Genomic DNA, 57,671 nt, shown 5'->3' with positions numbered 1-57,671 from the left:
CTTAAAGTCATTGCAAAGCTTATCAAAAACAGCAGTAACAGTATTGCCTGTAAAATACCGATAAATCTCATTGCAATGCTCTCTATATACGACCTCATCATTTACCTGGTTGAGCTGAGCATAAAACTCGTCTTCACTTTCGCAACGCAAGTAATCTTGGATATTTTTGCAGATAACCAGTGTTGGCAAAGTATAGCTGTCGCCCTTGCGAAAAAGAACATCTCCCAGATATGAAAACGCATTTAACCAAGGCGTATAAGGAGAAAACGCCCATTTAAACTCATATTTATGAGAATATATTTCATTAGATGCCGTAACGGTAAAATGGATTTTGCAAGGTTCTCCCCACTTTCCCGTGCTTTTCACCCGCTCAATCACATGTTGTTGATTTTTGAAATCGAAAGGATCCATATCCTTGTCATATGCAAATTCAACCGACTCATCTTCATACATAAGGTTGGAACTATTATAGAAGGAAAGGATACCGCCCAAAAAATTACACACGTTTCTAAATGCATCTTCTTTGTTGTCATCGATACAATCAGACAACGAAATACTGTCTACTTGAACTTTATAATGCGTAGGATAGGAGCGAAAGCCCGCATAAAACTTATCTGCGATATATAAGAATATATGTGAATATGCTTCCATTGGGGCGCCTGTTATCACAGGAGTCTTCTCTGATGGTTCTTTTGGCAATTTAGTCCCTGTGATTCGCTCTATAATTGAATAGTCGACCTGAAGTAATTTCGAGCGATTTGTATTCAAATCAATACCGCGCTTAAAATTGATAACGCATTCTTCGAAGTCGTAATAGTTCTGAAATAGGCCAGTATCGGCAGGGAATGGTGATGTGATATCCAAATCTTGCTGGTCTGCATATTTTTCAAATTGTACATGAAGCTTCTTCACCGCAGATGCAGATGGGATGTCATCTGCACGCTCAATGAATCGATACGCATTTGTAATTATTTTTGCAGCTGTCAAATTACCTTTGCTAAGGCTGCTAACTCTCGGAACATACTTTGAGTCGATAATGCTGGGTATGGACCAAGTCTCATTAAATGTTTCACAAATATGTCCTACCAAATCCTGGCAAGATGCAAAGTTCATTTCATGGAGACTATCAATAAATGCGCTTAGTCGGAATATATTTACATTAATATTTGCGAACAGTGCACGATAAAGGGTATGAATTGCTTTTTGCGCCTCGTCTTTATTATAGGAGCTCTCATTAAGAACACTTGAGAACCATTCACTATAATTTGAACTAAGTAATGAAATGATTTCCCGAGGAGAAATTACAAAAGTGGTGTCCCCTAAGCTGCCGGCATCATCGATGGCGGCATCAGTTCCCATAAGTAGGATAAGAGACGTTTGCCCTGCGGGCATATTGGGTGGTTCATTTCTCCATTTAGTAATTGCTTGCTCAAAATCAACATAGCTTAGTTTTTCATATTCGGGCGATCGCTCTTCAAAGTAGGCAGAATTAGCACCCTGATGGAGAAACTGGATAGACTGCGCCCAGTTTGGCAGAGCACGTTCTGTGAATTGACTGTATTTTTCATGAGTGAGTTTTGCAACAAAATTAGAGATTTTGGCACTGTCGCGAAGATTTTCACATACTGCTTTATAAATAACCGGATCATCAAAGTTTTCTAAGCGAACCATATTGATCTCGTTTTCTTTGACCTGTCGGAGGATCTGGGCAGTAATTACTGAGATGAGTTGTTTCATTCGTTAGAGTCCTCCTGTTCATAGGGATTTTCTACAATAGACGTTGCGTCAGACAAGTCTCTCAGAAACCCACAGTCTTTTAGTTTTTGAGCAAACGCCTGGAGATTTGATTTGAGGAAAGAAAGGTCACCGACGTTGGAAACTGATCCACGATCCATTTCTATCTGATATTGATCCGGTCCGATGACCATGCCAAAATGCTGATACAGCAAATCAACAAACTCATCAAGCGTTACCATTTGCTTTGGCGGAATAATGGACAACACCAGGAATTTGATAATATCTTCAGACAAAGAAAACCGCATTCCCTTTCCCGAATTTGGAATAATGACACCAATCATTTTGCCCAGTTTCCGAAATAGACGGTATGAATCATTTGCGGCATCCTTAATGATAGTTTGATCATCCTTCTTATCGTCAAGAAGATATCTGTATTGGGGAAGGTTTTGGTATAAATAAGTGCTGATAACTTCCTCATTGTGCCTGAAAGCAGATATGGCACGTTTTTTCGCTTCTACATTCTCATAGCCAGAACAATTAGCATCAATTACCCAGCAGTTGCTCTCCTGGTCGGTTGAAGCGGCAACATACATCATTCTCATAATTTGGAGAATAATGCCGTTCGCAAACGTCTCCATCTTCTCAAACGGATGAGATTTACTGTTCAAAAAGTTGCTCAACTCACTAAGTGTCTGCCCATTGCGTTGCGAAAAAACAGCTGGTATTGCGCCAAGTTTTTTCACTTCTGATTTAACATCTTTGCTTGCTGTATAGTATGTTTCCCAGGTGTTCTGAATGAAATTGCACAAATACGAGAACTGTGGGAAACTGGTAATCATCTCATGCAACCGAGATTCGATAAGCGACTTATACTCAGGATGCTCAGCAACTGCGTTCAGCAGATGTAGGTAATACACCTCGCCGCCGCGGCACATATATGTATATTTATGATAGTCAAACTCTTCGTCAACGGCTGTATTGTTAACGTCGAACTCCATCGTCTGCCGCTTGCTTTTAACACCCATCCCCTCAGGAAGAATGACTTCCGGGCATATGGGAAGGACATTTTGATCAAACCAAGATCGGCTCTGGTTGACCGCACTAAACCCGCATAGAAGATTTTGAATTACATAAATACTGTTTTCTTTCGTTAGGGCATTCCCGCCAACCATTTGTTTTTCGAGCGCTTTTACGCATTCACGATAGGCTACTTTATCGACTTCAGCCTTACCATCCAGCTTGCTCTTCGGGAGGAAAATAAAACGTTTTAACCCGATTCGGAGCTGTGGGGAATACTCAAATTGACCATTTGCCGCTTGTACAATCGGAAACATTTCTTCAATCACAAAACTGGTGGTTCCATTAGGACCATTCCCACTGCGCTTTTTGGCAATTGCGACTTGGAAAAACTCAATTAAGTACTCATACTTCGTCTGACTCGGTTGAATTCTATGCCCAAAAAGAATACTCTGGAGAGGATATTCTTTCTTCCTAATTGCAACATCAGGATACATTTTCATTAATTTCCCCTCCTCACTATATGCTTAACTGGTTGTTTTCGAATGAAAAACGTTTAATAACTTGGCCTTGTGTTGTGTTTATTATCACGGACAACTCACAATCTTCTTCCGATTTTGGAGGCTTATCTCCATATTGTTCAAGAAGGAGTGCATCAAGTTGCGCAATTCCGTGTGTAAGTGCGGGATTGTTGTTGGAGGAAATGGCGCCATTGATAAGATTATTAAAATACGTAATCATGGGGAGAGAAAGCTTAAATCTATTTTGGCCGAGTTGCAGATAGAGATCAAACTTGCTATCAACATCTTCAAAGTGGCTTGCTGCCGTAGTCTGAATTACTTCCAAATCACCCCTATTGACCTCCCCAAGAACGATCATAACATTCTGGAACACATCATCCTCTCGCCGCAATGTCAACGGGAGAGTATTTTTGTCCTCAGATAAATAGCCTGTATTCTTGATGTATAGCGCTTCAAAGACCATGCTTTGCATTCTCTTCAGTATAAGTCTTGGCTGTTTGCCAGAAATCAGTCTTTTATACTCGGTGTATGGAGCTCCGAAAATTTGGTCCATAACATGATTTGACTCTTCTTCAGATTCGCATAGACTAAAAAGTAAGTAAAATCTCCTAACTGCCCTGCGTAGTCGAAGTTCTTCTTCGTGCTTCTTTTCGTCAAGTAGTTGAGTCTCATCTGTGATTTGATAGTGCTTCTGGTTCCGGTGTAGCAATGCAGTTAATTCTTTTTGAATTTTGGGAAGAAAACAGGAGTAGTCTTGGCTTACAAACAAACTGTAGTCAGCATCAAGGGCAACACGATCTAACTCAAGGTTTTGGAGTTGCCCGATGCCCTTTATTTGCGCAACGTCCTTCGCTTTCTTCAATCCGTTATATCCGAAAAACAGGTTGGCAAAATTGTAGACAAAGAAGGGTTCCTTAAGATATCTACCGGCAATATATTCGCATGTAAGATTCCCCGTCAGCGCATAACTAATCTGGCCAACCATTTGCCGAATCGTCATGCGCTTATCGTTCTCATACAGAAAACGATAATAGTTCTCCACAAATTGAGTCACACGATCAAATTGGGTAGCTACAATCTCATAATTGTTTTTTATTGGGCAGCGCTCTGCACAGACGCATGTGGAACAAGGCGCCCACAGTTGAGGCTCAAGAATCTTTTTCATAATGAGTCCAGCAAAAGGCACATTGTCAACACGCGCAATGTTCACCAGGACAAACTCAAATCCCTCAATGTTGAGACTACTATTCCCGTTTTCATCTAACTGCCTCAAAAGTAGTGACTGTAATTTCAACCGGTCCTCAGGTGTGAACGCACTGCCTACCGCTTTCTTCTTCGCACGCACCATTGCTTCAACCCCTTTAAGTAGAGGCCCGGTGTTACTGATTAGCAGGCTTGTCTTTCCTTTGGCAGGAGCTGTCACAGCCATTTGCAAAGCTTCCGCCTGTTTTTCTGGTTTAATTTCGCTCATGTCTTTGAAATAGAGAAAGTCGTCATACTCATTTTGGACTAAAAGCCCCTCACTCGCTTGTAGGCGGCCTAAATTTTTGAGGACTTGAACAAGAATACTTGTTTTTCCATCGCCTGCGTGCCCAGTGAGAATAAACGCCTTATGATCTCCATTCTGAATGCAGTCAGTAATGTACGTGCCGAGCTTTCTGTCGACTTTTACAGAATCATAGTAGCAACTTTTCACCTGAATCTCTGCGAGCGAGCCAGTTGAGTTGCCACCAACATTGTTGGTTGAGTTCAAGTAATTTACAAAGTCGTTCATAGCGGATCCCCCATTATATCCTCTACTGCTGCGATGAGCGCATCGACATCACTTTCTGAATTAAAATAGCTTACACTCACACGAACTGTACCGTGTACATCAACCGTTCTTATTAGCTCATGCACAAACGGGGCACAATGATACCCAGTTCTTACCGCAATGTCAAAGTCCTCACTGAGGATTGTCCCGACCTCGTTTGCTTCATATCCTGGAAGGTTGAATGAAACTACACTGGTGTGGCCAATACCAGCAGCCGGGGTATAGAGCAATGCTTCACATCTGCGCAAACCCTCGATTAGCCGCGTTGTCAAGCACTGCTTTCGTTTCTCAATATTATTGAGTCCAATTTGCTGTAACCATTTTAACGACTCATTCAGACTTGCAATTGCGATAATATTGGGACTCCCCAACTCAAAGCCACCTGGAATCAATGTGCTCATGTTGAGATTGAGCGAGTCGGAACCGGTGCCTCCAGCAAGCACAGGCTGAAGCGGATACTTGGTGTTGCTGATAAATCCGCCTATCCCCCAGGATGCATAAAGATTCTTGTGGCCGGCAAAGACTAAAAAATCAACATCAGAGTCTTTGAGATTGATTGGAATCAGCCCCACGGACTGAGATCCATCTACAATGACTGTGGCTCCATATTCTTTGGCGCTGCCACAAATTTGATCTACGGGGATGATTACACCGGTTACATTACTTACCTGGTTGATAAAAACATAATCTGGAGGATTCAATGCAAACACTCTTCTGAGCTCCTCCACATCAACACCTTGAGTTTCAGCGTTAAATGGAATAAAGCGAATCTCAATATTAAATTTCTCACAAATGCTGTGAAGTGGTCTTGCAATTGCATTGTGCTCAAACGGCGTTACATATACAGTTTTATATTCATCCCATTCTAAACCCAGAATAATTTCATTTGCTGCAATAGTCGCTGAGGGAGTCAAGACTATGCAATCTGGCCTTTCCGCACCCACCAAGGAAGAAAGAAGCATTCTTGTTTCGTCAACAATTTGCATTGCTTCAGACGCCGCGCTATAACTGCCTCTACCAACATTCACAGCTATGGTGCGTTGAATGGCGTTTACCCTGTTATACACGCATTCCGGCTTCGGAAATGTCGTTGCGGCGTTGTCCAGATAAATCATATTAATACTCCTCAGTGAATGATTTCTCTAATCAATTTTGCGAGAATTGCAAGCTGCTCATCAGGTTCGACAGAATCGTTGTATTCATCAAACACAGCGCGTAGGTTACTCAAAACAGTTTCGCCCAGAGGAGAAATCATCTCTGCATTAAATGTTTTTTCGACTTGAATGCCATCAGTTGTGATAAGGAGTCTACCGGCTTGCTCCTCGTTGGTTTTTGAGTCTGCATACTCATTGATGCGGTTAATCGCATCGGAAATATTTTTGATAAATGTATCAGCTAAAGTGTCATTCCAGTCTTCTATTGCGATAGCAACAAAGATTGAAATCAATTCGTCAAGAAGTTCATAATCGTTATAAGAAGTGAGCGCACCAGCTGAGGTCATAAGGACATTTGCGCTGGCATCAAAGACATGCGTTTTAGTGGTATCAGGAAGCTTTTGATACCATGAAATTATAGAACGAGACAGGCCTCCCTGATAGCCCGGGATAAACATAGCGGTAAGTTTCTTGATGAGTTCTGCTTTGTAAACTGCCAAATGATTATCAAGCTGTTCTTTAGCTGCACAGATTGCACCGAAGCACTCATTTACGTCTTCATTTTGACTAAGCTTCGTGAGCCATGTACCAAACAACAGTTCACGAGAATTGATTTCAAAACGCATGAGTTCACTGCGGATTACATCAACTGAGGGAGCAATTGTTTTGTTTTCTCCGTTATCCAAATAGCATTTAAACTTCTTGGTATATTCTGGAAGAGAACGCATCCAATTCTGCATACTCTTTATAATGGAGTAAATGCGGTTGATGCTCTGCGTCCGTACGTCTGTATACTTTTCAAAAAGCGCCTGCAATTCATCCAGATACTGATCCTTATTGGCTGTTCCCGTTTCAATGAGCAGTTCATAGCTTTCTGGGCTATCATTCATACTGCTCAAAACAGATGCGGACAGTTCAATCTCCTTTCCTTTAAAATACAGAACAATGCTTTCTTTATACTGCCGCATGACATAGGCAATATAAAGAGGAATAATGCCTTTGCGCATTCCATATGGCGCTGACGTAAGAGTCTGATAGATCGTTTGGAAGTTGCTCCTGTTTTGCTCACATCCGCAAATAAATTCGCCGATTTTTGCGAGAACCGCGTTCATGCCTGGATCGCGAACGATCGCTGATACATCCAAACCGGTTTGCTTGAACGCAGACTTGAAAATACTCACCTCCGGGCCCGAACCCTCCATGCATGGAATAGCATTGTCCTCTGCATGCTGAAAAATCCAAGAAACTACAATCTCCCTTGCCTTTGCGTTTTGACTATTCAGCTTACATTTATTGACCATTTCATTATTTACAACGGGCGTCTTGTTGTAGCATTTGCTGCAGATATCGGAGATTTCATGATTTAGTTCTACCTGACGGCTTACTTCCACACGCCCTTTGTGCGTCCAAAAAGAGCTGTGCTCGCTGGATGGAGAATACATGGTATAGACAGCATTTTGAATCCGTTTCTGAATATCTTCTTTGAAGATTTCAAGTTCTTCAACAAAGTGCGGATCCTCGTTAATTTCGAGCAACTTTCTCACGGCCACATACTGCTTCAGAATCCCCTCATACACAAAAGGCTGGTCCGAAACACACACCACAATTTGGGGAGTATTGGAAAAGGTGCGAATCTTTTTAATAACTTTATCAATAACGGTATCGTCAAGACTTACAACATTGATAATCAGACCATCATATGGATAATCTATAAGTAACTGATTGCCATTCTTGCACTGCATCAGTGCATTTGCATCCATATAGATATTCTTGAAACAGCGAAGCATGCTGTATTTGTCGTTGTACTCACGTGGCATCACAAAGCCAAGATCACAGGCGTGAGTAAGCGTTTCGCAGATATTGAGCTTCGTCAGAGAAGATTTAGCGTAGTTATCAACGCTTCGCTGGACATCTACACCATTTGCGGTCAAGAGAACATATTCTGAAGAATCACGCTGAGATAGAATATGCATTTTTAGCAAGGCTCTTATGGCGTTATCAAAGACGGCATCATCCATAAGGAGTGCCGCTTTGATGTGTGCGGGAACAGGTTTTAGGCGTTCATCGCCGATAATATTGATAATTGCAATGGCCTTAAGGATACTCAATTGAGCCAGATCGGTTACCTGGCGGATCGCAGAGTTCACCTTCGCCCAAATGCTATGGATCGTAGTGTTGAATACTTCTTTTTTGAAGAGCTCCTCAAAATAACCATAGATATAATCTACAGTTATCCATTGAAGCTTATCGACCTCTCGTCCAATGAAAGATTTAAATGTATACTGGTCATTCTGTGCCAAAAAAGTGAATAGAGTTCTTTCGTTTTGGCCAACAAGTTCACTGACATGCAGTAATGCAAAAGACCCTAACGGCGATAATGGAAAGCATCCGGAAACGAGCTTTTCCCTATAAGTATCCTGCGATAGATCAGTAAAAAGCGTTGTTCTTGCAGATATATCGGCTACATACTTGAAGTCTTTAGCATGCTCTTTTTGGAATGCAGCAAAGGAATTTTTCTTAATAATTGCATTCGCAATCAGCTCATAACTCCTCTCAGAGGAGGCAACGAAGCGCAATGTGCGGAAACGCCCTTCCACCGTCTTGAAACTATCGCTGGAAGAATAATCGAGGATATCCTTATGTGTAATGCATGTAAAGTGCAACTGGGCTTCTTTGCTCCTTGTGGCCGCCTCGGCCATATCTTGGATAATCTTGAAATTGAGCATCTTGCTCTTCTCAAGATTTGCCTCCAGAAACTTGCTAAACTCGTCGAAGATAATTGAGATTCCGCAGTAAGCAGTTTGCTCGCACAGGGCATTAGAAACGGCAATATAAAGCTTAACCACATCCATATTGGTTAGCGGATTAAACTCTGTTCCAGCTGCAATCCGGGGATAGCACTTACAGAACAGTCGATAAGACTTCTGTCTAAACTGCTTTAGCCCAATCCGAAGTTCTTCAGCTGAAATCTTACTTTTCCGGAGTTCTTCCTTTAGCTTTGCGAAAGCATCTGGGAAGCTGGCCTCCCATTTGTCAATTACGGCAACAGCAGAGTCGAAATATGTGTTAGGCAAAAGATCCTGCAATCCAGCCTGAAGAAGCGCATCGTTAATTGCAACTAAGAAAGACTGATTGATGTCTGTAGAGTTGCTGTTAATGATTACAGGCAGCGTCCGGATTTCAGAAGTGACAATCGCTCTTGCAAGCGCGCCTGTTTCTGCGTCCACTCTCTCAATCTTTTCGCACAAATCATTTTGGATCTTTCGAGCGTTCTTTTTCTCCCTTTCATTATGCGCGCGAAGATCTAAAGAGGTGAGAGCGGAAAGCACTAAAAGAAGGTGGGACTTTCCGCGTCCATAAGGGCCAATGAGAACGGTGGCTCGGCTGTGTGATTCAGTATTATAGTAGTAAGAACGCAGAAATGCACCGAGCACCTTTGTGGATTGCTCAGTAGGAATGTAACCCCGGATTTTCCCGGTCTTATTTAAATCATATTCAAGGTTAACAGAGGCTTGAAACCCTTGGCTTACCTCAACCAGATCACTGTACCGCATATGTTATTGCACCTGCGCCTTTTTGTAATATTCGAGCATAATATCCTCTGGCTTCTCCAGTGACTCGACATAGACCATATCCAAACCAGCAGTCCTATTAATAGTGAGGTAGCCAGAAATGCGCAACTGATCTAAGTACTCGTTAATGGCAACTCGACTCAGGTTAAATACTTTCCCAATGTTATTGGGCGCATTTAAAAGATCATCAATGCTCACAGACGGTTTATCTTTAGAAAGGTTTTTCGTTATAACATAAAGGACTGCCAGCTTGTCAAGGCTACCATGCGAAGGACTTGTTTTGATGTATGTACCCTTTGTTTTCACACTTTTCTGTAATAAACCCAGTTCTATCAAAGGACAAGCGAGGCTTTCTTCGGGATGAGTTTCCATTGAAGCTGCCTTGTCGAACTGCTCATTGTGATCATCAATGTACATCTTGATAATATTTATGCAGTCATCAGAGAAAGAGCTGTCAGAATATGTGCAGCCTTCGTCCATTTTTTTGTCAAGGAAGCTTTTGCAGACCTTTATCATATCTTCTTTGGAAAAGTCACGCCCTTCATATTCGTTGAAAAAAATATTCCAAGCGATGCACAGCACATCATTTGCCACGATGTGATAATGGATGAGAAAAAGCGTAAAGAGATCGTCAAAATATGGATCGAACTCAAAAATCACTCGCCCGAAATCTTCCGTAAGGAACTGAGATCGACTCCTACCTGAGTTTGTATACCTTTCTTCACAAAGCGATGTTGCCTGCAGCCAAAATCGAATAGACTTAACCATTTTGCTGCCGACACCAAGGCGCTCCATGACATCATCTTTGGAAAACAAATCCGGGCACTCCTCGACGCACCGCATGCCTTTTCGCAGCCAGCCCTCTCTGAAGTTAAAGGATTCATTCCCTTTAAGTTTTACCTTTTTCAATTTACCACTCATTTTTCAGAATATCCTTTCCCTCTGGGTAGCAGCACCCTACGCATGTAACAACCACCAGTATAATGGTTAATGCACTCAAAGCAATGAACACACTTGTTTTCGTCAATTTCATAGCGATAGTCTATGTCTCTGGGTCCGGACTTAATTAGCTTGATTGCGTTATACTTACATACATTTTCACAAGCGTGGCACCCAGCACATAATTGATATTTTGTAATTTGGCACTTAAACTTAAGCTCAATTTCTACGGTTTTAGTCCTGGCCGCAATAGGTGTGCTCAAAATTGTAATCCTCAATTCCGTGCTACCGATGCGACCCTGCAATTTCATGATGGGTTGCTTGGTTCTGGGAGCGAGAATATACACCTCACCCAAGCGTGCCTTACCCATATCAAAGTTCAGTGTACCAAACGGCTTAAAAAACTCATATAGTTCTGGAGCAACTGGCTTGTTAAGTACATAATTGAACGATTTTACGTCCGTTGCACACGGCTTGAAATCAATCGCAACATTTTTGCTCAGTTCCATACCTGCCCCGCCTTGACGAGCTTTCCATCCTCCGCTTTTAACATAGCCTTCAGGATCTTCTTTACCCATCTTCGTTGCGAAGTTTAATAACATAGAATTGAAACGTTTAGATTGTTCAGGCATATAGATTGCTGAAAGAAACTGTGCCCAAGCTGTATTATTGGGACAACACCAGCAACCAACTCTTGTATATCCAAGCCGATAGGCATTATTGAAGTCAACTTTTGTTGTTAAAAGATACAACCAGATATCATAATCAATCCAGTCAATGATGGGAGATGCAACCAGCTGTTTGCTGATTTTTCTCCCTTCAGAAGAGCGGTCGTATAAGTTCCGGCTGGCAGATTCACTTCTCCGGATTCCGTAAAAGGTCAATACGGTTTTTTTGTCACCAAAGGTGCGCATTATCTTATCGCCAATAAATCCGGTCTTAAAGATTGTACAGCACCATCTCAATGATCTGCTGGGGGGGCCAAACGTATCACAAAGATTAAAGAAGTCCTGCTCTTTATTCTCAGCCAGAAGCATCGGTGTTTTTCGATTTTCCTTTTTAAACCGCTGAATATAATCGTAGGTCTCAGGGAACTCCAATGTTGTATTCCCAAAAATGTGTATGATATCAGGTTTGGCCAAAGATTTCCGGACCAGATCACTTACAACAGTCGAATCTTTACCACCCGAAAAGGAGACAAACATCGCACAAGTGCCATCATTTTCGTACGGAATTGTTTTGCTACCAATGTACGCTCTCGCCTCGTCGTTAATGTGGTGATAGCGTCCGGCATTAGCATTAACCCACCGGGCAATCATTGCATCAAAGGCTTCGTAACTGTTTTTAGGACTATATTTCTCAATCCCCGCTTTGATTTCATCTACATTGGCATTCTTGACAGATAGTACAGAAAAGGGAATCCTCTTCCCATTGACGTAGTAGCGATTACCAATTCCATTCCAAACAGAGTCATTAATAAATGCAAGCGGCTTCTTCAGTAAAACTTCAAGAAGTAGCCTCTCCTCTGGAAATACCGGCCTTGCATCCGAGGTAAATTCCCTGCCTTTAGCATGGCATACCGGACAAATCTCATCGTAGATGGGAACGTTGCATGATTCACACCAATACAGCTCACTATGCATTTCGGCTCGTTCTCCGCAATAGTGGCACGTACTGTCCCGACCATTGATGCCGTCTGGAGTATATTCCTTGTCACATTTTTTGCAGTAATATTTGATCATATTATGATTCCTCTAATTCCTCGCAGCATAGGACACACTATCGTTTAAAGCCCTCCATCTAAAGCAAATATCATTGCATAGCAGATGCTACAACAGAGTGCCTCGCAACTGTGTATAAGTATATCGAGATAGCCAACTCGCTTTGTTGAGTTACATTGCAGTATATCCTCTAATATCTGCAGCCCTGTTTCAATCGTCTTTCTCTATTTGGGTATGAAGGAGCAATTTCCAGTGTTTTTTAACACAAACATTTATAAAATACTCCCTCAATCTATAGATATCATCCTGCAGGAGCAACTGCAATTATACTCTTATATGTATTCACTGCAAACACTTCATCGCCTCCATATGCTCATTTTTTGAAGTTCAGTTACTAATAAGTTAAGAATTTACTCTTCACTTTTCTCGCGTCTGCCGGTTTCTCTGCATCCCTCGGAATCGCCCAGGCCTTGCCGAACTTGGTCAGACCAGGGATGCGATCCTGGGCGCAGAGCACCTGGACGCGGCGGCGGGTAATGCCCCATTTTTCCGCGGCCTCGGCGATTGAGATGTAGTCCATAGCGTTCACCTCTCGTTTTTATACAAAAACAGCCCTACGACTGTAGGGCATCTTCGTTTTGCAGCTGGCTGCCATCCGAATGGTACAGGCCCTTTTAGCTTTGCGTCGCCGCCTTTCGACGGCTTTGCCGATATTCTGATGTTTTTTATAGTATATACTCTTTTGCGAACAAACGCAATGTGTTTCTGACATTCTTATCCACCCATAAATCAATAATCTGTGATATAATGGCCGCATTAAGCGGAGAGAGGGGAACCTATGCATTTCGGATGGCTGAACCTGACCGGTTTCATGATCGTGGTGCTGATGATGATTCCCAACACCGTCTATGCGCTCCGAAATCGGCACATGGCAAATGAATGCACTTCCAAGCCTATGCGTTGATCCTCGAGCAGGTCGGGCGGTACGGCTCCATGACACTCATGGTCTTTCCGCTGCTGGTGTGGGAATTTGGATTTGCTACAGTCGGGGAGTTCTTCCTCTGGGGCGTGATATGTGCGGCACTGCTGCTGGCCTATTTCATCTGCTGGGGTCTCTATTTCCGTAAGCCGTCCCGGCCTGTGTCGCTGTGGCTGGCGATTTTGCCCAGCGCGATTTTCATTCTTCGCGGCATGTTCCTGCGGCACTGGCTGCTAACAGTGTTCGGCGTCGTTTTCGCCATCGAGCATATCTACATCACATGGTTCAACAACAAACCGGGGGTGGGGAGCAGATAGTGCGATCCACATTTTTCACAGACCTCTTCTTAAAACAAATGTCACGCACGCTGGGTGCATGGATCGGGCCTATACGCATTTAAAGATTTCCGATCATGCTGTTCAATGTAGTCAATGACCCGGAAGACGTTCTTGGAATACACCTTCTGCTGATGGAATCCTGTTTGCATCTTCAGCCTTTTAACGCTGCGCGAGGACGAACGGAGATTTTCATGATAGACTGTCAGTACCTTATGCCCGTTATGTTCCAGACGCCAATGTGCGGCCGGCGTGCGGAGGAAAATCCACCGGCAGGCAACCGTGCAGCCGATACCGTACTTCTGACAGTACGCCTCAACCTCCGCCTCCTCAAATGGGTCAGCAAATTGAGCCACACTCCATTTGATTTGCGAAGACTTTTTCGAAGGCTTTGCACTGCTTTTCTTGGCATGTGGCTCTGTTGCGGGAACGCTTTTTTTAGGCTGCTTTGGGCACCGGAAGGTGCGTAAGGCGCCGCTTCTGGCACAGCTTTTGCACAGGGGTGGGGCGCCAAGAATTGCGTCCTCCCAGCTGGCTGCAATGGCGGTACGGCCGTTTAGATGGCGGCAGTCCGCATGATGCAGGAGGCGGGAATGCGTTGTGTGATACAGAGGCACATCGGCACAGCCTCGAAGCCGGTCTGCAATCGCGCAGTAGAGCTGCTGTAAATACAGGGCGTCATATTTGGAGATATGCAGCAGCTCGGGATTATGGCAGATGGAAAAATACTGCAGCGCACGGCAAAACCCCATAGCGGAACCTTTGCGGATATCTTTACAGGTGGCGCCCAGGAGGTCCTGGAGCACCACGATATTCTTTGTGTGGATCTGCGTGCCGCATTGCTTCATCGTCTGCTGTAGAAATGCCAAGGCCTCTCGATTCCAAATCACCAGTGTATCATAGGCGTGAAAAGAGCAGTCCAATTTTCCCATTACTTCAGCGCAAGATTCCGCCTGCATCAGCGGCACCAGCCCAATAGACAAGAGTTTGAGTGTGGCAGGCGTGACCAGTTCCTTATGTGCGGGCTGTATGTATTTGAAGAAGGTTTTGATTGGGACCGACTCGTCCTGGACATAAACTGCGGCAATAGACAGCGCCTCCATAATCTCGTTTGGCGAGGTGGAAATGTTCCATTCAATATCAAGGCAAATATAGCTTATCTCATATGTGCCCCTGTCTTTGATAATACCAGAATAACAGAGGACGTGTCCCATAAACCGGACTTTTAAGTATAGAGCAGTTTCTGGGGACCTTATTTCTTTGTTTATAGCGGCGCAGAAATTGAGCGTGGAAATGCTGTTGTAAGCGGCTTGACTTCCCGGCTGAAAAGAGCTACGATACGCAAAACGGAAAGGCTGAGATCACATGAAAAATGTACGCACCCTCCCTTGGCAGATAGGCTGCCTGTAAGAGAGCATATTTCCTTGACGACTCTTGCAGGCGGCCCGAACTGTCAAGGAGTGATCACAATTGAACAGAAGCCGCAGTTACTATCGTGAGCAGCGCAGGCGCGCCATTCATCGCAAGGAAGGAATCCTCCGGCAGATCGGCGGGGAAGCGTATATCCATGCATGGGCGCATGGGGCGACAGGCCGTTTCGCAAAGGGCAAGATCCACTGCTCCTGCTGGATGTGCCGTAAAAAGTCTTATGACGATCCGCCGCTCCGGGATAAGCGGATGGCAATGGACGCCGCTGAGCAGCTGCGCGAGATTGAGTGAACCCTACCGCAAAAAACACTTCCCGCCTGGTGCCGGTGAAACATCGCCGGCTTTGGGCGGGAAGCGTTTTTGACCACATTGATTACCACAGAGGGGTGTGGAGCATGCGGAAACAGCGGAGATAAGAGCGTCAAAGAGGAAGTAAAACTGAGCGGAAACCGCCATAAACAAGCCCAAAAAGTTTTGCGGAGATTTTTGGGAGCAGGATGCAGCAGGTTTGAATCCTGTCACTCCGACCAAGGGTGAGTCCTTATAGGACTCACCCTTTTATATTGACAGACTTTCTAATTTGTTTTATACTTTTAATAGTCGAAACAGTTTTTACTGTAAATTGGAGACGGCCTACCAATTCTGATGATGACAGGCTTTTTGCTTTGTATATCATTGAAAGGGGTTGGTGAAATGGAGTCGTTCATTCTTCCTTTTAAGAATTATTTAACCGTAGTTTCAGCCGTCTCCGCTTCTAGGTTTAACCTACTGATGAGTTGGTGAATTTCCAACGAAAAGCATAGAACTTTCATATTTTTTGTAAGTCCTATAATTCCACTCCGACCACGGAAAGATTGTCGATTTTAGAATTGACAATCTTTTTTCTTTGTAAGTGCTCCCTGAATGTGCTGGGAGATTCCAATTATTTACTGTTTTCAGAGAAACCCATGTGATATTTTACGGTTTCCGGTGATGGAAGTATGGAAATTATCTGGTATACTATAATAAAACGTTAAAATGCATTTCTATTTTTACCAAAAGTCATATTGACCATATAAAAATCATGATTGTAAGGGTTTTAACAGGATTGCTTTTGATTAGACCGTAAAAAATAACGGTAGCGCTAGAGCAAAATCTAAGGCGAAAGACGGCAGCGGATGCTGTAAATATAGGAAGATATGAGGAATCGACCGTGAAAAAAATCGCCATTGTCACACTCGTAATTCTAATCTTGTTGTCTGGATGTTCAACCGTGTCGCCTAACGCTTTAAACGAACAGTCCTCCGCTCTATCCGTACCGAATATGGCGGAATCAGAAGGCCCCGTTCTTGTGACGGAACGAGTAGAAACAATGGATGCGCTCATGAATGAAATGAATCGGCGGCATGAGGTGGCTGTCTTAACGGCAGAGCAGGCCCAGCATGATATGGATGTTTTGTTTCAGGCGTTGCAGTCCGTCTATGGTCCATATGATTATTTCGGCGGGGAGAAGGTGTTTTTGCAAGCCCAAAAAGAGATACTTACGCAGTGTGCAGCAAAAGGCAAGCTTTGCGCAGGCGAGCTGTCTGAACTTCTGGTTACATATTTGAATTTCATTCGCGATGCACATTTTACCATAAACGGCACAAGATTTTATGAACCGATAAAAGCCCACATTTATAATCAGGGTTCTGCATATCTCAAATCTGGGGAATGGTTTGTCACCGCGGATGGTCAGAGAATTGTGAAGACCATCGCGAATACGCCGCCGGAAGAACTGCTCCGTTTATCGATTTCTTCCGACGGGGAGGTCGTTTATTACCCGGTTGTGTTGCTGGAAAACGGCATTGAGCCTGAACCGCTGGAAATAGAGTATTCAGATGGCAGCAAGGAGACTCTGCTGCCGCCGGAGTGGAAATCCGGCTATGAGCAAAGCAGAGCGCGTGTGGCGTTGCGCTACAAAGAGGGGATTCCGGTGGTTTTTTCACGCAATATGTATTTTGATCAGGAGCCGGGCGGAGAGGATGGACAAAAATTTTTGTGTTACGCGGAGCAGTTGCGTGAAGCTCCTGTGTCGATGGTGGATCTTCGTTCCAATGGCGGCGGTAATGGCATCCTGCCCCTCAAGTGGCTTTCGGCCTTTGCCGGTGCACAGGTTACCACGAATCATTTGGTAATCCAGCGGTTGAGCGAGGAAGACATGCTTGCCTATGAACAGGACACGGAAAATCAATACTATGTCCCGATGGAGGAAATGCAGATCTATGACGGGACGGTTCCCATCAATGGGCAATATATGAAAAACGGCGATTTGCCTGACCGCTTCATTCCCAACCAGTCTCCGCTTGTTATACTTACAGGAAAGAACACCGCTTCTGCCGCAGAGATTTTTGTGGATGCGGCGGCAAATGTTGAAAATACTTTGATCATAGGTCAAAATACCTATGGCATGTTGTTAAGCAATGCTTATACTTCTATGACATTGCCTGAAAGCGGCATTGTCATTCAATTGGGTGGTAACCTCAGTGTGTTTGCCGAACATAGCTTTGAGGAATACGTTGGATTCTCTCCGGATCTTTGGGTCAGTGAAGCGGAAGCTGACGAGCTTGCCGTAAAATTGGTGCAGAATCTGATACGGTGATTTGCTTATATATTTGACAATAGTTTTACAGTCTTTATATCCCTGTATTAGCTGAGATCATAGGTTCCCGTAAAGCCAGTTCACACACGGGATAATTTATATATGGCGGCTATTTTTCGTAGCAAGGATTGCCATTCAAAGTTTTGGATCATCGTACTCTTGAGGGCTTTGAAGATACAGTGATCCTTAAAGAAATGAGGAATGCAAATTGTCCTTAGTTCGCATCAATTATGATCAATGGGAACGTAAAGAATTTCTGGAGTATTTTCAAAATACAACGATCTACATGACGGCCTTGATCGACATATCCACACTCTATAAAGAGATAAAACAGCGTGGACTGCGGCTGTATCCGGCCCTGGTTTACTGCGCGGCGAAGGTGATCAATCAGCATCCGGAATTTCGGTATGCATATGATGACCAGCAGAATGTGGGGATTTGGGATACGCTGCATCCCTATTATACCGTACCAAGAAAAAATAACCACATGCTTTTTTCTATGAAGTGTACTCAGTTCACGTTTGATTTTCCTGCGTTCTATGCGGACTTCGTGCGGGACTATGCACTGGCCGAAAGGTGCGGCAGGCTGCTTTGCGACGAAAGCCTGCCCAAAAATATCTGCGGTATTTCCATTGTCCCGGGGCTGCAATATTCTTCGTTCAGCTTTGGTGGGAGTCCCAAAATGGATTTTACGCCCTTTACGCTGTTTGGCAAGTTTGAACAGCAGGGGGAAAGCGTTCGGCTTCCGGTCAGCGGCGAGTTTTCTCATGCGGTAAATGACGGGGCGCATATCAGCCTGTTTTTTCAGGAACTTGAGAAAACGGCGAATCAGCTGTTTTCCAATTTATAAAGCGCGAGAACCCACAGGTGCAGATCGAAAGAGCCAGCAGATCATTTGAGAAGAAGCGCTTTGACAAAAAATCTATCTGTACAAACAAATGAACCGGCCCCGCGTTTCGTTCCATCAGAGCGAAAGGCGTGGCCGGCTTTATAGGAGAGCATGATGGCGCAAGTGCATCCGTATGCGTTAGCAAATCCACTTTTGCAGGACCTCCAATAGATGATTGATTTCAATTGGTTTCGCAATATGGCCGTTCATTCCAGCGCTGCGGGCCTTTGCCACATCCGCGGCAAAGGCGTCGGCAGTTAACGCAAAAATGGGAATGGTCTGTGCGTCGCTGCGGTTTAAGGAGCGGATTGCTTCGGTGGCCTGATAGCCGTTGAGGACCGGCATCTGGATGTCCATCAGGATCGCATCGTATTCACCGGGAGACGATGCCTCAAACGTATCCAGCGCCTTCTGTCCATTTTCTACGGAATCCACGACTATATTTTGCATTTGAAGAAGTTCCATCAGGATTTCGCGGTTTATATCGTTGTCTTCCACCAGCAGCACCCGTTTACCGGACAGCATTGGACAGCTCTTCTGTTCTTCCGCTTCTGTGGTGCTGGAACTGCCGGTTGAGAGAAATACATGCAGCACTTGCAGCATTTTTGATTTAAAGAGGGGCTTTGTAATAAAGGCGTCGGCGCCCGCCTGCAGAAATTGTTCTTCAATATCGGAGTAATCATATGCGGAAATGATGATGATGGGAACATTTTTGCCCAGCTTTTTCCGAATTGCCTTTACAGTATCTAGCCCATCCATTTCCGGCATTTTCCAGTCAATGATGACAGCAAAGAAATCCTGGTTCTGGTTGTGTGCTTCTACCACACGGTTTACAGCCTCCATCCCGGACAAGACCCAAAATCCCTGCATGCCCAGCTCATTCAAAAGTGCGGCGGCGTTTTCACAGGTGATGGGGTCGTCATCCACGACCAATACGGGCAATCCCTGCAACTCGTTGCAGCAGGCTTCTTTTTCCAGACATAAAGTCAGGGGAACCGACACGGTAAAACTACTTCCCACACCCAGTTCGCTCTGAACGTCGATCGTCCCGTTCATCATGCGCACAATATTTTCTGTAATGGTCATGCCGAGCCCGGTACCCTGCAGCTTGCTGATGCGGGGATCTTCCGCACGCCAGAACGGTTCAAAGACCAGCGGCAGGTATTCACGGGAAATCCCAATGCCGTTGTCCGTACAGATGAACTCATATTGGCTTTTTTCAGACCCCTGTTGATGCAGCTCGTTGATTCGCAGGGTGATGACGCCGCCCGCAGGGGTGTATTTGATCGCGTTGGACAGCAGGTTCATCAAAATCTGCTGCAGACGGTCCCCGTCGGTAATGACCGTCTCGTGCCGTACCTGGCCGATACTGATTTCAAATCGATGCTGCTTTTCCTCAATCAAGGGGCGGCACATGTCCGTTATGCTTTGCAGCAAATTGGACAAGTTGACTTCTTCCAGCGTCAGGTCGATTTTGCCGCTTTCTATTTTGGACATATCCAGGACCTCGTTGATCAGGCTGAGCAGGTGCCGGCTTGAGGTATCAATTTTATTCAGGCAGTTGCGTATCTTGTCCGGTGCTTGAAGATTTGTCTGTGCAATGGCGGACATGCCCAAAATGGCATTCATCGGGGTACGGATATCGTGGGACATGGAAGAAAGGAAATTGGTTTTTGCCAGGCTTGCAACCCGGGCTGCCTGGTAAGCATCTTCCAGAGCCTTGCGCTGCCGGGCCTGCTCCTCGCGTTCCTGCGTTACGTCAATACCGACGCTGTAGAAGGAGGCGATGCCGTCCCAGCTGTCCTCGCCGCTCACATAGCTATATGTAATCGTCAGAATTTTGATCGTTCCGCTGCGGGTTATAATGCGTCCCTCAATAATAGTGTGTTCTCCGGTTTCCCTTGAATGCTGCATGATGCTGGCTGCACGGTCAATATCGTCTGGATGCATGTAGGTGCATTGAGAATGGAGTTCCGACTCGAACTGCTCCTTTGTGTAGCCGATCAATTGCAGGAATTCGCCGCCGTACCACAAAACGGTGCGCAGGTCCCGGGCGTCAACGCGGGCGAATCCACCGGGAATTGTACGGAGGATCGCCTCCCGTTCCCGGTCTTTTTTGGTCAGTTTGTATTCCAGGCTGTAATTGTCATGAGAGAGTTCCAGACGAGCCCTGCGCCCGTTCCAGTCTACAACGCGGTTTTTAATCAGAAAGGTGCGGCCCAACAGAGGATTAAAGAATTCCCATTCATAAAAGGTGTCTTCCGTCAGCAGTTTGTTGGTGCAAAAGGGGCAGGGAGAAGACCGGCCCTGGATGACTTCGTAGCATTTTCGGCCGAGCACCTCTTTCGGCGTGAGGCCCAAGAGTTCGAAGGATGATTGATTGAGGTACAGCAATTCGTAGGTTTGCATGTCGGCAATATAGGCGTTTCCCATGTATTCGTCCAACATCCAGCGAAAGTACGACGCTCTTTTCTTTAAAAGCTGTTGCTCCTCTGCTTCCGGGGATACCGCTTTGCCGCTGTCCTTACAGACGGCGTAACACTGTGTGGGACCGTCTGCATCATTTTTTACAAAGGCGATGGAAAGACAGCTCCAGCTGAAGAGGCCGTTTTTCTGCGGCAGCCGGACCGTTATCTCAATACCATCTTTCTTAGCACAGTCCACTTCGCTTTTCAGAAGAGCGAAGTCATTTGGGTATTCCGCATAGTACTGGCGCAGCGTTTGAAAGTGATACTGGTAATCCTTTGATAAATAGCCTGTTTTTTGGAGAAACTGCTCGTTTGCCCACAGGATGGATAAATTCTCATCCAACAAGAAGGCAATCGCTGCTAAATTCATTGTATTTAAGATCTTGCTGAACTCTCCGGATCTATTCGGGTGTTCTTCAGGCAGCGCCGTGCTATTTGGATGCTCCATGAACCATTCTCCTCATTCAAAATAGCTTTACATGATTGATGTATTCCCATGGTACCAGTTGCTGAAACAACAGCGCGCCGGAATCCAGGTCTACAGGCTTGTAAAAGAGAAAAAACTGCATTGTATACAATCTTCTGCGGGAATACCTGAGATCACATTACAATTAATCATAAGTATAGCAAGAGTTGAAAAAAATAGCAATGACTGTCTGAACCAAACGGAAAATATAGAAATACGGTGGGGAGAATGATATACTATATATCATAAAAACGTTTGCATACGCGGAGGGGTAGATTTGAAAAATCACACAGAGGGGTATATGGAATCGCGCCAGGTTGTCTACCGGGTTCTGCGCACGCAGATTCAATTTGGCACGTATCATTACCGTGACACGCTTCCTACCATGATGGAAGCAGGCAAATGGTTTCTGGTTGCAATTGATACGATACGCCCAGCCTATGGCCGTCTGAAGGAGGAAGGCTATATTTCCCTCTCCACCAATGTTGGTGCAAGGGTACAGGTGCGATACAGCGAGGAAGAAGTTGAGCGGTTTGTTCAAAATTATTTTGCGAGCCGAAAAAGCGCGCTGCTTGACCTGAGCAAATGCATACAGCCTCTCTTTGGGAACGCCCAGTGGGCAGGACTGAAAAACGCATCTCCGGAGACGCTGTGCCATATAGAAGAAATTGCCCGGTACGGGCTTCTGCCGCCGTATTCCGCGCTGCAGCACCTGTCGTACAAATATGCATCTCTGGGAAATGACCTCCTTATGCGCATCGCCTGGCAAATATTTATGTTTTTTCAGGCGCCGTTTTTCAGCCTGATAGAAAACCTGCAATACTTTGACACGCTGGCAGACTATGTGCCAAACGTCGTGCGCTTTTGCCGCGAGAAAAACTGGGCGGCGCTTCAAATCCATATAGACGATTTCCAGACCCAGATTTCCCGCGCGTTGGATCAGTTTTACAGAACCAGAATTACAATGCCTCCACCGGAACAGGAAATCGGCTTTTGCTGGAATACGTACAAAAAACCTTCGCAGCTTTGTTATTCTCTGGCGTGGGAGCTTTTGGTGGAAATTTGCCGCGGCAAGTATCCGGTCGGCAGCCGTCTGCCCACGCAAAAGGAATTGACAGAAATAAAGAAGGTCTCCAGTATTACACTGCGCCGTGCACTCGACGTCCTGAGATGTATCGGCGTTGTAAAATCGTCAAAGGGGGCCCGGCTGCAGGTCCTTTCGCCTACGGAATGTGCGGAAAACTGCAATTTTACCAAACCGGCGGTTCGAGGGCGGTTAATGGATTTTACCCAGAGCCTGCAGCTGTTCGCGCTTTCCGGCAAGGCGGTCAGTACGCTGACCCTTCAGGCAATGGATGCGGAAGCGGTTCGCCAGTGGAAACAAAAATGGTATGAGCTGAGGGACAAACGGAAGTACGGTGCGCTCGTTTATACTACCCTCGAGCTGGTCGCGCGGTTTTCCCCCTATCAAACGATCCAAAGCGTCTATTCGGAGCTGTTAAAGCAGCTTTGGTGGGGGTATCCCCTGGGCGGACTGCACGGAGACGCCGAGGCGGTCAATGCACTGTATGCCCCTTATTATGATTACATGACGGAATGCCTGGAGCGGTCCGATGCAGTCCGATTTTCCACCAGGCTGGAGGAGCTCTTGATTTATGAAAACCGATTTGTGGTGGAGCATCTGGTACAGATGGGCGTCGAGGAGGCCGGCAGGGTGCTGATTCCGGAAAAGAGCTAAAAACGTGAACAGAGTCCGCGTTTACAGCGTTCTGTTTCAGAGAGTGTGTGGTTAGGACCATTTTAAAATGACAGCGAAACGCCCGCGAAATCCGTTTTTTACCGGATTTCGCGGGCGTTTTGCCTGCACGGGCTTGCCCCGAAGGAAAATGTTCGGCACAACCTGTTCTATCGTTTTTGCAGCACCTTGTCCAAAGCGGCCCGCAGTACGTTCATATCGATCGGTTTTGCCACATGGGCGTCCATACCGGCGTCCAGGGCCGACTGGATGTCCTCGGCAAAAGCGTTGGCGGTCATGGCGATGATCGGAATGGCCGCTGCATCGTTCCGATCCAGTTTCCGAATCGCACGGGCGGCTTCATAGCCGTTCATTTTGGGCATCTGAATGTCCATCAGGATAGCGTCATAGCTATTGGGGGACATCGTTTGGACTGCGTGCACTGCCTGCGTGCCATCTGTCCGGACAACGGCCTGAGCGCCTTCCAGACTGAGGAGTTCGCACAGGATTTCTGCGTTGATGGCATTGTCCTCCACGACCAGAAAGGTGCGGCCGGCAAGCAGATTGCGCTTAACGGTGCTGGAAGGCTCCGTACCGGACATGTCTGCCTGAACAGTCCCCCGCGGCGCATCTTCACATTCCAGCTCCACCCGGAAGGTGGAACCTCGGCCAACCTGGCTTTCCACAGAAATGGTTCCCCCCATCAATTCCACCAGGCCCTTGGTGATGCTCAACCCCAGCCCCGTCCCCTCAACCTGGGCTGCGGCGCGTCCGCGGGCGAAGGGGGAGAAGACGTGCTCCAGGAACTCCGGAACCATTCCAATCCCCGTGTCACGAATGGTGAACCGGTAGCGAATCCATCCGTTTCTGACGGGCGGGATCTCCTCTGCCAGAAAGTCCACCCGGCCGCCTTCCGGCGTAAACTTGACCGCGTTGCTCAGCAGGTTGATCAGGATCTGGTTGATGCGCAGGGCGTCCCCGAGAAAACTTCTGTGGGACACCTGCGCGGTTCGGGCGGTAAAGTGCAGCCCGGTTTCCTGGGCCTGCGGTTCAATGATCGCGGTAAGCTGCTCGATCAGATCCGGCAGGTCAACCGGCATATGATTCAGAGGAACTTTGGACTGCTCAATTTTGCTCATATCCAGGATGTCGTTGACCAGGCTCAGCAAATGCCTGCTGGAAACGGAGATCTTTCGCAGGCAATCCTCCACCCGTTCGCGGTTGTCCAAATGGGCGCGCGCCAGTGTCGTCATGCCCATGATGGCGTTCATCGGCGTGCGGATATCGTGGCTCATAGCGGAGAGAAAATCGCTTTTGGCCCGGTTGGCTTCCTCCGCCAGTGCGAGCGCGTTTTCCAGATCCTGCTTGGACTTCCGCTCTGCAGCAAGCATTTCCGTCACATCCGCGCGTACCATACAAACCATGCTGTGGTTATCATCACCCCACAGCATATTGATCTGCTTGTATCGCAGCCCTTTTGCCGACCGGTAAGGGAAAACAAAATCATACCCATTTGGCTGTTCTGAAAGCCGCTGCAAAATGGTCTCTGTGCGGAACTGGTTGATGATTTCTTCCCGGTCTTTTTCTGTACCGTATTTTTCGGTAAAGGTCTCCAGTTTGTCCTCATAGCACTCCATTACGTAGGGGGAGAGATTTTCCAGCACGGTTTGGCGGGTATACATCGTGAACCGTCCGCTGCTGATGTGAAGAAGTCCCATGCGTTCGAACGTGTAGGCCATCATATTCAAAAGGCTCTGTTCCTCCCGCACGGATTCCGTAATGTCGGAGCAGACCAGGCAGACCCGCCCAAGCCGCAGGTCCACGGCGGATACGGTCATATTCTTGGTCAGAATATCCCCCTTTTCGGTGATCAGGCAATAGGAAATGGTATAGGGATTCTCCTTCTGCAGCCGCTGCCGGATTTCATCCGGGTCCAGAGCGGCTGCATACCGTTTCCGGTCCTTTGGCGCGACCGCATGCTGCACCATGTCAGCAACCCGTTCGGAATGGCATCCGCAGGGAGGCGGAACATATGGGGCATTCCTGCTGCAAGTCAGAACAGTAAAGGAATCCTCCGTCAGGTTCAGATCAATGACGTAATCATAACTGGTGACGGAAAGCTGGTGCAGGATCCGGTCGGATATGGTTTGTTCGGTGATGTCCGTCACCGTCAGGACACCGGTGATGTCTCCGGTGTCCGGCGTTTCCACCAGATTTACCTTAAACTGAACATAGCGTCCGTGGGGTTCCTTGGGCAGCTTGATGAAGCATTTGAGAATCTGTTCTGTTTCATGGCGGAAGAATGCCTCAAGAGCGGGCTTGTTGAGATACAGATTTAAAAAGGCCCGCCGTTCGGCTTCGTCTACCACAAGGCTTGCGATGCCGGTGAAAAACGCCTCGCGATTGGTTCCAAAGGTCTGCAGGAGGTCCGAATTGGTGTAGTCCAGAATTTCCAAAATGCGGTTTTGTGTGATATTACAGTGTCCGAGAACAAGCTCGTTGGGGCCGGCCATGCGGTAATGCTGAAGCAGGAGGTTTTCGTATTGGCGGCGGATTTGCGCCTTTTCCTCCACGGAAGCACTGATGTCGGTATAAACAGAATAGAGCATCAGGCTTCCGTCGTTCATCCTTTTGATGGACAGGTTGCTCTTGAGCCAGAGGTATCCGCCGCCGCCCAGCTGCAGACGGCCGATGAGCTCGCAGCGGTCGCCGCCGGAGGCAATGCAGTGATCCAGTTGCTGCCGGATTTTCGCCGCGTCGTCCGGGTGAATGCCCGCGAGGGCGTCGTGCTTATACAGCCGGGTTGCTTCCTCCAGGCTCATGCGGGTCATGGTGGCAAAACCGTCCGAAATAAATTCGGTGGTCATTGCGCCGTCCGTCCCCATGTGAACGACAGAGACCCCGCCGGGCAATGCATCCACCACGGTTCGGAAATAAATCTCCAGCCGCTCTTTCTCCCTGCGGGTCAAGACCTCCTGGGTGACGTCCCGTACAAATTTTACATAGGCGGGAATCCCATTCCAGTCCATCTCCCGGAAGCGGGTGCTGAAAAACCGGTTGGAATCCCCGAGTTCCATCAGATGCTCCACGCCGTCCGCCGCCCGCTTTTTCAGTGTGCAAAACGCGCAGGGCTTATTTTTTCCCTGCAGGGCCGCGTAGCATTTTTGCCCAACGCAGCTGCTGCCCTTTGAAAAAACGTGTTCAGATTCGTTGACGTACAGCAGTTCATAGGTTTTTTGATCAATGACGTAGATTTCATCGCCGGTGTCATTGGCGATGCTCTGAAACAGCCGGGCTTCCGGCGGCATGCCGGTAAACACGGCGTAAAAGCGGCAGGCGTCGGACAGTGGGTCGATACGCTGCCCGTTTAAGTGAACCCAGATCACGGTTCCGTCCTTGTGGCGCGTGCGGTAGGAAAGGTCCAGTGTTTCTCCGCTCTGAACGGAGGCCTTTACCGCGGCAAAAACCCGTTTCCGGTCCGGCGGATAGACCGTGTTGAGCACGTCTCCGTTGAGGAGGGCTTCATATTCTTCGCGGGTGTGGCCGGAGAGGGCGGCGACGCCATCGGAGAAAAAGCTGGGGACAAAGTGATTGTTTACAATCCGGTAGCTGGCGATGCCGCCCGGAATGGAATTGACAAGGTGATTCAGTTCCTGCTGGGTTTCCTTGAGTGCGGAAATGTTGTGGAAAACGCAATGGAGCAGAGGACAGCCGTCTTCCTCACCGATCTGCTTTGCCTGCGCGCGAACCCAGACAATGTGTCCGTCCCGGTGCTGTTTCCGGAATTCTAAATCCGCCACAGTGTGGTTCCGGATTGCCTCCCAAACGGTGTTAACCACCATCGCGGTGTCGTCCGGATAAATCAGAATGGCAGCGTCGTCCTTAACCAGCTTCCGGTATTCCTGTACGGTATATCCGGAGAGTTCCGGTATGCCGTCGGAGAAATACACTGTTTCAAAGATATCAGAGACCTTATAGATCGCAATGCCGCCGGGGATCGCGTTGATGATATCATACATTTGCTTATTTGCGTCGGTCAATTTCTGTTCCAGCCGCTTTTGCTCACTGACGTCGCTGTAAATGCCGTAAAACCGTTTTTGGCCGTCTTTATGGGTGTGTGTAGACGCACTCAGCTGAATCCAGCGGTATTCCCCACGGGTATCGTTCCAAAGCCGGTAGGTTTCCCGTAAGGGGCCGCCGTGCCGGATCAATTGATCTATTTTTTGGCGCAAAGATTCCAGGTCCTCTGGGTGGACGTTCAAATAGGAGGTTTCCTGTTCCACGCTGCGGATATTCGCTTCGGAGTATCCCATGATCTCATAAAAAGCCTGATTGTGCAGGATCGGAGTGATACGGTCTTCGTCAGCCTGGTAAATGCACAGGCCGCAGGGGAGGCCGCTGAGGATTTCCTGCAGCGTTTCTTCAAACGTTGCGTCCCGTTCGTTTTCTGCTTTTTGACAGGCTGCTTCTTCCAGATAGGTGACAAATGCGTCCCTGCCGGCCCATTGGATGCGCTTTCCGGTGCGCCGGTACGCGCGGTGGCTGCCGGGATGGCGATATTCCTGTACGGCGTCCGGCTCATCGGCACAAACGTAAAGGCAGGGGAAAAAGAGGCCCAGGACTGGATCTGCCCCGTTGATCTCGGGAAACCAGTCCTTTGCCAAACGGTTTGCGTAGAGCAGCTTCCCGTCCGCGGCTGCGTGAACAAAAACAGCGGACGGGAAGCCATCCAATATGTCCGTCATCTGGTCCATGGAAAACAGATCGCCCGCTGTCATACCGGGTCCCCCCTTTTCAGGCTGTGCCGAAAAGCGTCTGCTTTCTGGTACTCCGCCTGAATCACCTGGTACAGAACCGGGTAGTCGCCTCGTGCCGTTCCGGTACGCAGTGGTTCCACAATGGCGCAGACCGCCGCGTAAAGGGGCGCCAGCCCCATGTTGCCGGAAGTTCCCTTCAGGGTGTGCGCCGCCTCAAAAGCGGCGTTCAGGTCGCCGGCGTCCAGTGCTGCACCCAACTTTTGCAGGCTATCGTCCTGGAAAAACATGTCCAGAAACCGCAGGTACATCGGTTGGCTGCCCATAAAGCGCCTCATGGTTGCCTCATAATCGGCGCCATAGGCGGCAAAGGCGTCTTTTAATTCCTGCATCTTCTCAAACCTCCTTTCCGAAGATAAAATCATACAGAGTTTGGAAGAGCCGGTCCGGCTCAATCGGTTTGGCAAGGTGAGCGTTCATGCCCGCGGCCTTGCTCTTTTCTATGTCGTCGTCAAAGGCGTTGGCTGTCATGGCGATGATCGGGATGGTCCCTGCGTCGGCGTTGCTGAGATGCCGGATATTCATCGCGGCGGTCAGGCCGTCCATGAGCGGCATCCGGATATCCATCAGGATCGCGTTGTAATACCCCACGGAGGATTTGCTGAAGACCTCCAATGCCCGCAGGCCGTTGCCCGCGGTTTCCACCTCAAAGCCCTTGCTTTGCAGGAGTGCCATGGCGACTTCGGTATTGATCTGGTTATCTTCCACCAGCAGCACGCGCTTCCCGGTGAAATTGTAATCGATGGCGGCTGTCTGCTGTGCCTGCTCCTCTTTTTCTCCCAATGCTTTTGTAAACGCTGAGACGAGCGATGTTTTGAACATCGGCTTACTCATCAGCAGGTTGACGCCCGCCAGCTTTGCCTCATGCTCAATGGGGATCCAGTCGTAGGCGGTTATGATGATGATCGTGACTTCCGGGCCGACAATGCCGCGGATGCGCCGGGCGGTCTCCAGCCCGTCCATCTCCGGCATTTTCCAGTCGATCAGGATCATATCGTAGAATTCGCCTTTTCCCCAAAGGGCGCTCACCCGGTCGACAGCCTTGCGCCCGCTGTCCACCCATTCCGCCGTGACCCCCATTTCGCGCAGGGTGACGACAGCGCTTTCGCAGACGGCCACATCGTCGTCCACCACCAGCGTCTTCAGATGCGAAAAGTTGTAATGCTGCTTTTTTTGGTTGTGGCGGAGCTTCTCCTCCTCTGTAATGCCCAGTTTGACGTCAACGGTGAATTCTGTGCCGATCCCCTTGATTGACCGCACAGTGATTTTTCCGTCCATCAGGTCCACAATGTTCTTGCAGATGGCCAAGCCCAGACCGGTTCCGCCGTACAGAGAGGTCGTGCCGGTGGACTCCTGGGAAAACGGCTCAAAGAGGTGGGGAAGGAATTCGTCGCTCATACCCACGCCCGTGTCGTTGACAATGAAACGCAGCACGGCGTCGTTTTTTGCTTTGCGGCGTTGGGAGGCGGAGAACGTGACCTTTCCGCTCTCTCCGGTGAATTTGATTGCGTTGCTTAAAATATTGAGCAGCACCTGCTGCAGCCGCATCGCGTCGCCGATGTAGTAATCATCCAGCACCGGATCGACGATGCACTCAAATTCCACACCCTTTGCGGCGGCCTGGCTGTAACAGATGGAATTGATGCCGCTTAGAAACTCCTCCGTTGGAATCTTCTCACTTTTCATGAGCATCTTTCCGCTCTCAATCCGGCTCATATCCAGAATATCGTTGATCAGGGAGAGCAGGAAGCGGGAGGAAATCCCGATTTTGGAGATGCAGTCCGCCACCTGGTCGTCCTCACCGATGTGCTGTGCCGCAATGGTGCTCATGCCGATAATGGCGTTCATCGGCGTGCGGATTTCATGGCTCATGCGGGAGAGAAAATCGGATTTGGCGGCATTTGCCTGCTCCGCGGCCAACAGGGCGGAGGCCAGTTCTTCCTTCTGCCGCTGTTCCTGGCGGACGACGTCGGTGACGTCGGTGCGCGTCATGCAGACGCGTCCCATTTCTTTGTTGATATAGAAAATCTGGAAGCGCTTGACTGCCTTTACACTGCCCTTTTCCTGGACCTCCGCGATAAAGGTGTAAGAGTCCTGCTCTGCCAGCTGCTGCTTCATAAAGGTAAAATCCAGTTTTCCAAGGAAGAACGTCCTGGTTTCCTTGTCCATACAGCGATCTGCAACCAACTGGATTTCCTTTTGGAAATTTCCTTCAGACGGGATCGTCTGTTCCCAGTCACGGTCGCAGGCGACCAGCCGGTAGGACCCGCGCGTCAGATCGATTTCTGTGATAATATCGTAATCCAGCCGGGCGATGTTGTCGAGCAGCCGTTCCAGCAGCCGCTTTTCCGTGACATCCAGCGTATAGAAGAAGACGATGATATCCCCCGTCTCCGGGTCCCGGGTGGTGCGCAGGCTCGTATTTGCCCAAAAAACCCCGCCGGCGTGGCTCCTGCGCAGATAGTCGAGACGATAATCCACCTTGCCAGCTGTATAATCGGCCAATACGCGCTCACGGCTCAGGGTGTTGAGGATTTCATTTCCGTATGCGGCGTCCACGGCGGTCGCTGCCAGGGTCATAATCACCTCGTCATAGGAATCCCCGTTATGCGCGACCGCTACGTCGGTATTTGCCAAATAGCTCTCCACCCGGTTCTGTGTGAGGTTGATGCTTCCCTGAATGCAGCCCTCCGCGGAGGCCATTTCTGCAAAATAGGCCAGTTCTTTTTCATAGAGCTCGCGGATCTGCTGTTGCAGCTGCTTTTCCTCTGTAACATCCACCAGGACGCAGTAAAGATAGGATTCCCCGTCCTTTTCCACCACCCGCTGTGCCTTGAGGGAGACCCATTTTACCGTCCCATCTTTGCAAATCAGGCGGGTTTCACCGTGAATAGCGTCCCCCTTGAGCAGCTGCGCGTGAATGGCAGCTGTAATTTCCGCAACGTCCTCCGGGCTGCTGACCGCGGACATCCGATTGCCCATGGCGGCGAACTCCTCACGCGAATAGCCGATAAAATCAAACAGGCCGTCGTTGGCGGCAATGACGGAAAAACCGGCGTCGTACCGGCAGCGGAAGACTGCGCCGGGAATATGATTGTAAAGCTGCAGGACCTCCTCCTGGGCTTTGCGCTGCGCTGTAATATCCATACAGACCGATATAATCGCCGGCCGTCCGGTTTCGTCGGTTATCTGCCGTCCAACGTCGTGCACCCAGATGTAGGAGCCGTCTTTTTTGCGCATCCGGTATTCCACAACATATTCATCACCGGTTTTCAGCTGGCGGGCAACCGAAGCGTCCACCGGTTCCCGATCGTCCGGATGCATACAGTTGGAGATCAGCCCCCCGATGTCCGCGACAAAATCCGCCTCATCCGCGTACCCCAGGTGCTCCAGCATATGCTGGTTGATGAAATAAAAGGGGAATCCCTCCGCAATATATCCGCCCATCATACCGCCGGGCACCGAGTCATTCAGCAGCTCCTGGCGCTGCCGGACAATGTTTTCCATCACGAGCGTTCCGGGATAATGCTCTGTTTCCCGCTGGCTGGGACCCGGCTCCGCAAAATGAAAGCTCTCGATCAGCCAGACGCCGTCCCGCCGGGCCAGTGTGAAAAAGCCCCGCAGCGGCCAGGCATAGAGGGAATTTCTCAGGGTTGCCTTGACGGATAGGCTGCATATCTCCTCTGTGAGATAGTGCTCATGGATGACAGAAAAATGAAGGGTAAAGGGTTCCGTGATCTCCTGGATATCCTGCCGCAGATAGTCGACCATCTCGGCCTTGCCCTGAGCAGTTTCTTTCCAGCCTGTGCCGACGAAATCCACATCCTCCGACAAATACGGAAGAAGTCCCTCCAGGTCGCGCTGTTCAAACCAGGTCCGGCAGAAGATTTCCAATGTTTCTGCCGGCGTCATACCGTATTTCATGAATTCTGCCCCCCTAACAGCCCACAACCGTCCGGTGCCGCGTCGGGCATCTCCTCTTCAAATGCGCTGGCGTATATGACATGCTGGATCCGTTTTAACAGGCTTGTTTGCAGGTGGGGCTTTGCTGCAAAATCATCGGCGCCGGCCGCAAATGCTTTTCCTTCCAATTGCATTCCCGCCGGACCTGTGGCAACGGTAGGGATACGGCAGAAGGCTTTTTCCCGCTGCAATGCTTCCAGTACCTCAAAGCCGCTCTCTTCCGGCAGGGTCATGCTCAAAACAGCGGCGGCAATCCGCCGATCGTATACCGCGATGGAAGCCAGAGCGGTTCGTCCATCCGCCGCTTCGACGATCTGGAAACGGTCTCCCAGCGCCTTCCGGACCTCATTCCGATAGCCCGCGTCCTCGTCGACGAGCAGCAGAATCTGATTCTGACGCTCCTGTGCGCGGTGCAGCGATTCCTCTCCGCAGTCCAGGGGAGGGGGGCTTTGCTGCAAAAGCACCTCAAAGTCCTTAACCGGCATCGGCTTTCCAATATAGTATCCCTGTGCAAAGTCGCAGCCGATCGCCCGGAGGCGTTCCAGCTGTTCCTGCGTTTCGACGCCCTCGGCAACCACACTCAGAGACATCCAGCGGGCCAGGCTGATGATAAAGCGAAGAATCCCCTGGTTGGCCGGCTTTGCCGTTTCGCTCTGGATGAATTTCATATCCAGCTTTAAAATATCGACCGGCATTTCGTTGAGCATATTCAGGGAAGAATAGCCGGCGCCGAAATCATCCATTTCAATGATAAAGCCCAGTTCCCGCAGATGACCGACCACGTCGACAATCTGCTTTGGCGTTTCAGTATAGGCGCTCTCCGTGATTTCCAGATGGAGGCGTGCGGGCGGAAGTTCGTATTTCTTTATGGTTCGTTGTAAAATATCCTCCAGATCCGCATTGTAGATATCGGCCCGGGATACGTTGACCGAAACCGCGATAGGCGGGTACCCTTTGCGGTCCCAATCCTGAAGGACCTCGCAGGCCCGGTCCCACACATACTGGTCCAGCTTGGTAATAAAGCCGTTCCGTTCAAACAGCGGGATAAACTGGGCGGGGGACTGCATGCCCCACTCCGGATGCTTCCAGCGGACCAGGGCTTCTGCGCCGGCCAGCCGGTTATCTTTGATCCGGAATTTGGGCTGCAGATAGATTTCAAACTGTTTTTCCTGCAGCGCGGCGTCCATATTATTTGTGACCGTCTGCTCCCACAACAGCTTGTTGCGCAGATTATCGTCGTATTTGGCAAAATACTTTCCGTACTGCCCTTTGATTGTGCGGGCTGCCAGAATGGCGCGGTCACACATCTGCTCAACCGGGATATTCCGGTTCTCCACGTGGTAAATTCCCCACTTCATCACCACGTTCTTCGCATGGGGCAGGGCGCTGATCTCCGCGCAGGCCTGTTGGAACATTTCGTCCGTATATTCCCACCGGCGTTCCAACAGGCAGGCGAACTGGTCCGCGTTGAAACGGCAGCAAATCGCCCGGCTGCCCGAATGAGTAAGATACAAGTCCGCAATTCCGCAGAGAATCCGGTCCCCCGCAGGGACGCCGAAGATGTCATTGATCAGCTTGAAATTGACGATGTCTGAACAGATGATGTCAAATTCCTGGTCGGGACGCTGCAGAAGGGTTTCCTTTACGCGCTGGTAGAAGAACGCTTTGCTGTAAAGCCCCGTCAGGCTGTCGTACTGGATCAGGTTGATCATGGCGGCAGTCTCCCGCAGATGGATGATGCTGGCTACCCGGTGCAGGATAATCTGCGGCCGGTACGGCTTGGCCACAAAGTCGGCGGCGCCGTGGGAAAGGGCGGCAACCTCGTCCAATTCACTGTCGCTCTGCGTCGTCACGATCACCGGAATCAGAGAGTAGGAGGGGCTTGCCTTTACAATGGATAAAAAGGTATACCCATCCATGACCGGCATAACAATATCGAGCAGAATCAGGGAGATCCGTTCTCCTTCCTGCTCCAATATTTCGAGCGCCTGCTTTCCGTTTTCCGCTTCCACGACGTCGTAGTCGTTGGCCAGAATCTGGCACAGGAGCATGCGGTTGAGCGTATTGTCTTCTACTACCAGAATTTTCTTCTTTGCGATCATTGTTCCTACCTCTTTTACCCAGCGTGATTTTCAGGCCTGCGGCTTTTTATAAATTGTTTCTATGTAAGCGTACTGCTTTGCTGATTCAGGATCGGTCCTTTATTATAGATTAAAAAGCGGTGTTGCTCATATGCAAATTAAACTATAGCAAAAACCTCTTGGATTGGCAATGACACTGAGGCAAAAGAGCTTCCCAGTGCAAACCGTACGTAATAAAAAATGCCGGTACAAGGCAAAAGGGCAACCGTATGCAGCTGCCCTTTTGTATGTCCACCAATCCAATCGATGTCCACAATCCGTATTAAATTATTTTATCAAATTTAAATCAACCTATAATGAGATTATCACATTCAAAATCGCAATAAAATTTCCTGTCGAAAATTTGTTTATTTTAACAATTGTTGTTTGACGGAGAGGGCTGTCCGGCGTAAAATCGGTATTTTTGTTCGCTGAAACTGGCGCAGCGGAAGAATCCGTCCTGAATGGAGTCCATACCTGCCACAGAAATACAGCCGAAAAGAAACAGGCAGGGTGCAAATATTTTTTATCGTTGCAGTTACCATTTTTTGTGTTACAATGATAAAATAGCTGAGAGTATGACCGATTGTTTATAAGGAGCTTGGTTAATATATGATAACAGCATTCACAAAGTACATGCAGCGCAGCATATCCGTCTTACTGGGCCTGCTTCTGGTTTTGACGCTGTGCGGATCTGCCCATGCGGAGGAAAAGAACCGTGTAGTTCGGGTTGCCTTTCCAGAGGTAAAGGGGCTGAGCCAGACAGCGCCGGACGGCACCCGTCATGGGCTGGTCGTGGACTACCTCAATGAGATTGCCAAATACACCGGCTGGGAATACGAGTATGTGGCTACGACCGGACAGGACATGTTGCAGGAATTGGAGAACGGGGACTACGAGCTGATCGGCGGGGTCTATTACCTGCCTGGAATGGAACAATATTATGCCTATCCAGATTATAATACGGGCTACAGCCGTTCAACGATCCTGGCCCGCTGGGATGACCGCAGTGTCAACAGTTTCAATTTGGAAAGTATGAATGGAAAAACCATCGGCGTATACGATCGGGCGGTGGAAAATGTCAGGCGCCTCAAGGAGTTTTTGGCAATGAACGGCTTGGAGTGTAATCTGCGGTATCTTACATACGAACAGCTTTCAGACGATGGGAATTTTTATCCGTATCTGGAAAGCGGAGAGGTGGATTTGCTGCTGGGCAATATGGTGGAGGGCAAAACGTTCCGCGTGGTGGCTTCCTACGACGCGCAGCCGTATTATATTGTGACGGGCCCGGAGAATCAGGAAATTTTGGATGGCCTGAATATGGCATTGGAGCGGATCGTAGACGCGAATCCCAACTTTGCCGCGGAGCGCTACGCCGTTAATTTTCCAGACAGCCTGGTGGATATCCAGCTTAACGACCGGGACCTGGCGTATGTAAAAGAGAGACAAACGCTCTCAGTTGCCGTTCCAAAGAGCTGGCACCCGTTGTACTGCCAGGAATTGCCGGAAGAACTGCACCCCGGCCTGGTTCCAGAGGTGCTGGAGGAGATCAAAACCTTTACCGGCCTGACGTTCTGCTATGTATATGCCGAAAATTACATAGACGCGGTGCGGTTGGTGCAGCAGGGAAAAGCGGATGTTCTGGGATTTTTTCTGGGAAACGAGACGGACGCAGCCGAACTGGGACTGACGCTTTCCTCGCCGTATGTGAGTATGAACAACATTGTGGTACGCAACAAGATGTCCAGCTATCCGGATGCAGGGCTGGTGGGTGCTGTGCTTGAGGGCCAGCAGCTTCCCAGCGATATTCCCGCGTCGTCGGTGCGCGTGTATCCCAGTATTACCCAGGCGCTTTCAGCGGTAGACCGGGGCGAGGCAGACTTTATCTACGGATTGTCCAGCCGGCTGGAACAGGACATCCAGCGGTATCACTTTTCCAATTTGGTGCCGGTGACGCTGGTCAACGACCAGAGCGACATCTGCCTGGCATTGGCGCGGCCTGTGGATCCGGATTTGCTGACCGTCCTCAATAAGGCCATTAACCGCCTTTCTGCGGAAGAGAAGACCGCTATAATGAACCGCAATATGGTCTCCATCGGCGTGAATCAGTTTTCTTTGATGGAATTTCTTTCGGCAAATCCGATGGTTGCCCTGTCCATTATGGCGATTATCCTGTTGATCCTTATGACGGCTGTGCTGCTGGTAGGCCGGGCGCGGATCCGGGCTGCCGTCATGCAGGGCAATCTGGAAAAAGCAGAGGCGGCGAGCCGCGCCAAGGGCGAGTTTCTCTCCAGAATGAGCCATGAAATCCGCACGCCGCTGAATGGGATCATCGGGATGAGCGTCATCGCCATGCAGCACTTGGATGATCAGAGCAAGGTAGCGGACTGCCTTAAGAAAGTATCTATTTCCTCAAAGCATCTGCTGGCGCTGATCAACGATGTCCTGGATATGTCAAAAATTGAAAGCGGCAAGGTGGAGCTGAAACAGGAACGCTTTGACTTCCGCGCCTTTTTGGAGAATCTGGGAAGCGTATATTATGGACAGGCCCAGGGGAAGGGCATTGCATATGAAACCGTATTGGTGGGTATGGTGGATGAACAGATAACGGGGGATTCCCTGCGTTTAAATCAGATATTGTCCAACCTTCTCTCCAACGCCATCAAATTTACGCCGTCCGGCGGTTCCGTTCGATTGCGGATTTCACAGACTTCTCAGGACGGGAAGACGCTGCGGCTGCGATTCGAAGTGACCGATACCGGCTGCGGAATTGCAGAGGAAAACTACAGTAAGATATTTGAGTCCTTTGAGCAGGAGACCCCGAATGTGACCAGTAAATACGGCGGCACCGGCCTTGGCCTTTCGATTGTCAAGCGTTTTACTGAACTGATGGGCGGCAGCGTGCAGGTGACCAGCGTGTTGGGCTCCGGAAGCACATTTACCGTTGAATTGCCGTTTGAAAGAGTGGAGCAGCGGAAGGATGCCGGCTGTTATCAAAATCTGCGGGTACTCGTGGTGGATGGGGACAGGGACACCCGCGAGCATACCGTTGCGCTGCTGACTCAGATGCAGGCGCGGGCGGAATGGATCGAAAGCGGAGAACAGGCGGTTCTGTGTGCTGAAATGGCGCATAACAGGGGAGCGGATTTCGATGTCTGTTTCCTGAACTGGGAAATGCCGGCTGCGGACAGTCTGGAGATGATACGCCGCCTTCGCGCTGTGGGGGACGGCAAGCGTCCGGCCGTACTGATCACGGCCTACGATGAGATGGAAGTTGAACAGACGGCTGAAAAGGCCGGCGCCGCCGGTGTAGTCATAAAACCCCTGTTTGGGTCTGCGATCGCGGAGGCCTTGGACAGTGTGAAACAGGAGCGGCCTCTCTTTGACGCCAAAGTGTACGACCCCACCGAATACGACTTTCACGGAAAGCACATCCTGCTGGCGGAAGACAACGCGCTCAACCGGGAAATTGCTGTGGAATTGATCGGGATCACCGGCGCGGAGGTGGATGCCGTCGAGGATGGGTGTCAGGCAGTCGAAACATTTGAAGCGTCGCGGCCGGGCCACTACGACCTGATACTGATGGACGTCCAGATGCCGCGGATGGACGGTTATGAAGCCACCCGGCAAATCCGGAAAATGGAACGCGCGGACGCCCGCAGTATCCCGATTTTTGCCATGACGGCCAACGCCTTTGCGGAGGATGAGCAGAAGAGCCGGGAAGCCGGGATGAATGCCCATATCTCGAAGCCGCTGGATATCAAAGTGGTTTACGAAAAAATGCATGCGTTTTTATCCAACCAGATATAGCTGCTGTCGGTAAAAATGTTCTTTATTAAAGATGAGGAGACCATTGGATAAAGGGAGAGAAGAAGATGGATTGTCCTAAGTATGGAAAGGTAAATCCAGAAAACTGCGTGTTTTGCGGATGCTGCCAAAACGCCTTTTCCAAGGAAGAAACCGCCGCTGCCGCACCCGCTGCCGCACCCGCTCCGCTGGAGCCGCAGCCCGCGGCGGCTGGTGTAAAAGCTGCTCCGGAGAGGGTAAAAAAACAACGCGGCGGAAAGAAGTGGGTCATCGGCGCGGTGACAGCGTTTGGTTTTCTGCTTGTTGGGGCGACGGTCGCGGCTCTGTCCTTTTATTACCGCGCTTTGCCGGCCAGCCAGTTCAAGAGGACGCTGGAAGATGGGAACACCGCGGGGGCTGTGGCGGTTTTTCAGAGCTATTCCAACGATCCGGACTTTGCGGACCAGGCGGGCCGCACCACCGGCGAGTATGTCGACGGGCTGATGCAGTCGTACCAGAGCCGTGAAATATCCGGGGAAAGCGCGCTGGCAGGTTTGGAAGCCGTCGGCCTCATTGTCGATACAAAGCAGTATGTGGAACAGATTGAAAGAGTCGAAGCTTCCAGGGCGTCTTTTGAAGACGGCAAAGCGGCGATGGAGTTAAAGGATTATCAAAAAGCGATTGTCTGTTTTTCAAAGGTGCTCAAGGAAGATAAGGCGAGCTACAAGGATGCGAAAATTTACACGGAACGGTGTGCACTCGGATGGTCCAACCAGGTTTATGCAAAGATCAGCCAGAAGATAAACCAAGAGGATTATTTGGGCGCGTATACAGCCGCGGCGGAGATCGATCCCCTGTATGCGTCCGAGGACGTAAAGGCACTGATGGCAGAGGTGCGGGAAAAAGCGGCGGGAGAGGTTTACAGCACGGCGAAGGAGCTGTTTGACAAGCAGCAGTATTCGGCGGTTTGTACATATGTCCAGAAGTTTGATCCGTCCATGCTGACGGAAGAACTTTCTCAGCTTGCGGACAACGCTGCGTCCGCGTTTGCACAGGCCAAAATCGCGGAGGCGGAGGCGATCGCGGCGGAAGGAGATCTGGAGGGCGCGGCACAGCTTCTGGAGACGGCAAACGGCGAAATCCCCAATGATCAATTGATGGAGAAGCTCAGAGAATACGGCAGGCAGCAGGACGCCGGGAAGCTCAGCCAGACGAAAGACGCGCTGTCGGTCTATTACGACGCGGAGGATGAGACGTACCGATTTGCGCCGAAGGGGCTGAGTACGCGGTATATTAACCTTGGGAAGAACCGGAATATGGAACCACGCATCACCGCGGATTCCACAGGCGCCGTCTTTGTGCTGCTGTTCGGCCTTCAGGAGGAGGAAAGCCTCTATATGGAAGAGATTACCGTCGACTGTGACGGCAGGCAGTATCGGCTGTACGTGGACTTTTACGACCGCAACAGCCAGCTGGTATTCGGGGGCGGTGTGCTTGAGTGGTATACAGCCATCCATACCCCGCAATCTTCCAGCCTGTATAAACGGGCGGTCAATCTGCAGCCCATGCTGGAAGATATGCTTTCTGCGAAGGAGGTCCGGGTGCATTTTTCCGGCGACAGGGACCGGGATGTGCTCATTCCAGCGCCGCAGATTCAGGAGCTTCAAACCATGTGGGAAGTCTTCCAGACACTGGAAACCGATCCTTCGCTTATAAAGGAATTAGCCGGGTGATTGGGTCTGACAAGGGCCCGTTGCAGAACTGCCCCTGTATGCATTGAAGCGTAGAGCAAAATGCGGACCTCCGGTCAGAACACGGGCCTCCAGTCGGGACGCGGACCTCCGGTCAGGACGCGCCTACGGCGAGGACCATTTTTATCTCGCGGACAACGCTTAAAACAGGTCTTTCTACGCTTCTAACAGCGGCGAGGATCATTTTCACCTTGCAGGTAATGATTAAAATGTGTTTCTCCACCTTTCTGAAAGGTGGCGGGATCAAAGGGCAGAGCCCTTTGCCGCTCCTCGCAAGGAGCGGAACGTGTAACGTCTTTCACGGACCTCCGGTTGGGACGCGGACCTCCGGTCAGGACACGCCTACGGCGAGGACCATTTTCACCTTGTGGCAATTCTTTACATTTGTCTTTCTACGTTTCTAAAGGCGGCGGAAACCGGTTTTACCTTGTGGACAATTCTTAAAATAGGTTGTTCTATGTTTCTGAAAACGGCGATGGCCGTTTAGATCTTCGAGCGAGGCTTTAGACTCAAGCGAGCGTCCCGACCGGAGGTCGAGCAAGTGGGAACGAATGATATGGTTCTTTATGGGTCTCTTGTGCTTCCGGGCGAACTTCCGGGGACTCTTGCAGCTTTATTCTGCAACGGCCCCCTGTAACGTTTTACTGTGAATGAAATGAATAGCGGGCCGCCGGTTGTTTTACCGGCGGCCCGCTGCGTACACTATATACAGATAAAAAATCTCCCCGGTGCTCATTGCACCGGGGAGATTGCTTTAATTGCTGGGGGTGATGGGTCCGGATTCCTCTGTGGGATTGGGCACATATTCACCCTCCGCATTGGCAATGGGTCCGGTTGTAAGTCCGTACTGCATGGTCGGGCCGGACACAGTTACGGTGCACCGGACGGTTTGCCCATTCGGTGTGGTGGCGGTGATGACCGTTTCACCGGCGGACATGGCCAGCACAAATCCATCCTGATCAACGGAAGCGACGCCCGGGTTGCTGGAGCTCCACTTCAAGTCCGGTACGGCGCCGCCCGCGGTGGAGGAGACGTTCAAAATCAGCGCGGTGGAGGTGTTCATATTGGCGAAAATGCGGTCGATGGAAAGTCCCGCCGCGGTTCCCACGCTGCCCTTCGCGTATTCGTTGACAGCCGCCGCCATGCTTTTGGCGATGTTGTCAATGTTGTTCTTAATCCAGACGACGTCCTGCGCGTTGTCATGGAATGCGGTCTCAATCAGGGCGTGCGGCATGGTGGGGAGGTACATTTCCATCAGCGCGTCGTTATATGCCAATTTGATATTCGATTTATCCGGATAGCAGAAGTTGGACTGCAAAACCTTGGCAAAGCGCAGACTCTCCGCGCTCTTGGTGTAATAGTAAATTCGGGTGCCGCTTGCCTTGCCGTTCGCCGCGTTGGAGTGAATGGCAAGATAGAGGTCGCATCCGCCGTTTTTCGCCTCGTTGGCACGGTTCACCAAAAACTGCTTCTGGTTGGCGGAAGCGCCGGTCTGCGGGCCGGCCAATATGTAGTCGATGCCATAGCCCTGCAGGTAGGGAATCATCGCGTTTGCCACCTGACGCATGTAGTATTCCTCGCTGCCGCTGCCGTCCACATAGGGATTCCAGGGCTGTGCGGCGGGGCTCAGGTAGACCTTAAAACGCCCATTGGGTCCATTGTAGCGCTGCGTGTCGACAGACGCCGCGCTGCCGGCGACGGCAGCCGTCATGCACAGGGTCAGGATCATTGCGACTGCGGAAAGAAGGGTTTTCCATTTTCGGTTCATTTTTTCGCTCCATCCTCTTTTCTTTTGACTTGATTGTGGTTTTATGGCGGTCAATCGTCGGTAACAACGAAATTGATTTCTCAAAAAATTGGAATTACAAATATTATAGGATAAATAAGAACAAAACACAATATAAAATCAGTGATTATGTAAAGTAATTGCATTTCCAGCTTTCATCCGATATAATTGGAATAAAAGTGCAGAAACAAAAGTATCATGATTGAAATGGTGGGAGCAGAATGTTGATTGGAATCATTGGCGCGTTGGCGATTGAAGTGGAAGAAATCATCGGAAAGATGGAAAATGCAGAGAAGGAAACAGTCAGCCGGATCGACTTTTATCTCGGGAAAATCAACGGTGTAAATTGTGTTGTGGCGCGCTGCGGAGTGGGGAAGGTCAATGCGGCGCTGTGCGCGCAGACGATGGTCCTGCGGTATGCGCCAGACATGCTGATCAACAGCGGCGTCGCCGGCGGCATCAAAAAGGGCATCCGGATCGGCGATCTGGTTCTGGCGAGCTGCGCGGTGCAGCACGATGTGGATACAACGCCGTTTGGCGATCCGGCCGGATTGGTTCCCGAAATCGATTTGGTTGAAATGCCCACCTCCCATCAAATGAATTTGGTGCTTGCGGACGCGGCGAAGGCCTGCGAATTTCCGGGGGCCATCCACGAGGGATGTATTGCCTCGGGCGACCAGTTTATTTGCAGCAAGGAAAAGCTGCATTGGATCGCTTCCAACTTTGAAGCGGACGCCTGTGAGATGGAGAGCGGAAGTATCGCGCAGGTCTGTTATATCAACGGCGTTGCATACACGGCGCTGCGCTGTATCTCAGACAATGCGGACGACGGCGCGGACGCGGATTACGAACAATTTTCTGAGTATGCCGCCCATCAGACAACGGAACTGTTGTGCAGGGCCCTGCCGGAATTGGCAAAGCTCGCGTAAAAGCGCGCTTTACCCCTTTGCATCTGCAAAGGCTGCTGTATATAAAACAACGGAACCGGTCGATTTCTTTCATCCTTTTGTAATATTTTTGAAACTTTTACAGGAAGGAGGGCGCGTATGCGCGTAATCGATATCTCCCGGGAGCTGTTCCACACGCCGGTCTATCCCGGAGACCCGGAGCCGCGCCGGGAAATTGTGCGGCGCATGGAGCTGGGGGATTCCTACAATCTTTCCGGTTTCTATACCGGCTGTCACAGCGCGACGCATGTGGATGCGCCGCGCCACTTCATCAGCGACGGCAAAACGGTCGACGAGCTGCCGCCGGAGCGTTTTATGGGCCGCTGTACCGTTGTGGCGGCGAGCGGAATTGTAACCGGCGCGGATATTGACCGCATCATGCCGTACTGCGAATCCATCGTCCTGTTGAAAGGGAACGGAAAAGCGTATCTTTCCCAAAGCGCCGCGTTCGCTTTGGCGGATGCGGGCGTAACGCTGGTGGGAACCGACGCGTGGAGTATCGGCGCCCCGCACGCGGAGGCGGAACCCCACATCGAACTGCTCAGCGCGGACATTCCCATCTTGGAGGGCCTGGATCTCTCGCGGGTTTTGGAGGGGAATTACACGCTGGTGGCCCTGCCGCTGTTTTTAAAGGGGGCGGAAGCATCCCCCGTACGCGCGGTTCTTTTGGAGGACGACCCACCGGAATACGGGTTTTAAAGGATCTTTGCACCGGCTTTGCCTGATGGCGGAGCCGGTGCTTTTTCTTTTTTGACGGTATATGCTTGTTTGCTGAAACGGAATCCTTCATGTGTTGACGCAACAAATATTATTTATATTTGCTTATAATATTTCTCATATAATCTTGTTTTTGTGGAATAAACCGATATACTGTTCTATATGTCGTTGGACATGGGATGGACATATTTGAAAAGGTTTAAAAAAGAAGAGAAAGGTAACCAGGTACATGAAAAGAAAATTGAAGAGAAGCATCGCTGCTTTATTGGCGGCACAAATGATTCTGACACTCCCGGCGGGAACCAGCGTCGCTTTTGCGGCCGAAGTGCCGGAGCAGGGCAATGTTCTGGAGGCATTCGACGGCTGGACCAGCCGTGTCACAGATGAAGCCATCGAGGTAAATGTGCTGGCCTTTGGCGCGGACCCAAGCGGCAAGACGGACTCTGCCGCCGCGGTGGAGCGTGCGCTGGCCTTTGCAAAGGAAGAACAGGAGAAAAACCAGGGCAAGGCGGTCCGCCTGCTGTTTGCAAAGGGTGAATATGGCTTCTGGTCGGATTACGCGCCGGTGCGGGAGCTCTACGTCTCCAACACGGTGGGAACCAACCAATCGTATAAGGACAAGCATATCGGCATTCTGGTGGAGGATATGCACGACGTCACCATCGACGGCGGCGGGTCCATGTTCCTGTATCATGGAGATATCACAACCTTTGCCAGCATCCGCTCGGAAAACGTCGTGTTCACCAATTTCGATTTTGACTTTGCCAGCCCCACGGTTGTGGACGTAACGGTGGAATCCAGAGAAGGGGACTCCGTTGTGGCTTACATCCCGGAGTGTTACAACTATACGATCGACGGAACCAATATCCGCTGGGAGGGCGAGAGAAGCCCGGTCACCGGCGCACCCTATTGGAGCGGTTCCAACGGCCTCGCTTACACGCAGATTTACGACTATGCCAGCGGTAAAACCTGGCGTGCCTCCAACAATTTGTTCAGCAATGTCAGCCAGATCGAAGATCTCGGCGACAACCGGGTCAAAATTACATACAGCAATACGGGCAATATGCCGCCGGTCGGCTACTGCTACCAGATGCGCAATACCACGCGCACCACACCGGGAACCTTCTTCTGGGAAAGCAAAGATGTGACTGTCAAGGACGTCAATGTGCATTTTCTGCACGGCTTCGGCATGGTGGGTCAGCTTTCCGATACCATCACGCTGGACAACGTCGATTTTACCCCGCGCACCGGTTCCGGACGGACCACCGTGGGTTTTGCCGATTTTATCCAGATGTCCTCCGTCAAGGGCAAGGTGACAGTCAAAAACTGTACCTTTACCAACCCGCACGACGATCCGATCAATATCCACGGCACCTACCTGACGGTGGGCGCAGTCAGCGAGGACAACAAGACCTTTACGCTGAATTACCGGCACAATGAAACCGGCGGATTCCCGCAGTATTATGTGGGCGACGAAGTCGAATTTGTAACCAAGGGGACGATGATTCCTGTTGAAGGCGGTACGGCGCGCGTTGTGGCGGTGGACGGCCCGCACGCGGATAATCTGAACCAGATTCAAATTACGCTGGACCGGGCGGTGCCGGGCATCACAGGCGGCGGCAACAGCTATGCCGTTGAGAATATTACCTATACGCCGGAAGTGGAGATCACCGGAAACCGCTTTGTGGAAACACCCACCCGTGGAATACTGGTCACCACACGGAAACCGGTTCTCATCAAGGACAATTATTTTGACGGTATGGGCATGGCCAGCATCTTCATTTCCTGCGACGCACAGGGCTGGTATGAGTCCGGCCCCGCGCGCGACGTAACCATTACGGGCAACGTATTTGACCGGCCGCAGAGCAACGCGATCCTGATCGAGCCGACCAACCCGTCAAACGACCCGGATTACCAGATTCACCAGAATATCAAAATTACAGATAATGTATTCAACCTGTCCGGGCCCAATCCGATCAACGCGAAGAGCGTAAACGGCCTGACCATCGAGGGGAATACCTTCCGGCGGTATGACCCGGACGTGCAGATGAACCTTTCCGCGGACAGCCTGTCCCTTGCGGCAGGCGGCAGTCTGGCAACCAGACTGGACAAGTCCGGCAATACCTACAGCGCGCAGATGTACCAGCTCCGCGCCTGTAAAAATGTCACGATTGCGGATAACGTGTACGACGCGGGCCTCAACCTGCGCGCCAATACAGCGGACGGCACGACGGCGGACGATGTAACAATTATCGGGGAAGACACCGTGCTCAACGCGGCGAACCAGCTGCCGGGGACCGGGCCGGTCAGTTATGTCAGTTCCGACCCATCCATCGCGGAGGTGGACGCCAACGGCGTGGTGCATGCGAAGAGGAGCGGCACCGTGGAAATCTGGGCATACACCACCTGCGGCGACCGCATTTTTGAATCAAACAAGCTCTCTTTGACCATTGCGGACGCCGGAGCACAGGAAAAAGCGCCGGATGCAATTGTGGTTCACGGCGATCAGAACGTTCTGGAAGTGGGCGGTTCCGCGTCGTTTACGGCGGAAGTGACGCCGGCGGACGCCGCACAGGAGATCGTCTGGAGCGTGCGCGACGCGGCGACAGGGGAAGCGGCTTCGTTTGCCTCCATCGACGGGGACGGCGTATTGCATACGACTTCCTATGGCGTGGCGGAGATTGTAGCGGCCTCCGCGGCCAGCGGTGCGGTCTATGGAACCAAGCTGGTCACCGTGAGTAAGCCTTCCGGCACGGGATTGAATGGAAAGTGGAGCATCCAGCAGAGCGACGATGCGCGCTGGCACCTGAATGCCGAAGATAAGAGTGTCAGCATCACCGGCCAGGGCGGCGGTATGTGGGCCGGCGGAACCGGTGCACGCAACGTGTTTGTCACCGACGCGCCTGAGGGCGATTTTACCGCAACGGTCAAGCTTTCCGGCAAGACCAGCGGGCAGGGCAACGACTGGGAGGAAGCCGGACTGGTCATTATGAACGATCAGAACAACTATATTGCGGCGGTCCGCAAGAACAACGCGGGCACCCCAAAGCTGGCGGTCAACAATGAAATTAGCGCCAGTCCCAAGGAAAGCCTGATGGACGATGCAGCAGAGATGGACATTTTCCTGCGCATCGTCAAAATGGGCACCAGCTTTGCCTGTTCCTATTCTGCGGACGGGCAGAACTGGACGCCTATTGCGCAGACGGGTGACACCTCCTCCAACAGCGCCTTGACTGGTTCTGGCCTGAAGGCTGGTTTCTATGCAGGCAATAAGGACAACGGCAAAACATACACCTTCTCCGATTTTGTCCTGAACGGCGAGGAAATCCCGCTGGTGGACAACAATACCGCGCCGTCCGCAGCGGAGGCGGCGATAGCCGGTACCCCGGCGGCGGGTGAAATACTGCATGCCGAGTATGCATTCTCCGATCCGGAAAACGATGCGGAAGGCGCCACCCTTTATCGTTGGAGCGCAGCGGACAGCGCTGAAGGGCCATTCTGTCCGATTACGGGTGCAACAGGAAAAGACTACACAGTACAAAGTGCGGATGCTTCCCGTTATCTTCGTGTGGAGGTTGTGCCGGCGGACGCGTACGGTTCCGCGGGTGCGCCTGTGGCGAGCACAGCAGTAAAAGTTGCAGACCGGGAAGCGCAGCCGGATAATGCTCTATTGGAATCTGTATCCCTGCCCTCCGGCCTGGCGCTGGATCAATCGTTCCAGGCCAACCGGGAGACGTATGAGATAACCGCCCCGGCATCCCTTTCCTCTGCGTCGCTTGGCTTTACAGCGGAACCGGGCGCTTCTTTAAAACTCTGCCTCAATGGAACGGAAGTCGCTTCGGGAACCGGTACGCTGGCGGGTGAAATTGTCTTTGCGGAGGATGGGAACGTTCTCACGGTGGAAGTGACTTCCCCCGACGGCCAGCATCAAAAGACCTATACCTTTACCGTTGCACGCAAGGGCAGCAGCGACGCGCGTCTGGTCGTCTTTGAGGCCGACGGCGTGGACTTCCCGGCTTTCTCCGCGGACCAAAAAGCGTACCTGACCACAGCGGAGACGCAGCAGCGCTCCATGAACCTGCACTTAAAGACTGCCGAGGACACAGCGAGAATTTCCGTGCGCGTAAACAACCGGTTGATTGCCGACAATGAAGACAATGAATTTACGCAGGACATTGCTTTGGCGGCGGGCGGCAACGTGGTAGAGATTACCGTGCGGGCACAGGACGGCAGCACCAGGCTGTACCGCGCCGTTGTGTTCCGCACTGGCTCCTCCAACGCGGACGCGGCCTCAATCAGCGCAGTAGAAAAATTTAACCCATCTGTGACCGACTATGTGGTGACGGTGAACGCTGATGAAAACGGCGTGCTGCCGCTGCGCGTCACTCCGGCGGATGAGAACGCCAAGGTGAGCATCACGGCAAACGGCGTCTTTACGGATTCCGGCTCCGCCGACGTGCAGCTGGAAGACGGGCTCAACACAATCATCGTCAAGGTCACGCCGGAAACGCTGGAGAAGCCAAAATATTATACGCTGACCGTGCGCAATCAATCGGATCATGACGCGGGCCTTGCCTCCCTGGCGCTGGATGGTGCAAAGCTTTCCGATGCCTTCCAGACGGATACGGTTTCCTACACGGCGAAGGCGGACAGTGGAAAGCTTGTTTTGAAAGCGAATGCTTTTGAGCCGCAGGCAAAGATCGCCGTGCTCTGCGGGACACAGAAATACGAGGCGACGGGTTCCATCACGCAGGAAGTGGCCCTCTATGAGGGTGTAAATCCCATCTACGTGCGCGTCACCTCCCCGAACGGGCAGACTGTCAGAACCTATGAAGTAGTGACCGACGCTTCGGGCGCGGCGTATCTGTCCGATATGGAGTGGCAGAGCGCAACCTGCGGCTACACAGGAATTATACAAAAGGATCAGTCCTTTGACGGCAATCCGATCCGCCTGCTGGGTGAGGACGGCGTGGTCAGCTATGAAAAGGGCTTCGGCGTACATGCAAACTCTGTCATTGTCTACGATGTGGCGGGCAAGGGCTATACCGGTTTCCACACCTTCGTCGGCATCGATCAGGAGATTACAAAGCCGAACGAGCCAAATATTAACTTTACGGTACTGGTCAACGACGAAGTGAAGTTTGAGCTGAAAAATGCGAATGGCTATACCAAACAGGCGGAAGTGAATCTTCCGCTGGATGAGACCGCGCAGACCGTTACGCTCAAGGCGGAATACGTGGATCATGACTGGAGCGCACACTGCTCCTGGGGCGATCCCAAATTCATCACACCGATCGGGGAGGCGCCGGCTGCCGAGCGGCAGGTGCAGTCCGTCAAACCGGTTGCAGCAAAGGAAGTCGGCCTGCATACCGTATTTGCAGATACGGGAATGCCGGATATGGTCGACGTCGTATTGGACGACGGTTCGGAAGCGGCACTGTCCGTTACATGGGTCGGCGGTTATGATGCGGCCAATGAGGGCGAATACACGTTAAAGGGGATTTTACAGGCGACGGAGCGGATTTCCAATCCGGAGGACTTGACAGCGGCATGTACCGTTGCGGTCCAATCGGACATTGCAGTGGAACGCACACTGGACGTGATCTTCCCGGCAAAGAACGCGCAGCTTTCCATTGCGGGAGAAGACCTCAAGCTTGCCAACCTGATCGGAAAATACGAAGCAAAGGTTATGGCAGACGACGATGTAACATTGACCTTTACCCCCACAGTAGAAGGCAGAGAGTTCGCGGGCGTGACCGTCAACGGCGAACCGGCAATCCTGAAGGATGCAGAATCCTATACCTACACCGGCAAGATGCCGAACGCGGATACCGATCTGCACTTTGCGTTCACCGTTGTGAATAAGCAGGTGCTGCGCACCGTGATCAATATTGCGGAAGATCTCAAGGGCGGCAGCGAATACAACGCGGCGGTACCGTCCGTACAGAAGCTGTTCGACGCGGCGCTTGATCAGGCGGTTGCAGTCGAGGCACAGGCGGACGCATCGCAGAAGGACATCGACAGCGCGTGGGCAAAGCTGCTCAACGTCATCCAGCACCTGAGCTTTGCAAAGGGCGACAAGACCGTTCTGCAGGAAGCGCTGGACACCGCGGCGGCCTTGGAACAGGACGACTACACAGCCGGAAGCTGGGCGGCATATGAGCTGGTTCTGGCGGCGGCGCAGGAGGTCTATGACGACGCGGACGCGATGGACAAGGAGATCCGGGAAGCGGCGGCGGACCTGAACGCGGCGATGATTGCCCTGGTCTACAAGGCGGATTGGGAAACGCTGAACACGGTACTTGCACAGGCGGAGGAGATTGAGAAGGTCCTGGAGGAAGAGTACCTTCCGATTGGCCAGAAAGCCTTCCGCAATGCGCTGAATGCGGCAAGAGAGCTGGATGCGGAGGCATCCCAGAAGGAGATCAACGCGGCGGCGGATGCGCTCACAAAGGCAATGGAAGCACTCCGCAGAATCCCGAACAAGAAGGCGCTGGAGGATCTGCTGGGCGAGACGGAAAACCTGAACCTCAGCAAATACACCGCATCCAGTGCGAACCAGTTCCGCTCCATGCGGAATGCGGCGCTGGCAGTCGCAAACGATCCGGATGCGATGGAGCAGGATGTGGAAACGGCTTACAAGAATCTTCTGGCGGCCAAGGCGGCTCTGGAAGTGAAACAGCCGTCTGCGGCAAAGAAGAACGGCAGCTCCGCACCGGTGGCGTATAACACCTACGGTGCGGACGGCAGGGTTCTGGTGCAGCTTGGCGCGCCGTCTGTCCGCTGCGATACGACGGGGACGCTTACGCTCCGGAAAGGCGAATCGGCGCTGATGCGGGTCACGGTTTCCAATGGAACCGGCTTTGCGCCGAACTTCACCGTGGGCAACGGCAGCGTGCTGAAGACGCAGGCAGTATCCCGGATGGGCAGCGTGTACACCTACCGCGTGTGGGCGGTCGGCACGCCGGGCGCCAGCACGGGCGTCTACACCCAAATATCCAACAGCGAGCCGCAAAAGCACTGTACCGTCACCATCGTCTGATGAGGCGATGACATTATAAAATCCCCCGGACGGAACGCAGATTTGTTCCGTCCGGGGGATTTGTTTGGAGGTGTGTTATGTTCGTGTAAAAGTGTTATGTGCAGTCAGGATAATTTCAGGAACGCCAGTACCATCAGCAGCAGGCCGCTCAGCCAGGACAGGTCGAGGGAAAACCGTTCTGCCACTTTGTTGCCGACAAAACAGCCGAAGCCGACTGCGATGATGTTTGCGGCGAGAGAAAAAATCACCGCCTGTACAGGATCGACGCTTGCGATGGCGGCGCCGAAGCCGACCGCCAGGCCGTCCAGGGAAAGGGCCACCGCCAGCGGCGCGGCCTCTGCGGGGGAGAGTGTTTTGGAGCAGTCGCAGTCCGCATTTTCCGGGTTGGCGTATACGTCGAGGATGAAGTCCAGATGGAGAGCGGAAAAAGAGATCTTTTTATGCAGACCCTGCGCTTTGCGGATCATCGATTTCAGCGCGCTGTCGCAGAGTTTGACAATACCCAGCAAAAACAGGATCGCAAAACAAACGATGCCCGCCAGATGGGCGGGAACATAGGGGCGCACCAATGTGCCGAGGGACAGGGAAACTGCAAGGATCGCGCTGCACACCAGTGTGATCACCGCGACGGAGCGGAACGGGATTTTGATTTTGTTGGTGCCGTAGGCGAAACTGGCGACGAATGCGTCTACAGAAAGCGCGGTCACCAGAACCAGCGATTCCAGCGCCGCGAAAATGGAATTGCCCAAGCAATCACCGCCTTTTGGCTTTTTTCCATTCTATTCCGTGCGGAAAAAAGCGTGACAGCGGATCAATCGACAGCAACCTCTTGCAAAAGCAAAATCCCGGCGCTATAATAGCGGCAGAAGGAGTGATCAAAATGTTGGATACAAAAGTAACGGAACTTTTAAATACGCAGATTAACAAGGAGCTTTATTCGGCCTATCTGTATCTGGCCTTCTCCAATTACTTCACGGACGAAGGGTTGGACGGCTTTGCCAACTGGTACCAGGTGCAGGCGCAGGAGGAACGCGACCATGCGATGCTGTTCCTGAAATATCTGCAAAACAACAGCGAAAAGGTGACCCTGGAGGCGGTGGAACGCCCGGTGCAAACCTTTGAGAGCCACCTGATTGTTCTGGAGGCCGGATTGGCTCATGAGCGCTATGTCACGGAATTGATCCACACGATCTACGACGCGGCGTACGCGAAAAAGGATTTCCGGACCATGCAGTTCTTGGACTGGTTTGTCAAGGAGCAGGGCGAGGAAGAAAAGAACGCGGAGGATCTGGTGAAAAAGATGAACCTCTACGGCTCCGATCCCAAATCGCTCTATATGCTGGATACGGAGCTTGCGGCGCGCGTTTATGCGGCGCCTTCCCTTGTGCTGTAACACAGGAAACATTTACCGGCGGCCGCGTGATGCGCGGCCGCTTTTCTTTTGTGCCATTTGATGCTATACTGAAATCTACCCATGCAAAAAAGGGAGAATGAGAGGGAAAAACATGAAAAAGATGATTGCAATGCTGGCTGCCTGTGCGCTGATGGCTTCCACGGCGGGCTGTGCGTCCCTGGTAAAGCTGGACGGCGCCGCGGACCAGAATCAGGCGCTGGGCCGGATCATGTCCGATTTGACCGGCGAAAATATGCTGACGGACAGCGACGGGCGCAGCGTGCCTGACACAGACTTTCTGCCGCTGCCGGATTTTGAGGCGCTGGAGCCGAACACCGTATTTGATGTGGACTGGAAGTCCGCGGAAGGGGACTTTATGGCGGGCACGTCGTTTCTGGCCAAGACCAATTTGAGCGACCGGCCGCTGCTGTTGACCGCCTGCCACTATTTTGCATCCGATGAGATGGACGTGAACCTGCGGGATTTGACCGGCTACATATCGGGCGGCGACTTATATGATATCCTCGGTGATGGAAGTGAAATCGCGGGAACGGTGACCGGCGTTGTGCCGATTCCGGACGCGAGGTCCGTCTCCGAGAATGGAAGCTCCGACAGGGACCTCGCTGCGTTCTATGTGGACGGGGCCGTGGGCGGGATTCCGTTTGCGGCGGACCCCTGTAAGATGGGCGACGTGATCTACATGGCGGCTTGGCTCGACCACGAGAATTCCACTTATTACGACGACTGCCTGTATCCCTGCGTGGTGATGCGGGACGACGGCAAAGAAATCGGCTATATCCTCAGCGACGAGTTCAGCACGCAGGGCGCGAGCGGCGCGCCGTTGCTGAACAGCAAGGGAGAGCTGGTGGGTATTCACATCGGTTCCAACGGCTCGATCCGGTATGGAAATTCCGCGCAGAGTATCCGGGAACAGCTGGAGAACGCGCTGGCAAAATAAAAACCGTCTTTATGGAGAACAACAGGAGAGAAACATGCAGGACTTTCTGAACCGGCCTTTCCCGCAGCTGATGCGTAAAACCAGCGAACGGCTGTATATCCGGCCCCATCCCCTCTTGCAGCCGTATATCGCGCACTATACGTTTTCCTATGCGGTGCGGGAGGACGGGCCGAAAACCCTGCGGCTGGTTCCGGATGCGAGTGGCTGTCTGGTGTTCGCCTTTGGCCCCGGGAAGGTGGAAGGGCATTTCTGGGGGCCGACCACCCAGACCGTGGAGGTTACAAACGACCTGGATCTGGTGCAGCGCTTCTTTGTGGAGTTCCTTCCCTGCGGTGCGCACCGGTTTTCCGGGATTCCGCAGCGGGAGCTGACCGATGTGCGCATGTTTTCCGAGGTATTGCAGCCATTTTCCGGCCTGATAGAAATTGCAGAGCAGGCGGCGGACCTGCGGCAGCTGGTGGAGCAGACGGACCGGTTCTTTTTAAACCGGCTGGAACGGGGGCCGGAGGCCGGGCTGCCCGCGCTGCTGCTGCCGGAGCTGCAGCGGAGGCACGGAACGCTGCCGGTCAAGGCGCTGTCGCAGGAGAGCTGCTACAGCGAGCGCCACTTAAACCGCCTGTTCCGGGAGTCCCTGGGGATGGGCGTCAAAACGTACAGCCGGCTGTTGCGCGTCAACGAGGCCCTGCGGGTGATGCAATCCGGCGGCATGCGCCTGACGGACATTGCGTACCGCCTGCAATACTACGATCAGGCGCATTTTATCCGCGATTTTAAATCGGTCTGCGGGGTGACGCCTTCCGCGTATGTGCGCGAAAGGGAGGCCTTCTATCACGAGAGCTATAAATTTCCGGCGGCGGAAGAACAATAAAAAAACAGTACGTATCGCTGCGATACGTGCTGTTTTTTGTATATTCGGAATCGTCCCATCGGGGAAGCAATTCCCGCCAGTTACAATTCCATGGGGTATTTTGTCAGGCGAGATATTCTTTATTTTGCACCGCCTGGCTGCCCGTTAAAACGCCGCCTGCCGCAACGAGGGCGTTAAGAATCAGAAAGACAGCGGAAATCTACCAAAGAGAAACCGCGCCGAAAAATCCGAAACAACAGGACAAAATAAACCCGCTTACCTCAAATACAACGATGATGCTCCCATAAGCCCTGGTCTTTTGTCCTCCATGCCGATAACAGCCCCCTGTATAAAGGGCTGAATGGCAATCATGACAATTCCGATCCTGATCGATCCGAACGGGAACAGGGCGATATGTCCCGGCAGGTTGCAGACCAGCGCCATCGGAAAGGACTTTCCGTAGTGTTTTTCTCCAATAAACACGCAGAAAGAGGGAAAAAGGCATCTTTCCAAGCTTGTCAATGCGCCCGTTCCTCAGGGATTTCTTCCGCTTTTTTGCCGCCTTCAGCTGTGTGCGGATGAGACAAAAGCCGGTGGCAGAACAGACTCAGCCCACAAGTCCGGCGATCCATATAAAGGAACCCATACAACATCTCTCCATCCGTGTTGGATTTGGTTTTGTCCAGTATACAGAAGCCGGAATTATAACGAATTTATCAGTTGGCTTCTGCTGTTTCCAATTGAGACAGGCTGCCAAAGGTCTTTTTGGAAACAAGGGCGGTCACAGAGGCAATCAGCACACCGGCAAAAATGATTACATAGGTGGATTCCGACAACGCCTCAAACAAGAAGCCATACATCGCCTGCCCGACGGGCTGGGAGCACATGGCAAGCGCCAGCACATAGGCGATGACCTTGCCAATCAGGTGGTTGGGCGTCTCCTTTTGCAGAAAGGACAGCATCATAACGCTGAACAACGTGCCCATCGCCATGAAGAGGAAGCCACAGGCGGTGATGATCACATAGGAGACCATGGCGGGCGCGCCCATCAGCAGGGAAAACCCCATCGGCAGCAGGACCAGTGCCGCCGCCAGCAGGACCAGGTGCATCTGCCGCAGAGAAAGGCGGGACGCCAGCGCGCCGGTCAGAATGCCGCCCGCCAATGCGCCGCCCGCTAAAAGGCCCTGTGTCAGGCTGTAAAGCGAGTCGGGAAGCTGCAGCGATACCTTGATGAAAGAGGGGACGCCCACCGTGACCATGGCGCTCAGGAACAGATTGAACAACGAGACAAAGACCAGAACCTTTAAGATAATGGGCCGTTCCCGCGTCATAAAGTGCAGGCTTTCCTTCAGGTCGTTTTTGACAGTGGCCAGCACGCCGCCGGAGGAGTCCAGCTTCTGAAAGGGGATGTGAATGAAAATCTCCATCACTGCGGAGACAAAAAAGCTGGCCGCGCTGGCCCATACGACGGGCGTCAACCCCCAGACGGTATAAAGCAGGCCGCCCAGGATGGGGCCCAGCAGGCTGGAGAGCGCCTGCACCTGGTTGATAATGGCGTTGGATTTAAGCAGGTTTTCTTCACAGGACAACACAGGAATGCTGGCCTGCACCGCCGGCTGATAAAACGCCTGAATCACAGAGAGGCACACCAGCATGACGGCGATGAGCACCGATGCGTTCCCGGCGCCGGATAAGAAGCCGAACGCAACGACCAGCAGTGCTGTGATGAAATCAAGCGCAACCATAATGTTCCGGCGGTTAACGCGGTCTGCCACCATCCCCGCGATGGGAGAAAACAGAATCATGGGAATCATGGAGATTGCCAGCACGGTACCGAACAAAGCGGTGGAACCGGTCCGGTCCAGCAGGTACAACGGCAGGGCAAAGCGCAAAATGGCATTGCCGAACAGGGAGATGATTTGGCCGATGACGACCAGGGAAAAATCCCGGTTCATGAGCTTCTGGTACAAGAATACCGCCCTCTTTCAAAGTAATATAGGATGTAATGTTTAACGCAGGAAGTGATTGATAGATACCGGACGACGGTATGAAAAGGGAGAAAAGAAAAGCCATTCATACAAGAATGGCCTATTGCGGAATAATGCTGTCGCGAAAATCGATGGCTGCGGCCCAGACTTCCTCATCAATGATATGCAGTCCAAGGTTATCCAGAAAATCCGCCAGGTAGCGGAGCTTCAGGGTAAATTCCTCCCGGCTCACAGAGAATACAATGGGATTGATCCATACGTTTACCAACAGTAAAATGGTTTCTGCCGCCTGCTGAGGGTAGGCGATGGAAAGGGAGCCGTCCGCATTTCCCTCTTCAATAATTTCCTGCAGCATCGGCGCCATGGAAATACATTCCTCCACCGTCTGCGTCAGAAAGCGCGGGTTTTTTAAAAGGGAAGGAAACAGATGGAACATTTCGCGCTGCTTTTTGTTGGACAGCGAAAGCAAAAACAATTGGCGAATCTTTTGGAATCCATTCCATCCTGGTGCGTTTTTAATCTTATCAAAAGGATTGATTTCCGCGGTGATGTGGTCGCAAACGGCGTTGACAATGTCGTCCTTCGATTTGAAATGGTGGTAAATCGCGCCCTTGCTCAAATCGCCCAGTGCGTCTACAATATCCTGAATGGTGGTTTGTTCATATCCTTTTTCCCAGAACAGCTTGGTTGCCGCGTCCAGAATCCGGTTTTCCGTAATTTCCGGGTATTTGTTGCGAGCCATGCAGGCGCCTCTTTTCATACATTCGTTTGGTATGTATTCAGTCTATCATGCTCCAGCTTCCCTGTCAAGTAAAAACTGGATGCGTATTTCAAATCAGGTGGAGTTTGCGCAGCGCTGTGTCGACGCCGTCTTCCTGCACGGTTCCGGTGACAAATGCGGCGGCCTCCTCCAGCCGCTTTGTGTGGCGGCCCATGGCGACGCCGGTTCCCACAGCGGCAAGCATGTCATAGTCGTTGTCTGCGTCACCGAACGCATAGGCTTTTTCGCGTGGGATATGAAAATACGCCAGGACTTTCTCCACGCCCAATCCCTTGGAGACACCCTTTTGCCCGACATCGCAGGCCTGGTTGCCGGGTTGGTCTGTAATGTCGTACAGGCCGCCGAAGTCGTACAGAAAGCGGTCCCGCTTGTCCATCGCGTCATACATGACCATCAGCTTGTTGATTTTCAATCCATCCAAAGAGGGCAGCGGCAGGAAATTTTCTTCAGGAAAGCCGTATTTTTGCATCATGCCCTGAAAATAGCGCTCCTTCAGGTCTTTACAGTAGCAAAGGGCGGGCGTCTCCAGCACATAGTTGATTTTTGCCCCGTCGAGGTAAGCCGTCAGATCGCGCAGTGCGTCGGGAGCGATCGCCCGGTCGTGGATCACGGCGCCGCCGCATTCGGCGTGCGCGCCGTTTGCGGTGATATAGCAGTCGAACCGCTGCAGGCCCGGCAAAATATAACATTCAGAGCGCCCGGTTGCAAGTACGGTGAGGATATTTTGCGCCTGCAGGCGCAAAATGGCTGCACAGGTTTTCGGGGTAGGGGAAAAGACGCCGGCCGGCCCGTCGATGAGCGTGCCATCCGCGTCGAAAAATACAGCGCCCTGGTAGGTTTGTGTCATCTGTTTCATCATCCGCCTTTCCCGATCCGCCGAATGGCGGTTTTTCACACCCATGCATTTTACCACCGTGCAGCCCGGCGGTCAACCGACGTTTTGTTTGCATCGCGGGATGGGGTATGCTATAATGACCGCACGGCGTGACCAAAATCGGAGATTTTGACGCCTGAGCGAACATTGATCCGTTGTGATGGAGGCAATGCCTCTCTATGGAATAATGACCGCACGGCGTGACCAAAATCGAAGATTTTGATGCCTGAGCGAACATTGATCCGTTGTGATGGAGGCAATGCCTCTCTATGGAATAATGACCGCACGGCGTGACCAAAATCAAAGATTTTGACGCCTGAGCGAACATTGATCCGTTGTGATGGAGGCAGTGCCTCTCTATGGAATAATGACCGCACGGCGTGACCAAAATCGGAGATTTTGACGCCTGAGCGAACATTGATCCGTTGTGATGGAGGCAATGCCTCTCTATGGAATAATGACCGCACGGCGTGACCAAAATCAAAGATTTTGACGCCTGAGCGAACATTG

The 57,671-nt window shown here is 51.0% G+C and carries 35 protein-coding genes and 1 riboswitch (2 of these 36 running past the window's edge); of the genes, 14 read left to right on the top strand and 21 right to left on the bottom strand.

Features of this window, described 5'->3' with window-relative positions; genetic code table 11:
- From BN2106_RS13880 to BN2106_RS13845, 8 genes are all read right to left on the bottom strand, one after another.
- Positions 1–1,737: the 5' portion of an ATP-binding protein gene (locus BN2106_RS13880; protein ID WP_050699155.1), read on the bottom strand. 3,861 nt of this gene lie to the left of the window's left edge; only the first 1,737 of its 5,598 coding nucleotides appear in the window; the start codon lies at positions 1,735–1,737; its stop codon lies off the left edge, out of view.
- The gene (locus BN2106_RS13875; protein ID WP_050699154.1) at positions 1,734–3,257 is read right to left on the bottom strand and encodes a methylation-associated defense system protein MAD7 family protein; all 1,524 of its coding nucleotides are present in this window, start codon (positions 3,255–3,257) and stop codon (positions 1,734–1,736) included. Before BN2106_RS13875 ends, BN2106_RS13880 begins: the two co-directional genes overlap by 4 nt.
- A 16-nt stretch (positions 3,258–3,273) precedes the next feature.
- Positions 3,274–5,049 carry a hypothetical protein gene (locus BN2106_RS13870; RefSeq protein WP_050699153.1) on the bottom strand — a complete coding sequence of 592 codons (1,776 nt, stop codon included), beginning with the start codon at positions 5,047–5,049 and terminating at the stop codon, positions 3,274–3,276.
- Positions 5,046–6,203, bottom strand: coding sequence for an aminotransferase class V-fold PLP-dependent enzyme (locus BN2106_RS13865; RefSeq protein WP_050699152.1), 1,158 nt, complete (start codon positions 6,201–6,203; stop codon positions 5,046–5,048). The genes BN2106_RS13870 and BN2106_RS13865 overlap by 4 nt, the downstream gene beginning before the upstream one ends.
- Before the next feature lie 11 nt (positions 6,204–6,214).
- A complete protein-coding gene (locus BN2106_RS13860) occupies positions 6,215–9,796 on the bottom strand; it encodes a hypothetical protein (RefSeq protein ID WP_050699151.1) in 3,582 nt (1,193 codons plus the stop codon).
- A gap of 3 nt (positions 9,797–9,799) precedes the next feature.
- A complete protein-coding gene (locus BN2106_RS13855; protein ID WP_050699150.1) occupies positions 9,800–10,735 on the bottom strand; it encodes a DUF4007 family protein in 936 nt (311 codons plus the stop codon).
- On the bottom strand, positions 10,732–12,495 hold the full coding sequence (locus BN2106_RS13850; RefSeq protein WP_082236519.1) for a phosphoadenosine phosphosulfate reductase domain-containing protein: 1,764 nt from the start codon (positions 12,493–12,495) through the stop codon (positions 10,732–10,734). Before BN2106_RS13850 ends, BN2106_RS13855 begins: the two co-directional genes overlap by 4 nt.
- 373 nt (positions 12,496–12,868) lie before the next feature.
- Positions 12,869–13,054, bottom strand: coding sequence for a MerR family transcriptional regulator (locus BN2106_RS13845; protein ID WP_050699149.1), 186 nt, complete (start codon positions 13,052–13,054; stop codon positions 12,869–12,871).
- Positions 13,055–13,110: 56 nt separating this feature from the next.
- Positions 13,111–13,193: riboswitch (cyclic di-GMP riboswitch) on the bottom strand.
- A 119-nt stretch (positions 13,194–13,312) separates the two neighbouring features.
- On the opposite strand from BN2106_RS13845, the gene BN2106_RS16900 reads away from it, so the two are divergent.
- Positions 13,313–13,438 (top strand): hypothetical protein, encoded by a 126-nt coding sequence (locus BN2106_RS16900; RefSeq protein ID WP_278275358.1) that lies wholly within the window; start codon positions 13,313–13,315, stop codon positions 13,436–13,438.
- A 29-nt stretch (positions 13,439–13,467) separates the two neighbouring features.
- A complete protein-coding gene (locus BN2106_RS13840; RefSeq protein ID WP_050699148.1) occupies positions 13,468–13,770 on the top strand; it encodes a hypothetical protein in 303 nt (100 codons plus the stop codon).
- 41 nt (positions 13,771–13,811) lie between these two features.
- On the opposite strand, the gene BN2106_RS13835 is transcribed toward BN2106_RS13840, so the two are convergent.
- The gene (locus BN2106_RS13835; RefSeq protein ID WP_050699147.1) at positions 13,812–15,002 is read right to left on the bottom strand and encodes a hypothetical protein; all 1,191 of its coding nucleotides are present in this window, start codon (positions 15,000–15,002) and stop codon (positions 13,812–13,814) included.
- A gap of 256 nt (positions 15,003–15,258) precedes the next feature.
- Between BN2106_RS13835 and BN2106_RS13830 the strand changes: the two genes are divergently transcribed.
- The 3 genes from BN2106_RS13830 (at position 15,259) to BN2106_RS13820 (ending at position 18,686) form a co-directional block, all read left to right on the top strand.
- On the top strand, positions 15,259–15,507 hold the full coding sequence (locus BN2106_RS13830; protein ID WP_050699146.1) for a hypothetical protein: 249 nt from the start codon (positions 15,259–15,261) through the stop codon (positions 15,505–15,507).
- A gap of 901 nt (positions 15,508–16,408) precedes the next feature.
- The gene (locus BN2106_RS13825; RefSeq protein WP_154666539.1) at positions 16,409–17,836 is read left to right on the top strand and encodes a S41 family peptidase; all 1,428 of its coding nucleotides are present in this window, start codon (positions 16,409–16,411) and stop codon (positions 17,834–17,836) included.
- A gap of 208 nt (positions 17,837–18,044) precedes the next feature.
- Positions 18,045–18,686, top strand: coding sequence for a CatA-like O-acetyltransferase (locus BN2106_RS13820; protein WP_050699144.1), 642 nt, complete (start codon positions 18,045–18,047; stop codon positions 18,684–18,686).
- A 177-nt stretch (positions 18,687–18,863) separates the two neighbouring features.
- Here BN2106_RS13820 and BN2106_RS13815 read toward each other — a convergent pair whose 3' ends face one another.
- Positions 18,864–21,641: a PAS domain-containing hybrid sensor histidine kinase/response regulator gene (locus BN2106_RS13815; protein ID WP_050699143.1), complete on the bottom strand. Its 2,778-nt coding sequence runs from the start codon at positions 21,639–21,641 to the stop codon at positions 18,864–18,866.
- A 295-nt stretch (positions 21,642–21,936) separates the two neighbouring features.
- Here BN2106_RS13815 and BN2106_RS13810 point away from each other — a divergent pair, with 295 nt between their 5' ends.
- Positions 21,937–23,397, top strand: coding sequence for a GntR family transcriptional regulator (locus BN2106_RS13810; RefSeq protein ID WP_082236517.1), 1,461 nt, complete (start codon positions 21,937–21,939; stop codon positions 23,395–23,397).
- A 167-nt stretch (positions 23,398–23,564) separates the two neighbouring features.
- Here the strand turns inward: BN2106_RS13810 and BN2106_RS13805 are convergent, their stop codons facing one another.
- Genes BN2106_RS13805 through BN2106_RS13790 form a run of 4 tightly spaced genes read right to left on the bottom strand, consistent with a single transcriptional unit; the run spans position 23,565 to position 34,273 of the window.
- Positions 23,565–28,172, bottom strand: a complete 4,608-nt coding sequence (locus BN2106_RS13805) for a hybrid sensor histidine kinase/response regulator (protein ID WP_242846334.1) — start codon at positions 28,170–28,172, stop codon at positions 23,565–23,567.
- Entirely contained in the window at positions 28,169–28,540 is a 372-nt protein-coding gene (locus BN2106_RS13800; protein WP_050699142.1) for an Hpt domain-containing protein, read from the bottom strand. The genes BN2106_RS13805 and BN2106_RS13800 overlap by 4 nt, the downstream gene beginning before the upstream one ends.
- 4 nt (positions 28,541–28,544) lie before the next feature.
- On the bottom strand, positions 28,545–32,132 hold the full coding sequence (locus tag BN2106_RS13795; protein WP_050699141.1) for a response regulator: 3,588 nt from the start codon (positions 32,130–32,132) through the stop codon (positions 28,545–28,547).
- Positions 32,129–34,273 carry an EAL domain-containing protein gene (locus tag BN2106_RS13790; RefSeq protein WP_050699140.1) on the bottom strand — a complete coding sequence of 715 codons (2,145 nt, stop codon included), beginning with the start codon at positions 34,271–34,273 and terminating at the stop codon, positions 32,129–32,131. The genes BN2106_RS13795 and BN2106_RS13790 overlap by 4 nt, the downstream gene beginning before the upstream one ends.
- A 630-nt stretch (positions 34,274–34,903) precedes the next feature.
- Between BN2106_RS13790 and BN2106_RS13785 the strand changes: the two genes are divergently transcribed.
- Together BN2106_RS13785 and BN2106_RS13780 are read left to right on the top strand one after the other, a co-directional pair.
- A complete protein-coding gene (locus tag BN2106_RS13785) occupies positions 34,904–38,101 on the top strand; it encodes a response regulator (protein ID WP_074017528.1) in 3,198 nt (1,065 codons plus the stop codon).
- Positions 38,102–38,166: 65 nt separating this feature from the next.
- Entirely contained in the window at positions 38,167–39,810 is a 1,644-nt protein-coding gene (locus tag BN2106_RS13780; RefSeq protein ID WP_050699139.1) for a hypothetical protein, read from the top strand.
- A gap of 772 nt (positions 39,811–40,582) precedes the next feature.
- Here BN2106_RS13780 and BN2106_RS16835 read toward each other — a convergent pair.
- A complete protein-coding gene (locus tag BN2106_RS16835; RefSeq protein WP_050699138.1) occupies positions 40,583–41,596 on the bottom strand; it encodes an N-acetylmuramoyl-L-alanine amidase in 1,014 nt (337 codons plus the stop codon).
- Positions 41,597–41,835: 239 nt separating this feature from the next.
- On the opposite strand from BN2106_RS16835, the gene BN2106_RS13770 reads away from it, so the two are divergent.
- The 3 genes from BN2106_RS13770 (at position 41,836) to BN2106_RS13760 (ending at position 50,320) form a co-directional block, all read left to right on the top strand.
- Positions 41,836–42,543, top strand: coding sequence for a 5'-methylthioadenosine/adenosylhomocysteine nucleosidase (locus tag BN2106_RS13770; protein WP_074017527.1), 708 nt, complete (start codon positions 41,836–41,838; stop codon positions 42,541–42,543).
- Between the two features lie 117 nt (positions 42,544–42,660).
- Positions 42,661–43,260 (top strand): cyclase family protein, encoded by a 600-nt coding sequence (locus tag BN2106_RS13765; protein WP_050699137.1) that lies wholly within the window; start codon positions 42,661–42,663, stop codon positions 43,258–43,260.
- A gap of 247 nt (positions 43,261–43,507) precedes the next feature.
- Positions 43,508–50,320, top strand: coding sequence for a cadherin-like beta sandwich domain-containing protein (locus BN2106_RS13760; RefSeq protein WP_050699136.1), 6,813 nt, complete (start codon positions 43,508–43,510; stop codon positions 50,318–50,320).
- 104 nt (positions 50,321–50,424) lie between these two features.
- Here the strand turns inward: BN2106_RS13760 and ytaF are convergent, their stop codons facing one another.
- Positions 50,425–51,069: a sporulation membrane protein YtaF gene (ytaF, locus tag BN2106_RS13755; RefSeq protein ID WP_242846333.1), complete on the bottom strand. Its 645-nt coding sequence runs from the start codon at positions 51,067–51,069 to the stop codon at positions 50,425–50,427.
- Between the two features lie 131 nt (positions 51,070–51,200).
- On the opposite strand from ytaF, the gene BN2106_RS13750 reads away from it, so the two are divergent.
- The 3 genes from BN2106_RS13750 (at position 51,201) to BN2106_RS13740 (ending at position 53,539) form a co-directional block, all read left to right on the top strand.
- Positions 51,201–51,713, top strand: a complete 513-nt coding sequence (locus BN2106_RS13750) for a ferritin (RefSeq protein WP_050699135.1) — start codon at positions 51,201–51,203, stop codon at positions 51,711–51,713.
- A 112-nt stretch (positions 51,714–51,825) separates the two neighbouring features.
- The gene (locus BN2106_RS13745; protein ID WP_050699134.1) at positions 51,826–52,671 is read left to right on the top strand and encodes a S1 family peptidase; all 846 of its coding nucleotides are present in this window, start codon (positions 51,826–51,828) and stop codon (positions 52,669–52,671) included.
- Between the two features lie 34 nt (positions 52,672–52,705).
- A complete protein-coding gene (locus BN2106_RS13740; RefSeq protein ID WP_050699133.1) occupies positions 52,706–53,539 on the top strand; it encodes a helix-turn-helix domain-containing protein in 834 nt (277 codons plus the stop codon).
- A gap of 255 nt (positions 53,540–53,794) precedes the next feature.
- Here BN2106_RS13740 and BN2106_RS16295 read toward each other — a convergent pair whose 3' ends face one another.
- From BN2106_RS16295 to BN2106_RS16290, 5 genes are all read right to left on the bottom strand, one after another.
- A complete protein-coding gene (locus BN2106_RS16295; protein ID WP_154666538.1) occupies positions 53,795–54,040 on the bottom strand; it encodes a hypothetical protein in 246 nt (81 codons plus the stop codon).
- Between the two features lie 194 nt (positions 54,041–54,234).
- The gene (locus BN2106_RS13735; RefSeq protein ID WP_242846332.1) at positions 54,235–55,488 is read right to left on the bottom strand and encodes an MFS transporter; all 1,254 of its coding nucleotides are present in this window, start codon (positions 55,486–55,488) and stop codon (positions 54,235–54,237) included.
- A gap of 118 nt (positions 55,489–55,606) precedes the next feature.
- Complete coding sequence (locus BN2106_RS13730; RefSeq protein WP_050699132.1) at positions 55,607–56,248, bottom strand: TetR/AcrR family transcriptional regulator; 642 nt, start codon at positions 56,246–56,248, stop codon at positions 55,607–55,609.
- An 88-nt stretch (positions 56,249–56,336) separates the two neighbouring features.
- Positions 56,337–57,188 (bottom strand): HAD-IIB family hydrolase, encoded by an 852-nt coding sequence (locus BN2106_RS13725; protein WP_050699131.1) that lies wholly within the window; start codon positions 57,186–57,188, stop codon positions 56,337–56,339.
- Between the two features lie 65 nt (positions 57,189–57,253).
- Positions 57,254–57,671, bottom strand: partial view of a hypothetical protein gene (locus BN2106_RS16290; protein WP_154666537.1) — the 3' portion only. Its footprint extends 224 nt past the window's final position; 418 of the gene's 642 nt are visible here — the last part of the coding sequence; the start codon falls outside the window, past its right edge; its stop codon occupies positions 57,254–57,256.

It is taken from the genome of Anaeromassilibacillus senegalensis (assembly GCF_001261775.1).
GTDB lineage: Bacteria > Bacillota > Clostridia > Oscillospirales > Acutalibacteraceae > Anaeromassilibacillus > Anaeromassilibacillus senegalensis.
This window is presented reverse-complemented; position numbering and strand designations above follow the sequence as displayed.

Bases quoted from the DNA above. Each gene is read 5' to 3' on its own strand.
- BN2106_RS13780 (WP_050699139.1), top strand. From the start codon at position 38,167: ATGGATTGTCCTAAGTATGGAAAGGTAAATCCAGAAAACTGCGTGTTT.
- BN2106_RS16835 (WP_050699138.1), bottom strand. From the start codon at position 41,596: ATGAACCGAAAATGGAAAACCCTTCTTTCCGCAGTCGCAATGATCCTG.
- BN2106_RS13730 (WP_050699132.1), bottom strand. From the start codon at position 56,248: ATGGCTCGCAACAAATACCCGGAAATTACGGAAAACCGGATTCTGGAC.
- BN2106_RS13815 (WP_050699143.1), bottom strand. From the start codon at position 21,641: ATGGAGCATCCAAATAGCACGGCGCTGCCTGAAGAACACCCGAATAGA.
- BN2106_RS13855 (WP_050699150.1), bottom strand. From the start codon at position 10,735: ATGAGTGGTAAATTGAAAAAGGTAAAACTTAAAGGGAATGAATCCTTT.
- BN2106_RS13850 (WP_082236519.1), bottom strand. From the start codon at position 12,495: ATGATCAAATATTACTGCAAAAAATGTGACAAGGAATATACTCCAGAC.
- BN2106_RS13840 (WP_050699148.1), top strand. From the start codon at position 13,468: ATGACACTCATGGTCTTTCCGCTGCTGGTGTGGGAATTTGGATTTGCT.
- BN2106_RS13745 (WP_050699134.1), top strand. From the start codon at position 51,826: ATGAAAAAGATGATTGCAATGCTGGCTGCCTGTGCGCTGATGGCTTCC.
- BN2106_RS13795 (WP_050699141.1), bottom strand. From the start codon at position 32,132: ATGAAATACGGTATGACGCCGGCAGAAACATTGGAAATCTTCTGCCGG.
- BN2106_RS16900 (WP_278275358.1), top strand. From the start codon at position 13,313: ATGCATTTCGGATGGCTGAACCTGACCGGTTTCATGATCGTGGTGCTG.
- BN2106_RS13740 (WP_050699133.1), top strand. From the start codon at position 52,706: ATGCAGGACTTTCTGAACCGGCCTTTCCCGCAGCTGATGCGTAAAACC.
- BN2106_RS13725 (WP_050699131.1), bottom strand. From the start codon at position 57,188: ATGGGTGTGAAAAACCGCCATTCGGCGGATCGGGAAAGGCGGATGATG.
- BN2106_RS13790 (WP_050699140.1), bottom strand. From the start codon at position 34,273: ATGATCGCAAAGAAGAAAATTCTGGTAGTAGAAGACAATACGCTCAAC.
- BN2106_RS13750 (WP_050699135.1), top strand. From the start codon at position 51,201: ATGTTGGATACAAAAGTAACGGAACTTTTAAATACGCAGATTAACAAG.
- BN2106_RS13805 (WP_242846334.1), bottom strand. From the start codon at position 28,172: ATGACAGCGGGCGATCTGTTTTCCATGGACCAGATGACGGACATATTG.
- BN2106_RS13860 (WP_050699151.1), bottom strand. From the start codon at position 9,796: ATGCGGTACAGTGATCTGGTTGAGGTAAGCCAAGGGTTTCAAGCCTCT.
- BN2106_RS13765 (WP_050699137.1), top strand. From the start codon at position 42,661: ATGCGCGTAATCGATATCTCCCGGGAGCTGTTCCACACGCCGGTCTAT.
- BN2106_RS13785 (WP_074017528.1), top strand. From the start codon at position 34,904: ATGATAACAGCATTCACAAAGTACATGCAGCGCAGCATATCCGTCTTA.
- BN2106_RS13835 (WP_050699147.1), bottom strand. From the start codon at position 15,002: ATGGGACACGTCCTCTGTTATTCTGGTATTATCAAAGACAGGGGCACA.
- BN2106_RS13865 (WP_050699152.1), bottom strand. From the start codon at position 6,203: ATGATTTATCTGGACAACGCCGCAACGACATTTCCGAAGCCGGAATGC.
- BN2106_RS13770 (WP_074017527.1), top strand. From the start codon at position 41,836: ATGTTGATTGGAATCATTGGCGCGTTGGCGATTGAAGTGGAAGAAATC.
- BN2106_RS13800 (WP_050699142.1), bottom strand. From the start codon at position 28,540: ATGCAGGAATTAAAAGACGCCTTTGCCGCCTATGGCGCCGATTATGAG.
- BN2106_RS13845 (WP_050699149.1), bottom strand. From the start codon at position 13,054: ATGGACTACATCTCAATCGCCGAGGCCGCGGAAAAATGGGGCATTACC.
- BN2106_RS13760 (WP_050699136.1), top strand. From the start codon at position 43,508: ATGAAAAGAAAATTGAAGAGAAGCATCGCTGCTTTATTGGCGGCACAA.
- BN2106_RS13870 (WP_050699153.1), bottom strand. From the start codon at position 5,049: ATGAACGACTTTGTAAATTACTTGAACTCAACCAACAATGTTGGTGGC.
- BN2106_RS13875 (WP_050699154.1), bottom strand. From the start codon at position 3,257: ATGAAAATGTATCCTGATGTTGCAATTAGGAAGAAAGAATATCCTCTC.